Consider the following 56,088-nt stretch of genomic DNA (forward strand, 5'->3'; position numbering starts at 1 on the left):
ACCTGCTGCAGGGAGAGCTGGCGAATATCGCCGCCGGGCTCGGCCGATGCTGGGTCGAGAAGATCGAGACGCTGTTTGCAAATTGCGGCAAACATAGAGGGCCAATCGCTGCCGATCCGATCGGCGAACTGACGGCGCTCGTCGAGACCGAAGTGTTGTCGGCCTTTGCCTACCGCGCCGACATGCGCGCCGTCGCCGAGGAGCTGCTGCCGCATCTGCCTGTCGAACTGCGGCATCTGCTTGCCGGGGACGAGGGCATGCTCGACGAACTGGTGGAGAATGCCGCGCTCTCGGGAAGCGCCGATGTCCTGTCGCATCTCCATGGCCGGAGCTTCGTCGAGGGCATCGACTGATGCGGCTGCAACAGCTGGATCTCCTCCGCTACGGCAAATTCACCGGCCGAAGCCTCGATTTCGGCACGCCGCAGCCGGGAGAGCCTGATTTTCACCTGATCTACGGACCGAACGAGGCGGGCAAGTCGACCCTGTTCTCGGGCTTCCTCGATCTGCTCTTCGGTATCGAACGCATGAGCTCCTACGGCTTCCTGCATCCCTACCAGACGATGCGGATCGGCGGCGTTGTCGAGGCCGGCGGCAGAAGACATCACGCCTACCGGATCAAACGCAACGCCAACAGCCTCGTCGGTCCCGACGAGCAGCCGCTGCCGGACAACCTCTTCTCCTCGGCGCTCGGGTCGATCGACCGGGATACCTACCGCATGATGTTCTCGCTCGACGACGACAGCATCGAGGAGGGCGGCGAAGCCATCCTGAAGAGCGAAGGGGAACTCGGGTCGCTGCTCTTCTCGGCAAGCTCCGGCCTGCCGGACAGCAGTGCGGTGCTTGCCAATCTGCGCACCGAAGCGGACGCCTTCTTTCGCCCCCAGGCGCGCAAGCATCAGCTTGCGGAGCTGAAGGCGGAGCTGGATGCACTGAAATCCCAGCGCAAGGCAGTGGACGTCAACGCGCGCGAATATGCCGAACTTCGCAAGACGCTGACGAAAGCCCGCGAGCGCCACGATGCGGCATCGCGCCAGCGGGCCGAACTGCGCGTTCGCAGGGATCGGCTGCGCGCAGAGCTCGAATCCCTGCCGCTCGTGGCAAGGCTCAACCTTGCACGGGAAGAGCTTGCCGGGACGCAGGCCTTGCCGGTGCCGCCGCCGGACTGGGGGAACGATCTGCCGGCGCTACGCCGCCGGGAGGTCGAAATCGCCACCCGGCTCCGGCAACTGGACGAGGAGTTGGCGCAGCGCAGGGCGGAGCTCGAAGACCTGCCGCGGGACGAAGAGGCGCTTGCGCTCGCGGGACGCTTCGAGGCGTTGCGCGAATCGGCACTCGACGCCCGCTATCAGACCGCCGCTCGCGATATGCCGTCGCGCCTCGATGAACTGGCAAGGGTCTCCGCCGAGATTCGTGCCTGCCTCATCCGTCTCGGCGAGACGGACAATCCCCATCCCCTTTCGCTGGTGCTGCCGACCGCCCGCGCCGCCCGGCTCCAGGACCTCGTTCGCCAGCATGCGGGCCTTTCGGAAAAGCTGGCTTCGGCGCGCGGGGAGCTAGAGAGCGCCAGACGCGATCGCGCTCAGGCCGAACGCGAAGCGGAGGGGCTCGGGAGCGACGTCGCCGATCCGGGCATTCTGGCCGAGCGGCTGCATGTGCTGCGTCAGAGCGATTGCCTGTTGCGCCAGCAGGCCGCGACGAAGGAGATCGACCGGCTGGCGGCGGCGCTTGCCGATGCCATGGACGGCTTGCGGCCCTTCGCCGGCGATGCGGATGAGTTGACGACGCTTCCCGTTCCCGCACCTGGCTTGGTCGCCATGTGGAAAGCGGACGAAGCCGCGCTTTCGGAGCGGCGGCTGCGGCTCGACGATCGGATCGGTGACGAGCGCGCGCGCCAGGCGGGAGACGAGGCGCGGCTCGGCGCATGCGCTGCGGACGGCGCTGCCGTGGACGACGCGACGGCAGGCGAGCTGCGCCGGCGCCGGGAGCTCGCCTGGCAACTGCATCGCTCCAGCCTCGACGAGCGGACGGCAAGCGCCTTCGAGGCGGCATTGCGGGAGGACGATGCCGCCTCGGCGCTGCGCCTCGCCCATGCCGAGCGGCTGGCCGAGATGCGCGGCCTCACTTTGGCAATTTCCGAAAGGCGCGCGCGCCTGCAGGCGCTAGAAGCACAGCGGGCGGCGCTCTCCGAAGAGGGCCAGCGGCTGGACGACACGGTCGCTGCTGCCGCAAGCGCAAGCGGCTTACCCAACGTCAGGCAAATATCGCAGCTGGAGGCTTGGCTTGCCGCGCGAGCCGCAGCGCTGGCGATACGCGCCGAGCTGAGCGCCTCATACCTGGCGAAAGACAGGGCTAGATCGGAAGAACAGGCGGCGGCACGCGCATTGCGCGGCGAATTGGAGCGCCTCGGCGCGACGGACCATCTGCCGGACGGCCTTGACGAGCTCCTCGTGGTTGCGGAACGAACCGTCTCCCGCGCGCAAGCGGCATCGGCGGCCCACAGCGCGGCAGTGGCGCAGCTTCACCGCGCCTCCGAAGCCATGGAAAACCGGGAGACTGTTCTCGCCGCCGCCGAGGCCGCCATGGCCCGCTGGGAAGAGGCGTGGGCGGAGGCGCTCGCCGCGACCTGGCTTGCCGGCCGCGCCGACCGGCCGGCTCCGCACGAAATCGGCCCGGTGCTCGCCGTGCTGCAGGACTTCGACAAGCTCATGCAGAAGAAGGGCGAGCTCGACCATCGCATTGCCGGCATGCGGAAGGACCAGGCGAGCTTTGCCGAGGCGATCGTGGGTCTCGCCCGCGACGCCGGAGAGCAGGGCGATCCGCTCGCGCTTTATGCGTCGCTGCGCGACCGCATCGCCGCCGCACAGCGCCAGGAAGAACGCCGCCGCGACGCCTTGGGCAGCATCGAACGCCTGGAGGAGGCCCTTCGGCTGCTGCGCAGCGAAGAGCGGCAGCACGTGGCGATGAAGCAGGTGATGTTCGACTTCTTCGGATGCGGGACGCTTGAGGAGGCCGGGTTTTGCCTAGAGGCGGTTCGCGAGCAGGAGCGGCAACGGCTGAGATGCGCCGAGCTTGAACAGGATCTGTTGACCCGGCTCGGCACCGCCACGACCGGAGAAGCCGAATCCCTCCTCGCCGGTGTGGACGAGGCCGAACTCCGGCTTGAGCTCACCCGGCTGGAGGAAGCGATCGACGTCATCGATCGCGACGTCAGCGAGCTGCACGCGGACGTCAGAAACAAGGAAAGGTCGCTTGCCGAGATCGAGGGCGGCGACCGGGTGGCCGAACTCGAGCAGAAGCAGCGAACCATCCTGCTCGAGATCGAGCACAAGGCGGTCGGCTATCTCAGGCTCAAGGCCGGTGTCGTTGCCGCCGAACACGCGCTGAGGCTGTTTCGTGAGCGCCATCGCAGCGCCATGATGCAACGCGCCTCGCGCACGTTTTCACATATCAGCGGCGGCGAATATGCCGGTCTGTCCACCCAGTCCGACAAGGGACAGGAATTCCTGATCGCCAACACCGCCGCAGGCGGCTCGAAGCTCGCCGGCGACCTGTCGAAAGGCACCCGCTTCCAGCTCTACCTGGCCTTGAGAATGGCCGGCTACCACGAGGTCGCAGCGGCCCGTGAGACGCTGCCCTTTATCGCCGACGACATCATGGAAACGTTCGACGACAACCGCGCCGGCCGCGCCTTCGATCTGATGGCGGAGATGGCCCGCGTCGGCCAGGTGATCTATCTGACACACCACGAGCACCTTTGCGATATCGCCCGCAGCGCCTGCCCCGGGGTAAAGCTTCACAGGCTGTAGCGACTGGGCGGAAAAGGCTAAGGTGCTTCCGATTGCGCCCGCATGGTGCGCGCTGTGGTTTCATGCGTTTGCCAAGAGGAGGTTCGGATGGAAATCTTTGAGTGTGGATCGAGACCCTCGTCGCGCGGGCCGGCCGACTATTTTCAGGGCGCCGTGCGCATCGACCCAGCCTTCGAGGCACCCGCGCCGGCGCGGGTGCGCGGAGCAACGGTCACCTTCGAACCCGGCGCACGCACGGCCTGGCACACCCACCCCCTCGGCCAGACGCTGATCGTCACCGCCGGCCGCGGCCGCGCGCAAAGCTGGGGCGGCGAACTCCGCGAAATCCGTGCTGGCGACGTCGTCTGGTTCCCGCCGGGCGAAAAGCACTGGCATGGCGCCGCCGCCGATATCGGAATGACCCATATCGCCATCCAGGAGGCGCTCGACGGCAAGGTGGTCGATTGGCTGGAACATGTGACGGACGAGCAGTATCGCGGCGGGTAATGGGCCACATGGCAACGTTCGTAGCCACTTGCGGTCAATTGCTAAAGCTTTGGATAATGGTGGGCGATGAGAGACTCGAACTCCCGACATCCTCGGTGTAAACGAGGCGCTCTACCAACTGAGCTAATCGCCCTTTCGCGTGTCGAACCGCTGTCCGCCGCGTCGGTGGGCGTGATCTATGCGCTGCCGGCAAAAACCGCAAGAGCATTCGATCGATTTTTTTGATTTTTTTGCGGACGACTCGCCAAGACACCCCGGGCAATGGCGCAGGTCCGACCTTGTGGACAAACATCCGGAGGGCGGGGCCTGCCGCCGATGCTGCTTCGACGGTGTCGGGCGGCCGGAGAGGGCCACCGCGATCGTCCCGCCATCTTTAGATTTTTCACTTAAGAGTAGCCTGTGGATCAAAATTCTCTCTGTCACGGATTTGTCTTCAAACACGCTTGACACCCCAGGGCGAACCGCTTAGTTAGCCGCTCATCGAAACGGCAGGGCCGCTTTGATAAAGGGGTGCGCGAGCGCCCCGGCCAGTCAAGAGATGCGGGTGTAGCTCAGTCGGTTAGAGTGCCGGCCTGTCACGCCGGAGGTCGCGGGTTCGAGCCCCGTCACTCGCGCCACTCTTCTTCTGGTGCATCGGCATTCTCAAGGAGTGCCGATGGTGAGATAATGGCCGTTCATGGCCAAGATGCGCGGGTGTAGCTCAGTCGGTTAGAGTGCCGGCCTGTCACGCCGGAGGTCGCGGGTTCGAGCCCCGTCACTCGCGCCACTTCTCCTCACTCCATGCTCCAGCGCCAGTTATCGGTTTTTGCATTGCGGCAATGCGGTCTCGGCATGGCTCTTCCGGCTAGCGGCGACCGGTTCCCGGGATTCCGTGCTCCATTGTGTCAAACGTGCGAAAGTGCCGTTCAAACCTGTGCCGCGAACCGGTCTAAATGCCGCGTCGAGGCTTGCACATGGGCGCGGGCTGCGCTAACCACTCTGGCGTTGCAACATGATTTTCGGCCTGCGGCATTCGTTGTTCAAGCGCTTCTCCCAAGGCGCTTCGCAGGCAGGGACGGATAACAATGACAGAACTTCTCGGTTCCTATGTTCCGATCGCGATTTTCATTGGAATCGCTCTTGTGATCGGTCTCGCACTCCTGATCGCTCCCTTCGCAGTTGCCTTCAAGGCGCCCGACTCGGAAAAGCTCTCGGCCTATGAGTGCGGCTTCAATGCGTTCGACGACGCCCGCATGAAGTTCGACATCCGCTTCTATCTTGTGTCGATCCTCTTCATCATCTTCGACCTGGAAGTCGCCTTCCTCTTCCCCTGGGCGGTTTCGTTCAAGGCGATGGGCTGGTTCGGCTTCTGGTCGATGATGGTCTTCCTCCTGGTCCTGACGGTCGGCTTTATCTATGAATGGAAAAAGGGAGCGCTGGAATGGAACTAGCATCCGGCACCACGCTCGTTGCGCCGCAGCCGAAGGGCATTATCGATCCCGCGACCGGCAAGCCGATCGGCAGCAATGACGCATTCTTCGGCGAGATCAACAACGAGCTCGCCGACAAGGGCTTCCTCGTCACCTCGACCGACGAGCTGATCAACTGGGCGCGCACCGGCTCGCTGATGTGGATGACCTTCGGTCTCGCCTGCTGCGCCGTCGAGATGATGCAGATGTCGATGCCGCGGTACGATGCCGAACGCTTCGGTTTTGCGCCGCGCGCCTCGCCGCGCCAGTCCGACGTCATGATCGTCGCGGGCACGCTGACCAACAAGATGGCGCCGGCGCTGCGCAAGGTCTACGACCAGATGCCGGAGCCGCGCTACGTCATCTCGATGGGTTCCTGCGCCAATGGCGGCGGCTATTATCATTATTCCTATTCGGTGGTGCGCGGCTGCGACCGCGTCGTGCCCGTCGATATCTACGTGCCAGGCTGTCCTCCCACGGCAGAAGCGCTGCTTTACGGCGTGCTTCTGCTGCAGAAGAAGATCCGCCGCACCGGCACCATCGAGCGCTAAGGCAGGGGGTTCTTTTCAATGAGTGAAGCCCTGAACGAGCTTGCGACCTATCTTCGCGAAGCGCGCGGAGCGCTGATTGCCGAGTCGGAGTTCAAATACGGCGAGCTGACGCTGACGACGACGGCGGAGAAGGTCATCGAACTCCTGACCTTCCTGCGCGACGATCCGCGCTGCGGCTTCGTGAGCTTTATCGATGTCTGCGGTGTCGACTATCTGCAGCGGCCGGAACGCTTCGATGTCGTCTACCACCTGCTGTCGCCGCGCCAGAACCTGCGCGTCCGCGTCAAGGTCGCGACCGGTGACGGCGAGCCCGTGCCCTCGGCAACCTCCGTCTATCCGGGCGCCGACTGGTTCGAGCGGGAAGCCTACGACATGTACGGCATCCTCTTCACTGGCCACCCGGATCTGCGTCGCATCCTCACCGACTACGGCTTCGAAGGCTATCCGCTGCGCAAGGACTTCCCGCTGACCGGCTTCGTCGAGGTTCGCTACGACGATGAAGTCAAGCGGGTGGTCTATGAGCCCGTCGAACTGAGGCAGGAATTCCGCAACTTCGATTTCCTTTCGCCCTGGGAAGGCACGGAATACGTGCTGCCCGGCGACGAAAAGGCGAAGGCACGGTGAGATAAGTCGGCCCGCGGCGATCCCGAGGGGATCCCGTCCGGCCTGGAGCAATCGGTATGACCGAACACAACGTCCGCAACTTCAACATCAATTTCGGTCCGCAGCATCCGGCCGCGCACGGCGTTCTGCGGCTCGTGCTGGAGCTTGACGGCGAGATCGTCGAGCGCGTGGATCCGCATATCGGCCTCTTGCATCGCGGCACCGAGAAGCTGATCGAGGCCAAGACCTACCTGCAGGCGATCCCCTATTTCGACCGGCTCGACTACGTTGCGCCGATGAACCAGGAGCACGCCTTCGCGCTTGCCGTTGAAAGGCTGACGGGCACGGAAGTGCCGATCCGCGGCCAGCTCATTCGCGTCCTCTATTCGGAAATCGGCCGTATCCTCTCGCATCTCCTCAACGTCACCACCCAGGCGATGGACGTCGGCGCGTTGACGCCGCCGCTCTGGGGCTTCGAGGAGCGCGAGAAGCTGATGGTGTTCTACGAGCGGGCCTGCGGCGCGCGCATGCACTCGGCCTATTTCCGTCCGGGCGGCGTGCACCAGGACTTGCCGCATGAACTGGTCGAGGATATCGGCAAGTGGATCGATCCGTTCCTGAAGACCGTCGACGACATCGACGAGCTTCTGACCGGCAACCGCATCTTCAAGCAGCGCAACGTCGATATCGGCGTCGTCAAGCTGGAAGACGCCTGGGCCTGGGGTTTCTCGGGCGTCATGGTGCGCGGGTCGGGTGCCGCCTGGGATCTCCGCCGTGCGCAGCCCTATGAGTGCTACTCCGACATGGAGTTCGACATCCCGATCGGCAAGAACGGCGACTGCTACGACCGCTACCTCATCCGCATGATCGAAATGCGCCAGTCGGCACGGATCATGCGGCAATGCGTCGATCGCCTGCTCGGCGACGCCAAGATCGGGCCGGTTTCCTCGCTCGACGGCAAGATCGTGCCGCCAAAGCGCGGCGAGATGAAGCGCTCGATGGAAGCGCTGATCCACCACTTCAAGCTCTATACCGAGGGCTACCACGTGCCGGCCGGCGAGGTCTATGCAGCGGTCGAGGCGCCGAAGGGCGAGTTCGGCGTCTATCTGGTCTCCGACGGCACCAACAAGCCCTACCGCTGCAAGATCCGTGCGCCGGGCTATGCGCATCTGCAGGCGATGGATTTCCTCTGTCGCGGACACCAACTCGCCGACGTTTCGGCCGTGCTGGGCTCCCTCGATATCGTGTTCGGCGAGGTGGATCGCTGATGCGTCTGGCGCCGCTTGCCGTTCTCGGGTTTCTCGCGCTGAGCCCCGCCGCCGTCGCTCAGGAGGATGTCGCCAGCACGTCCTCCTCGGGCCTGCACGGCGGCTCCATGGCCGCGCTCCTGTCGAAGGGATACGAGATCAAGGCAGCCGTCGCCAACGGCACGCGCTACATTGTGTTCATGCAGAAAGACCAGTCCGCCTATGCCTGCGAATTCGTCACTCTGACGAAATCGCGGTGCGGTTCGATTAATTGATAAGGTGTCCACTAGAATGTCCGTTCGTCGACTAGCCGAAGACACTGTCCAGCCAGCGAGCTTTGCATTCAGCAAGGAGAACGCGGCCTGGGCCGAGGCAACGATCAACAAGTACCCGAAGGGCCGCGAGCAGTCGGCGATCATTCCGCTGCTGATGCGCGCCCAGGAACAGGACGGCTGGGTGACGAGGGCGGCCATCGAGTCGATCGCCGACATGCTCGGCATGGCCTATATCCGCGCCCTCGAAGTGGCGACCTTCTACACGCAGTTCCAGTTGAAGCCGGTCGGATCGCGCGCCCATGTGCAGGTCTGCGGCACGACGCCCTGCATGCTGCGCGGTGCGGAAGACCTCATCAAGGTCTGCAAGAAGAAGATCGCCGCCGAGCCCTTCACGCTGAACGCGAGCGGCACGCTCTCCTGGGAAGAGGTCGAATGTCAGGGCGCCTGCGTCAACGCGCCGATGGTGATGATCTTCAAGGACGCTTACGAGGACCTGACGGCCGAGCGGCTCGAGGAAATCATCGACGGTTTCGACGCAGGCAAGGGTGCTGAAATCGAGCCCGGGCCCCAGATCGATCGTATCTATTCCGCCCCCGAAGGCGGGCTGACGACATTGCAGCTTGTGGAAGCGCCTCAAAAGACCAAGGCGCCGGTCCGCGCCAGCAAGGCCAAGGCTGAACAGGCGGTGAGCGTGCCGCCGTCGAACGCCGCCAAGCCGGAGACCGCCGCGGACGTCACCAATCCGGCGCTGAAGACCCCGGCGACCGCGAAGAAGGCGGCGGCGAAGAACGCCAAGGCCGAAGGCGAGACGGTCGACAAGTCCAAGCCGGCGAAGAAGCCGCGGTAAAGAGGTGACCCATGCTGAGAGATGAAGATCGCATCTTTACCAATATCTACGGCCTCAAGGACAGGTCGCTCAAGGGCGCGATGTCGCGCGGCCATTGGGACGGCACCAAGGAGCTGCTCGAGAAGGGCCGCGACTGGATCATCAACGAGGTGAAGGCCTCGGGCCTGCGCGGCCGCGGCGGCGCCGGCTTCCCGACCGGCCTCAAATGGTCGTTCATGCCGAAGGAAAGCGACGGCCGGCCGCACTACCTCGTCGTCAATGCCGACGAGTCGGAGCCCGGCACCTGCAAGGACCGCGACATCATGCGCCACGATCCGCATACGCTGATCGAGGGCTGCGTAATTGCCAGCTTCGCAATGGGCGCGCACGCCGCCTATATCTACGTGCGCGGCGAGTTCATCCGCGAGCGCGAGGCGCTGCAGGCGGCGATCGACGAATGCTACGACTACGGCCTGCTCGGCAAGAACAACAAGCTCGGCTACGACATCGACGTCTTCGTCCATCACGGCGCCGGCGCCTATATCTGCGGCGAGGAAACGGCACTGCTCGAAAGCCTCGAGGGCAAGAAGGGCCAGCCGCGGCTGAAGCCGCCGTTCCCGGCGAACATGGGCCTCTATGGCTGCCCGACGACCGTCAACAACGTCGAATCGATCGCGGTGACGCCGACCATCCTCAGGCGCGGTGCGGGCTGGTACACGAGCTTCGGCCGCCCGAACAATCATGGCACCAAGCTCTATTCGGTCTCCGGCCACGTCAATCGTCCCTGCACGGTCGAGGACGCCATGTCGATCCCGTTCCACGAGCTGATCGACAAGCACTGCGGCGGCATCCGCGGCGGCTGGGACAACCTGCTTGCCGTCATTCCCGGCGGCTCGTCCGTTCCCTGCGTGCCCGGCGCGCAGATGAAGGACGCCGTCATGGACTATGACGGCCTGCGCGAACTCGGCTCGGGCCTCGGAACCGCGGCCGTCATCGTCATGGACAAGTCGACCGACATCATCAAGGCGATCTGGCGGCTTTCCGCCTTCTACAAGCACGAGAGCTGCGGCCAGTGCACGCCCTGCCGCGAAGGCACCGGCTGGATGATGCGCGTCATGGAGCGCATGGTGCAGGGCCGCGCCCAGAAGCGCGAAATCGACATGCTGTTCGACGTGACGAAGCAGGTCGAGGGCCACACGATCTGCGCGCTTGGCGACGCGGCCGCCTGGCCGATCCAGGGCCTGATCAAGCATTTCCGTCCGGAAATGGAAAAGCGGATCGACGAATATACGCGCAATGCCACGTCGCATGGCGCGGTATTGGAAGCAGCGGAGTAACGAGCGATGGCCGGGACGCGCGACGAAGGACAGAGCATGAAGGCGGCAGTCATTCCTTTTGTGCGGCCCTTGGGCGCCGGCTCGGCCGATCCGTTCGGCATGGCCGAATGGATGAAGAGCATCCCGGCGGTTCCGCTGATGGCCAATCCGGTGGCCGCCGTAGCCGCGGCGACGGCGCTCGGCTTCGGCCTGTCGAGCCACTTCGCAGGCGTCATGTTCGGGGCGATGCAGGGGGCTGCAAGCGCTCTGCAGAAGAGCGCCGGCGCGGCCGAACCGGCGGAGATTGCCGAACCGGCGCCGGCCATCGAAAAGCCCGAACCTGTTACTCGGCAAGCTTCGCCAGCGCCGACAGTCCGCGAAGATCGTCCGGCTCTGGTCGCCCGGGAATCCAAGCCAGCACCGGCCGCCCGCGAGGCTCGGCCCGCGCCGGCTGCCGTCGCCAAGCCCAAGGCGCGTGCCGCCGGGAAGCCCGTCGCAGCGAAGCCGAAAGCCGGCGTCGCTGACGATCTGAAGCGGATTTCCGGGATCGGCCCGAAGCTCGAGCAGGTGCTGAATGGCCATGGCCTTCGCCGTTTTGCCGACATAGCGGCTCTGAGCGAGGCGGATGTCGCGCAGATCGATGCCGAGTTCGCGCTCAATGGCCGCATCCTGCGGGACGATTGGATCGGGCAGGCAAAGACGCTGATCGGCAAGAAATAACGTGACGGCTGCCCGGTCGTCACCATACCGGAAGAGCCGTGAAGGAATTGTCCGGCGCCGCACGAGGCAGCCGGACGGAAGACAGGATTGAGTACGAAGATGGCAAAGCTGAAAGTCGACGGAAAAGAGATCGAGGTCCCGGATCATTTCACGCTGCTTCAGGCGTGCGAAGAGGCCGGCGCCGAGGTTCCGCGCTTCTGTTTCCATGAGCGGCTTTCGGTTGCCGGCAATTGCCGCATGTGTCTGATCGAGGTGAAGGGCGGCCCGCCGAAGCCGGCCGCCTCCTGCGCCATGGGCGTGCGCGATCTGCGCCCCGGCCCGAATGGCGAGGCGCCGGAAGTCTTCACGAACACGCCGATGGTCAAGAAGGCCCGCGAAGGCGTCATGGAATTCCTGCTGATCAACCATCCGCTCGACTGCCCGATCTGCGACCAGGGGGGCGAATGCGACCTGCAGGACCAGGCGATGGCCTTCGGCATCGACAGTTCGCGCTATCAGGAAAACAAGCGCGCCGTCGAAGACAAGTATATCGGCCCGCTCGTCAAGACGGTGATGAACCGCTGCATCCACTGCACCCGCTGCGTCCGCTTCACGACGGAAGTGGCCGGCATCGCCGAGCTCGGGCTGATCGGCCGCGGCGAAGATGCCGAAATCACCACCTATCTCGAACAGGCGATGACCTCGGAACTGCAGGGCAACGTCGTCGATCTGTGCCCGGTCGGCGCGCTGACCTCGAAGCCCTTCGCCTTCACGGCGCGTCCGTGGGAGCTCAACAAGACCGAATCGATCGACGTCATGGACGCGGTCGGCTCGGCGATCCGCGTCGACACGCGCGGCCGCGAGGTGATGCGCGTCATGCCGCGCGTCAACGAGGAGATCAACGAAGAGTGGATTTCCGACAAGAGCCGCTTCATCTGGGACGGGCTGAAGACCCAGCGTCTCGACCGGCCCTATGTGAGAAGGGACGGCCGCCTGCAGTCGGCGACCTGGAGCGAGGCCTTCCAGGCGATCAAGACTGCCGTCGCCAAGACCTCGGGCGACAAGATCGGTGCGATCGCCGGCGACCTCGCCTCCGTCGAAGAGATGTACGCCCTGAAGGAGCTGATCGCCTCGCTGGGCTCCGAAAGCTTCGACTGCCGCCAGGACGGCGCCGCCCTCGATCCGTCGCTCGGCCGCGCAAGCTACATTTTCAACCCGACGATCCAGGGCATAGAAAGCGCCGACGCGCTGCTCATCATCGGCTCCAACCCGCGTTTCGAGGCTTCCGTCCTCAATGCGCGCATCCGCAAGCGCTATCGCATGGGCAAGTTCCCGATCGCGGTTATCGGCGAGCGGGGTGAACTGCGTTACGACTATGAGTATCTCGGCGCCGGCACAGAGACGCTCGCAGAGCTCGTTTCCGGCAAGGGCAAGTTCTTCGAGACGCTCACGAAGGCAGAGCGGCCGCTGATCATCGTCGGCCAGGGTGCGCTTGCAGGGGAGGGCGGTGCTGCCGTTCTCGCCAATGCCGCAAAGCTTGCCGTCGCGGTCGGCGCGGCCGGTGCGGAATGGAACGGTCTTGCCATCCTTCACACCGCGGCATCACGCGTCGGCGGTCTGGACCTCGGTTTCGTTCCAGGCAAGGGCGGCATTTCGGCAGCGCAGATGGTCGGCAGCGCAGAGGTGCTCTTCCTGCTCGGCGCCGACGAGATCGATCTTTCGGCGCGCAAGGGCTTCACCGTCTATATCGGCTCACACGGCGACAACGGCGCGCATGCGGCGGATGTCATCCTCCCCGGCGCCGCCTATACGGAAAAGTCCGGTACCTGGGTCAATACCGAAGGCCGCGTCCAGATCGGCAACAGAGCCGGCTTTGCACCGGGAGATGCGCGCGAAGACTGGGCGATCATCCGTGCCCTTTCCGACGTGCTCGGCCGCAAGCTGCCGTTTGATTCGCTTGGCGAATTGCGTGCCAAGCTTTATGCCGCCCATCCGCATTTCGCAGAGGTCGACAGCATTGCCGCAGGAAGCAGCGACGAAATTGCCGCACTTGCGCAAAAAGCCGGTGAGATGGGCAAATCCATGTTTGCGTCTCCGGTCAAAGACTTCTATTTGACGAACCCGATAGCGCGCGCATCCGCCGTCATGGCCGAATGCTCGGCTTTGGCGCGCAACAATTTCAAAGCTGCCGCGGAATGAGCGCGAGGGAATAGAGCATCATGGACGCTTTCATTTCGAGCTACGTCTGGCCAACGGCCATCATGATCGGCCAGTCGCTGCTGCTCCTGGTCGCGCTGCTGGTCTTCATCGCCTATATCCTGCTCGCCGACCGCAAGATCTGGGCCGCCGTGCAGCTTCGCCGCGGTCCTAACGTGGTGGGCCCTTGGGGACTTTTCCAGTCCTTTGCCGACCTTTTGAAATTCGTCTTCAAGGAGCCGGTCATTCCGGCCGGCGCCAACAAGACGATCTTCCTGCTCGCGCCGCTCGTCTCGGTGACGCTGGCGCTTGCCGCCTGGGCCGTCATTCCGCTCAATGCGGGCTGGGTGATCGCGAACATCAATGTCGGCATCCTCTTCGTCTTCGCCATATCTTCTCTCGAGGTTTATGGCATCATCATGGGCGGCTGGGCGTCGAACTCGAAATACCCCTTCCTCGGCGCGCTGCGCTCCGCCGCGCAGATGGTGTCCTATGAAGTCTCGATCGGCTTCGTCATCGTCACGGTGTTGCTCTGCGTCGGTTCGCTCAACCTGACGGACATCGTCAATGCGCAGTCGGACGGCCTCGGAACGATGATCGGCCTGCCGGCCTCCTTCCTCGACTGGCACTGGCTGTCGCTCTTCCCGATGTTCATCGTCTTCTTCATCTCGGCGCTCGCCGAGACGAACCGCCCGCCCTTCGACCTGCCCGAAGCCGAGTCCGAACTCGTCGCCGGCTTCATGGTCGAATACGGCTCCACCCCGTACATGATGTTCATGCTCGGCGAGTACGCGGCGATCTGCCTGATGTGCGCGCTGACGACGATCCTGTTCCTCGGCGGCTGGCTGCCGCCGGTCGATTTCTGGATCCTGAACTGGGTGCCGGGCATCATCTGGTTCGTGCTGAAGGCCTCGCTTGTGTTCTTCATGTTCGCGATGGTCAAGGCTTTCGTGCCGCGCTACCGCTACGACCAGCTGATGCGTCTCGGCTGGAAGGTCTTCCTGCCGCTGTCGCTGGCGATGGTCGTGATCGTCGCATTCGTTCTGAAGCTCACGGGATGGGCATGATGCCCGCCCGCGCTTCGCTGCATACCGCCGGCCCCTCCCAGGCCGGCAAATTTGGAGGTAAATGATGGCCGGTCTTTCGCAAGCCGTCGGCTCGCTGTTCCTCAAGGAATTCGTCGGCGCGTTCCTGCTGTCGATGCGCTATTTCTTCCGGCCGAAGGCGACCGTGAACTATCCCTTCGAAAAAGGCCCGGTCAGCCCGCGTTTCCGCGGCGAGCATGCGCTGCGCCGCTATCCGAACGGCGAAGAACGCTGCATCGCCTGCAAGCTCTGCGAGGCGATCTGTCCCGCCCAGGCCATCACCATCGAGGCCGGCCCGCGCCGCAACGACGGCACCCGTCGTACGGTGCGCTACGATATCGACATGGTGAAGTGCATCTATTGCGGCTTCTGCCAGGAAGCCTGTCCGGTCGATGCCATCGTCGAGGGGCCGAATTTCGAATTCGCCACCGAGACGCGTGAAGAGCTCTATTACGACAAGGAAAAGCTGCTCGCCAACGGCGACCGGTGGGAGCGGGAAATCGCGCGCAACATTGCAATGGACTCCCCATACCGCTGAGGCCATCTGCGTAAACGCCGCCTCGCGCCGCTCGTCGGAGGGTGCAAGCGGAACGGATTTTAGGCACTGGCCGGACGGATGTCCGGCTTTGCCTCATGGAGTGAGGGCGGTCGGCCTTCACGCCGAGCAAGACAAAAAAGGCACCGATCATGGGTCTGCAGGTTCTTTTTTTCTATCTCTTCGCCTTCATTGCGGTGGCGTCGGCATTCATGGTCATCGCGGCAAAGAACCCGGTTTATTCGGTTCTGTTCCTGATCCTGACCTTCTTCAACGCGGCCGGGCTGTTCCTGCTGACGGGTGCCGAATTCCTGGCGATGATCCTGCTAGTCGTCTATGTCGGCGCGGTCGCGGTTCTCTTCCTCTTCGTCGTCATGATGCTGGACATCGACTTCGCCGAGTTGCGCGCGGGCGTGCTTGAGTACGCGCCGGTTGGTGCGCTGATCGGTCTGATCCTCGCCGCCGAGCTCATCATCGTCGTCGGCGGTTCGACCTTCTCGCCGGAGATTGCCAAGGGCATTTCCATGCCGATCCCGGCAGTTACCGAGCGAACCAACACAGCCGCGCTCGGCGACGTGCTCTATACCCATTACATCTACTTCTTCCAGATCGCCGGGCTCGTGCTGCTCGTCGCCATGATCGGCGCCATCGTGCTCACCCTGCGTCACCGTGAAAACATCAAGCGCCAGAGCATTCCGCGCCAGGTTGCCCGCTCGCCCGAGACCGCCGTCGAGGTGGTCACGGTCAAGCCGGGCCAGGGCCTTTAATCGGGACGCGAGGTCGAGGGATCGGACTTATGGAAATCGGAATCTCCCACTATCTCACCGTCAGCGCCATTCTGTTCACGCTCGGCGTCTTCGGCATCTTCATCAACCGGAAGAACGTCATCATCATCCTGATGTCGGTGGAGCTCATCCTGCTCGCGGTCAACATCAACATGGTGGCCTTCTCGGCCTTCCTGAACGACATCACCGGACAGGTCTTTGCGCTGTTCATTCTGACCGTCGCGGCCGCCGAAGCGGCGATCGGACTTGCAATTCTCGTCGTCTTCTATCGAAACCGCGGCTCGATCGCCGTCGAAGACGTCAACATGATGAAGGGCTGACAGGGCCATGGACACGATTATCAAGGCTATCGTCTTTCTGCCTCTGATCGGCTTTCTGATCGCCGGCCTGCTCGGTACGCAGATCGGTGCCAAGGCATCCGAATATGTGACCAGCGGCCTGATGCTGGTTGCGCTGGCGCTCTCCTGGTTTGTTTTCTTCGACGTCGCACTCGGCCACGAGGAGATGATCAAGGTCTCGGTGCTCCATTGGATCCAGTCGGGCAGCTTCGACGTCGAATGGGCCTTCCGCGTCGACACGTTGACCGCGGTCATGTTCGTGGTCGTCAACACGGTCTCGACGCTGGTGCATATCTATTCGATCGGCTACATGCACCACGATCCGCATCGTCCGCGCTTCTTCGGTTATCTGTCGCTCTTCACCTTCGCGATGCTGATGCTGATCACCTCGGACAACCTGCTGCAGATGTTCTTCGGCTGGGAAGGCGTGGGCCTTGCGTCATACCTGTTGATCGGCTTCTGGTACAAAAAGCCCTCGGCCAATGCCGCGGCGATCAAGGCCTTCATCGTCAACCGCGTCGGCGACTTCGGCTTTTCGCTCGGCATCTTCTGCGTCTTCGTTCTCTTCGGCTCGATCAATCTCGAAACGGTCTTCGCCGCCGCGCAGAGCTATCTGCCGCCTGAAGGTGCAGAGGCAGGCGAGGCGGTGATCACGCTCTTCGGCATGCATCTCGACAAAGCGGATGCGCTGACGGCAACCTGCCTGCTGCTCTTCATGGGCGCGATGGGCAAGTCGGCGCAATTCCTGCTGCACACCTGGCTGCCGGATGCCATGGAAGGCCCGACGCCGGTTTCGGCCCTCATCCATGCCGCGACTATGGTGACGGCGGGCGTCTTCCTCGTCGCCCGCATGTCGCCGCTCTTTGAACTGTCGCCGGATGCGTTGACTGTCGTTACGCTGATTGGTGCGATCACTGCCTTCTTCGCCGCGACCGTTGGTCTCGTTCAGAACGACATCAAGCGAGTCATCGCCTATTCGACCTGTTCGCAGCTAGGCTACATGTTCGTGGCGCTCGGCGTCGGCGCTTACGGCGCCGCGATCTTCCACCTGTTCACGCACGCCTTCTTCAAGGCGCTGCTGTTCCTTGGCGCCGGTTCGGTGATCCACGCCGTCGATGGTGAGCAGGACATGCGCTACATGGGCGGCCTGCGCACGCATATCCCCGTCACCTACTGGATGATGTTCATCGGCACGATCGCGCTGACGGGCGTCGGTATTCCGGGGACGGTGATCGGCACGGCAGGCTTCTTCTCGAAGGATGCGATCATCGAATCCACCTTCGCGTCGCACAGCGTCGTTTCCGGTATCGCCTTTGCGCTCTTGGTCATCGCCGCTCTGTTCACCAGCTTCTATTCCTGGCGCCTGACCTTCATGACCTTCCACGGCACGCCGCGCGCCTCGCACGAAGTCATGCATCATGTCCACGAATCGCCGCAGGTCATGCTGGTGCCGCTCTACATCCTCGCCCTCGGTGCGCTCGTCGCCGGCTTCCTGTTCCACGATTATTTCTTCGGCCACCACTACGCCGAATTCTGGCAGGGCGCGCTCTTCACGTCGGCCGAGAACGAAATCCTCGAGGAATATCACCATGTACCGCTGTGGGTGAAATGGAGCCCGTTCGTCGCCATGGCGCTCGGCCTGTTTACCGCCTGGTACATGTATATCCGCTCGCCGGAGACGCCGAAGTACCTTGCCCGGCAGCATCGCGGCCTCTACCAGTTCCTGCTCAACAAGTGGTATTTCGACGAGCTCTACGATTTCCTCTTCGTCCGGACCGCCAAGCGTCTCGGCACCTTCCTCTGGAAGGAAGGTGACGGCCGCGTCATCGACGGCTTCGGTCCGAACGGGGTGGCGGCACGCGTTCTCGACGTGACCGATCGCGTCGTCCGGCTGCAGACTGGATACCTCTATCACTACGCGTTCGTCATGCTGATCGGCATTGCAGCGCTCGTTACCTGGATGATGCTCGGGAGTTCCTTCTGATGACCGATTGGCCCGTACTTTCCGCGGTCACCTTCCTGCCGCTGGTCGGCGCCCTGCTTCTCCTGCTGATGCGGGAAGACAGCGCCGCCGGCCGCCGCAACATCCTGAACATTTCGCTCATGACCACGATCGTGGTTTTCGGCCTGTCGCTCTATGTCTGGTATCAGTTCGATCCGTCGAACCCCGCCTTCCAAATGGTCGAGAAGCATGAGTGGCTCGGCACCGGCATTTCTTACCATCTCGGCATAGACGGTATTTCCGTGCTGTTCCTGCCGCTGACGGCATTTCTGATGCCGTTCTGCGTGCTGGCGAGCTGGGTCACGATCGAGAAGCGCCTGAAGGAATACATGATCGCGTTTCTGATCCTGGAAACGCTGATGCTCGGCGTCTTCGTCTCGCTCGACATCGTGCTCTTCTACGTCTTCTTCGAGGCGGGCCTCATCCCGATGTTCATCATCATCGGCGTCTGGGGCGGCAAGGACCGCGTCTATGCGAGCTACAAGTTCTTCCTCTACACGCTGCTCGGCTCGGTGCTGATGCTGCTCGCGATCATGGCGATGTACTGGCAGGCCGGCACCACCGACATCACCGAACTGCTCAAGTACAATTTCCCGCGCCAGATGCAGACTTGGCTGTGGCTGGCCTTCTTCGCGTCCTTCGCGGTGAAGATGCCGATGTGGCCGGTTCATACCTGGCTTCCCGACGCGCACGTCCAGGCGCCGACGGCGGGCTCCGTCATCCTGGCCGGCATTCTCCTGAAGCTCGGCGGCTACGGCTTCCTGCGCTTCTCGCTGCCGATGTTCCCGCTGGCGTCCGACTATTTCGCGCCGCTCGTCTACACGCTGTCGATCGTCGCGATCATCTACACCTCGCTGGTGGCGATGATGCAGAGCGACATCAAGAAGCTGATCGCCTATTCCTCCGTTGCCCACATGGGCTACGTGACGATGGGGACCTTTGCGGCGAACGTTCAAGGGGTGCAGGGCGCGATCTTCCAGATGCTCTCGCACGGCATCGTCTCGGGCGCGCTCTTCCTTTGCGTCGGCGTCGTCTACGACCGGCTGCACACGCGCGAAATCTCGGCCTATGGCGGTCTCGTCAACAACATGCCGAAATATGCCGTGGCCTTCATGGTGTTCACCATGGCCAATGTCGGTCTTCCGGGCACCTCGGGCTTCGTCGGCGAAGTCCTGACGCTGGTCGGCGCCTTCCGCGCCAATACCTGGGTTGCCCTCTTTGCGACCAGCGGCGTTATCCTGTCGGCCGCCTATGCCCTCTGGCTCTACCGCAGGGTCATCTTCGGCGCGTTGGAGAAGGATAGCCTGAAGGCGATGCTCGACCTGTCGACGCGCGAGAAGGTCATTCTCTATCCGCTGGTGATCCTGACGATCTTCTTCGGTGTCTATCCGGCGCCGGTCTTCGATGCGACGGCGGCCTCCGTGGATCTGCTCGTCAACAACTACGCCGCAGCCCTGCAGGCAGCGCAAGACGTTGCGCTTTCGGTGCACTGACCACAGGACGTGATTGGATATGACTGCTGAAACCCTTTTTGCAAGCCTGCAACTCTCAGTCCCCGAGCTGATCCTGGCGATCGGCGCGCTGGTGCTGCTGATGGTCGGCGTCTATTCGAGCGAGCGCGCGACCCCGGTCGTGACCGGTCTCTCGGTCGCGGTGCTCGTCGTTGCCGGGCTGTGGCTCATCCTGAACACTGGAGACGGCGAGGCCTATGGCGGCGCCTTCCTTTCGGATCCTTTCGCGAAATTCATGAAGGTTCTGGCACTGATCGGCTCGGTCACCGTCATGGTGATGACCATCGGTCAGGCGCGCGCCGCGCAGATCGATCGCTTCGAGTTTCCGGTGCTGCTGCTGCTCGCGACCCTCGGCATGTTGCTGATGATCTCGGCCAATGACCTGATTTCGCTCTATCTGTCGCTGGAGCTGCAGTCGCTGGCGCTCTACGTCGTGGCCGCAATCAATCGCGACAGCGTGCGCTCAACCGAAGCGGGCCTCAAATATTTCGTTCTCGGCGCCCTGTCCTCGGGCATGCTGCTCTACGGGATGTCGCTCGTCTATGGCTTCACCGGCCATACCGGCTTCGACGAGATCGCCGCGGCGCTTACCGTGGAAGGCCGCTCGCTCGGCCTGGTCTTCGGCCTAGTCTTCATCCTCGCCGGCCTTGCCTTCAAGATCTCCGCCGTTCCGTTCCATATGTGGACCCCGGACGTCTATGAAGGCGCACCGACGCCGGTGACAGCCTTCTTTGCCGCCGCGCCGAAGGTTGCGGCCATGGCGATGCTCGTCCGCATTGTCATCGAGGCCTTCGAACCGGTCGTCGCCGACTGGCGGCAGATCGTCGTCTTCATCTCGATCGCGTCGATGCTGCTCGGCTCCTTTGCCGCGATCGGCCAGCGCAACATCAAGCGGCTGATGGCCTATTCCTCGATCGGCCACATGGGCTATGCGCTCGTCGGTCTTGCCGCCGGGTCCATGGCCGGCGTGCGCGGCGTCATTCTCTATATGCTGATCTACATGGTGATGACGCTCGGCACCTTCGCCTGCATTCTCGCCATGCGCCGCAGGGATGGCGAGCATGTCGAAGGCATCGATGACCTCGCCGGTCTGTCGCAGACCAATCCGTTCATGGCGACGGTGCTGACGATCCTGATGTTCTCGCTTGCCGGCATTCCGCCGCTTGCCGGCTTCTTCGCGAAATATTTCGTGTTCGTTGCCGCGATCGAGGCCCAGCTCTATGGTCTGGCGATCATCGGCGTCCTCGCATCGGTCGTCGGCGCCTACTATTACCTGCGCGTCATCAAGGTCATGTGGTTCGACGAGGCCAAGGGCGAATTTGCCCGCACGTCGGGCGAACTGCGTTTGGTCTATGGCCTTTCCGGCCTTTTCGTGCTCGGCTACGTCCTGATCGGCGGCCCGCTCGGTAATGCCGCCGAGGCCGCGGCGCGGACATTCTTTTGACCGGCGGGCAGGGCAGCGGCCGGATTTCGCCCGATGATTTCCGGCACATAGCGCTTGCCGAAACTGTCTCGACGAACAGTGAATGCCTGGCGCGTGCGCGAGAGGGTGATCCGGGCAATCTCTGGATCACCGCGGCGCGCCAGACCGGCGGCCGCGGTCGACGCGGCCGCGAGTGGTTTTCCGAGCCCGGCAATCTCTACGCATCCTTGCTGCTCGTCGATCCGGCGCCGGTTAAGCACCTGCATTCCCTGCCGCTCGCGGCAGCGGTTGCGGTGCATCGGGCCATCCGCAGGGTCATGCCTCCGGGTTCGCCGGAAGTGGCGATCAAGTGGCCGAACGACATCTTGATCGATGGCCGGAAAACTTGCGGCATCCTGCTCGAGGGCGAAGCTCTGCCGGATGGCCGCCACGCGCTGGTGATAGGCTGCGGCGTGAATGTTGCCGTCATGCCGGCAACCGGGCTCTACCCGGTTACATCGCTTCGGCAAGAGGGGGCGACGATCTCGGCCGATGAGCTGTTCGCTCACCTGTTCGTGACGATGGCGGAGGCGCTCTCGACCTGGGACCGCGGCGCCGGCATTGCCGCGATCATTGATCAGTGGAAGGCCGCCGCGAAGGGCATTGGCGAGGCCATCACCGTTAACCTGCCGGACCGCTCGCTTAGCGGCCGCTTCGTCGGTATCGACGAAGACGGCCGGCTGCTGCTGGACACGGGCTCCGGTGCGCCGCTGGCAATCGCCGCCGGCGACGTATTTCTCGGCTAAACAAGAATAGAGGCGCAGCGCAAATGGCGCAGGAAGAAGAATTGGTGTTCTTGCCGCTCGGCGGCGTTGGCGAGATCGGCATGAATCTCGGCCTTTACGGCTATGGCAGCCCCGGCAGCCGCCAGTGGATCATGGTCGATTGTGGCGTGACTTTTCCCGGGCCGGAACTACCCGGCGTGGAACTCGTCCTGCCTGACATTTCGTTCCTCGCCGAGGAGCGCCGCAATCTCAAGGCGATCATCATCACCCACGCCCATGAGGACCATTACGGCGCCCTGAACGATCTCTGGCCCGGGCTGAACGTCCCGGTCTATGCCTCGCCGTTTACGGCCGGCATGCTCGAGGCGAAGCGCGAATTCGAGAAGAGCCGCGGCGAAATTCCGGTGACGATATTCAAGGCGGGTGACCGCATCAATGTCGGCCCCTTCAGCATCGAGGCCGTCGGCGTCAACCATTCCATTCCGGAGCCGATGTCGCTGGTCATCCGCACGCCGCTCGGCACGGTGGTGCATACGGGCGACTGGAAGATCGACCTGGAGCCCTCACTCGGGCCGATCACCAACGAAGCGCGTTTCCGTCAGATCGGCGAAGAGGGCGTGCTGGCGCTCGTCTGCGACTCGACCAATGCGCTGCGCGACGGTGTTTCGCCATCCGAGCGCGAGGTATCGGAAAGCCTGGCGAAGATCATCGCCAATGCCGAGGGGCGCGTCGGCATCACGACCTTTTCGTCGAATGTCGGCCGCATCCGTTCGGTCGCCGAAGCCGCGGAAGCGGCGGGCCGCGAAGTGCTCTTGCTCGGCAGCTCCATGAAGCGCGTCGTCGACGTCGCGAAGGATCTCGGCATCATGGAGGGGTTGAAGCCGTTCCTGGCCGAGGACGAATTCGGCTATATCCCGCGAGACAAGGTGGTCGTCATCCTGACGGGCAGCCAGGGCGAGCCGCGTGCCGCCCTTGCAAAGATCTCCCGGGACGAGATGCGCAACGTGGCGTTTTCGGCAGGCGACACGATCGTCTTCTCGTCGCGCACCATCCCCGGCAACGAAAAGGCGATCAATGATATTAAGAACGGCCTGATCGAACAGGGCATCCACATCATCACCGACAGCGAGGCGCTGGTGCATGTGTCCGGCCATCCGCGCCGCAACGAACTGCAGCAAATGTATCAATGGGTGAAGCCTGAGATCGTCGTGCCGGTGCACGGCGAGGCGGCGCATCTGACGGCGCATGCCGAGCTTGCGCGCAACTCGGGCATTGCGAACGTCCCGCGGCTGCGCAACGGTGAAATGCTGCGCCTGGCGCCCGGTCCAGCCGAGGTGGTTGACGAGGCGCGGCACGGCCGCATCTACAAGGACGGCACGCTGATCGGCGATTTCGACGAAATGGGCATTGGCGAACGCCGCAAGCTTTCCTTTGCCGGCCATGTCTCGGTCAACGTCGTGCTCGACAACCGTTACGACTTCCTCGGCGACCCGGACGTCGTGCCGATCGGGATTCCGCAGTTCGACGACGAGGGCGACGACATGGACGACGTGCTCTATGACGCCGTGCTCGGCGCCGTGGAAAGCATCCCGCGCGCCAAGCGCAAGGATCTGGCGATGCTGCAGGAGGCCGTCCGACGCGCGGTGCGCAGCACGGCCAACCAGATCTGGGGCAAGAAGCCGATCGTCACGGTCTTCGTAACCAAAGTCTGATGGGTAGCCCGCAGGGGAGGACGTTCGATGCTTGGAAGAGTGAACCATGTGGCGATCGCCGTGCCGGACCTCGCGTCTGCCGCCGAAAGCTATCGTGCCACCCTCGGAGCAACGGTCACCTCGCCTCAGGCTTTGCCGGAACATGGCGTGACGGTCGTTTTCGTCACGCTTCCCAACACCAAGGTCGAACTGCTGGAGCCGCTCGGCGATCAGTCGCCGATTGCCGCCTTTCTCGCCAAGAATCCGGACGGTGGCATGCACCACATCTGCTACGAGGTGGAGGACATTCTTGCGGCGCGCGACCGGCTGCGGCAGGCGGGGGCACGTGTCCTGGGCGACGGCAATCCGAAGATCGGAGCCCACGGCAAGCCGGTCCTTTTCCTGCATCCGAAGGATTTCCACGGCACGTTGATCGAACTCGAAGAGGTGTGACAGTCGGGCGCGGCGAAGCGGTTTGCGCGATCCACAGCAAAGGCGCTATAAGGCGTTGCCTCGCAGAAATCGCTTCGACAGCCGCTTGCGATCGGCGCAATCAAGACGGTATGGCAGCAAGGCTGCTGCCAATGGGCGTTGCCCATCTGCATGTCTCCTTACATCGACCTCGATTTAAGGAAAAGACATGCAGCAATTCAAGTGCTAGAGCGACCTTTGCGCGTCCGATGAGACGCCCGGCGCTGTAAGCCTTCCATCAGGGAACCTGGATGTCCGCCTTTTCGATCTTTGCCGTCTATTTCATCATCTGGTGGCTGACGCTTTTTACCGTGCTGCCGTTCGGGGTGAGGACCCAGGCCGAGGAGAATGAGGTCGTGCCCGGCAGCGTCGAGAGCGCTCCGGCCCGCTTTCGTGGCCTGCGGGTGGTGCTGATCACGACGGTCATCGCCGGCTTGATCCATTTGGGCTGGTATGTGCTTTCCGTGAAGCTCGGATACGATCTTGATGCGATATTTGGCTTCATCGGTCCCAGAGGTTGAGGAGAGGGCGCCGGCCGGCTTGCACGCAAGAAGCGTGCCGCAATTGCAGCGAAGCGTTGCAAGAGCAGCGGCAAGGCTCGGCCGCAGTCGCACCCCTTGACAGTCGTCAATTTGACATATTTTCGCGCTGCTTCGTTTTGATTGGTGGGTAAATAGCAAAAAAAAACAAGGCCAAAGCCTTGTTTTCAAGTTTCGCGTGATCTTTGAACCGTTGCCGGCGGCAGCGACCGAGCGCGCCTAAGATCTTATCCTCCCAAGACTTGACCGCGATATTCGGCAAGAATTTGGTCTTCTTGCCTGTTTTGTGAGCCGAAACTAGCTCAAACATTGGGCTATGTCACCAGCTTTTTTTGCATTTTTGCTACAGTTTGGCAAAAAAATCCGATTGACAGAAATGGGCCTTGTCCTGTTACTACCGTGCTCTTTTGACGCAGGGCTGAGAGCGCGTTTCCGCCGGAGCGTCATTTTCGGTGTGGCTTTCTTCCCGATCTAGCAGGGTTTTCTTCCGAGCGCGAAGCGGCTATGAACGCTGAACTCGGAAGTTCCCGTGGCCGCGCCGATGGGAAATCAAGAGCCCCGATTTCAAACGGCAATCGCCACCTCCGCCTGTTCGAGGGCGAGGGCGGCTGCCGCAGCACAACGTCATTTCGCCCGAATCCACCGATAGTGCGAGAGCCACCAGTTCCGGAACCCGTCATGCGCCTGTCCCGCTATTTCATGCCCATTCTGAAGGAAAACCCGAAGGAAGCGGAGATCGTTTCCCATCGCCTGATGCTGAGGACCGGCATGATCCGCCAGCAGTCGGCCGGCATCTATAGCTGGCTGCCGCTCGGCAAGCGCGTGCTTGACAAGGTCAATGCGATCATTCGCGAGGAACAGAACCGGTCCGGCGCGGTCGAGCTTCTGATGCCGACCCTGCAATCGGCGGAACTCTGGCAGGAGAGCGGCCGCTACGATGCCTACGGCAAGGAGATGCTGCGCATCAAGGACCGGCAGGATCGGCCGATGCTCTACGGACCGACGAACGAGGAGATGATTACCGACATCTTCCGTTCCTATGTGAAGTCGTACCGCAACCTGCCGCTCAATCTCTATCACATCCAGCTGAAGTTCCGCGACGAGATCCGTCCGCGCTTCGGCACCATGCGCTCGCGTGAGTTCCTGATGAAGGACGCCTATTCCTTCGATCTCGATCGGGAAGGCGCCGAGCATGCCTATAACAAGATGTTCGCCGCCTATCTGCGGACCTTCGACCGGATGGGCCTGCGCGCCATTCCTATGCGCGCGGACACCGGCCCGATCGGCGGCAATCTCAGCCATGAATTCATCATCCTTGCCGACACCGGCGAGTCGGAGGTGTTCTGCCATAAGGATTTCCTCGGCTTCGACATCCCGGGCAAGGAGACGAATTTCGACGACGTCGCCGGGCTGAAAGCGATCTTCGACAAGTGGACTTCGCGCTACGCCGCCACGTCGGAAATGCACGACGAAGCCGCCTTCAACGCAATCTCCGAGGGCGACCGGCTGTCGGCGCGTGGCATCGAAGTCGGCCATATCTTCTATTTCGGCATGAAATATTCGGAGGCGATGGGTGCCAAGGTGCTTGGACCCGACGGCAAGGAGCATGCTGTCCATATGGGCTCCTATGGCATCGGCCCGACACGCCTGGTGCCGGCGATCATCGAGGCGTCGCATGACGAGAACGGCATCATCTGGCCGAAGGCCGTGGCTCCGTTCGACGCGGTAGTCATCAACATGAAAGCGGGCGACGCCGCTTGCGATGCGGCCTGCGGCACGCTCTACTCCGACCTCGGCACGGCCGGATTCGACGTCCTCCTGGACGACACGGACGATCGCGCCGGCGCCAAGTTCGCGACCGCCGATCTCATCGGCGTTCCCGTGCAGATCATCGTCGGGCCGCGCTCGATCGCCAATGGCGAGGTCGAGGTGAAGGACCGCAAGACCGGCGCGCGCGAGACGATGACGGTGGAAGCCGCAATCAACAAGCTGGTTGCGAACAGATAGAGGCAAGGACGACGATGACCGCGGCTACGGAAGAGCAAGTGCAGGTTGCCGCGCCATCCGGCACAAGGTCCAGTCGTCCCTTCTCCGCCTTCGAGCGCATGGTTGCCTGGCGCTATCTGCGCTCGCGCCGCAAGGAAGCCTTCATTTCCGTCATCGCTGGCTTTTCCTTCATCGGCATCATGCTCGGCGTGGCGACGCTGATTATCGTCATGGCAGTGATGAACGGTTTCCGCACCGAACTGATATCGCGCATTCTCGGCATGAACGGCCATGTGATCGTCCAGCCGCTCGACGGGCCGCTTACCAACTATGCCGAGCTCGCCACGAAGTTTTCCGCCGTGCCGGGGGTGACGATGGCGATCCCCCTGGTCGAGGGGCAGGTGCTCGCCCAGGGCGTTGGCGACGCCTCGACAGGCGCCTTGGTTCGCGGCATCCGGGCGGAAGACCTCGCGAAGCTCGAATCGATCTCGGAGCACATTCAGTCCGGCGATCTCGTCGGCTTTGCCTCGGGTGCCGGCGTCGCCATCGGCTCGCGCATGGCCGAACAGTTGGGAATTCGCGTCGGCGGTACGATCACGCTCACCTCGCCGAACGGCGACGTCACGCCGCTCGGCATGAATCCGCGCGTCAAGGCCTATACGGTTTCGGCGATCTTCGAGATGGGCATGTCGGAATATGACGCGACGATCGTTTTCATGCCGCTCGAGGAAGCGCAGCTCTATTTCAATGCCGAGGGCCTCGTCCAGTCGATCGAGCTCTTCGTCGAGCAGCCGGACGCCGTCGACGCCCTGCGCAAGCCGATCGAGGACGCCGCCGGCCGGCAGGTCTACCTGACCGATTGGCGCGACCGCAACAGAACCTTCTTCTCGGCGCTCGAAGTCGAGCGCAACGTGATGTTCATGATCCTGACGCTGATCGTGCTCGTCGCCGCACTCAATATCGTCTCCGGCCTCATCATGCTGGTGAAGGACAAGGGCAGTGACATTGCCATCCTGCGCACGATGGGTGCGACCTCCGGCTCGGTGATGCGCATCTTCTTCATGACGGGGGCGGCGATCGGCGTTGCAGGAACGATCGCCGGCGTCATTCTCGGCGTGGTCGTCTGCCTCAACATCGAGTCGATTCGCCAGTTCTTCTCCTGGTTATCCGGCACGACGCTCTTCGATCCGGAGCTCTACTTCCTCAGCCAGCTGCCGGCCGACATGAACGCCGACGAGACCATCTCCGTCGTCATCATGGCGCTGGCGCTCTCCTTCCTGGCGACGATCTTCCCGGCCTGGCGCGCCTCGCGCCTCGATCCGGTGCAGGCCCTGCGGTACGAATAAGGACAAGAACGTAGATGAATGCGCGCGTGGCACTGCAGCTCTCCGGCGTCGAGCGGCACTATGGCGAGGGGGATACCTACCTGCCGATCCTCAAGGGTGCCGACCTGACGCTGCGGAGCGGCGAGACGATTGCGCTCGTCGCGCCCTCGGGCACCGGGAAGTCGACCCTGCTTCACCTCGCCGGGCTGCTCGAACATCCGGACGAAGGTGACGTGATCGTCAACGGCATCCCATGCAACGGCCTCAGCGACGACCGGCGCACGGCGATCCGCCGCCACGAGATCGGCTTCGTCTATCAGTTTCATCACTTGCTGCCGGAATTCTCAGCGCTCGAGAACATCATGATGCCGCAGCTGATCGCCGGCTTGTCCAAGGCGGAGGCGGCCGAGAGGGCGAGGGCTCTGCTGGACTACATGCGGATCGGACACCGGGCCGCGCACCGGCCGGCCGAACTCTCCGGCGGCGAGCAGCAGCGTGTGGCGATCGCCCGGGCGGTGGCCAATGCGCCGCTCATTCTGCTGGCCGACGAGCCCACCGGCAATCTCGATCCCGAGACGGCCGGCTATGTTTTTGAGGCGATGGAAGCCCTTGCGCGTCAATCCGGCCTGGCGGCGCTGATCGCCACCCACAATCACGAACTTGCTGCTCTTATGGATCGTTGCGTGACGATCGAGGATGGCAAGGTCGTCGAATTGAGATAGGCCGGAAGGAAGCTCACGGCACGATCAGTCCGCCGCGATAATCGAGCTCATAGGCCTCTTCGCCATCGACGAATATGGTCTCGCGTCCGGAAAAGTGGTCGGTCGCCCCGCGGCTGCTGTCGATGTAGCAGCCAAAGGCGTGCTGATATTCCATGCCGCCAAGGAAATGGCGCTTCTCGCGATACATGGTCTGCAGTGCCGCCTTGATAACAGCGCCCGCCCGTCTCGCGTCGAGCAGATCCGCGCGGATGATCCGGCCGAAGTAGTTCATGGCCCACAGCGGCTCCCCGTCGCGCCAGACAGCCTCTTGCCCGGCAAAGTCCGTACCCCCGAAATAACTGTCGAGATAACGCCAAAGCCCGCGGTGGTAGCCGACGTCGTATGAGCCCGGCCGGCAGGCCGGAAGTTTTGCGCCGTCGCCGACATAGGCCTTCGCCTTCGCCTCAACGACGAAATCCGTCAGTTCCTCGATGTCGACCATAAGCGCTTCCTCCGATTGCAGTCGGAGGATGGCTCAGCAGGGTCCGGTTGTAAAGAACAAAAAGCGAACGAAATGCAGGAATAGCTATTCGGCGCCGCAGACCCTTTGACCGATCTCGTCGCTCCAGTCCTTGAGCAGAACGGTGGCGCCCTTCGCCCTGATCGGCTTCGCATTGGCCGTGCCCTTGCCGCTCAGGACGTTGAAGTCGCACTGCGTCGTATTGTCCAGGTTAAGCGTGTCGTAGGACGAATAGGTATAGCCGGCGACGACGAATTCCGAACCGCGATAGGCGACCGTCAGCTTCTGCTCCCAGCGGTCGCGACCGATTGCGTCGTTATGCGAGGTGATCTCGATCGAACCGTTCGGAAGCGCGTTGACCGATGGCGCCTGACCGTAGAAATCGAAGTGGCCCCAGACCTTGCCGGGAATCAGCGACTTCAGCACCAGCCTGCCGACGTCATTGGTGAGATAGAGATAAACGGCGTTGTCCTCGTCGCCGCCTTCCGTGGGGGCGACAAGCAGGACCAGATCGCTTGCATCATCCTTGTTCCAATCCCCCGTCGCGGCGGACACGATTCGGGCTGGATCGATGGCGCCCTCGGCGAGGGCGAGAGGCGGCGGTAACAACAGACAGGCTGCAAGCAGAACCGATCGCATGTGCGTTCCTTGAAGAGAAGAGGCGGGCGCGCCGGGCCCATGCCGGACGCTGCGATCTTAATTGATTCGCGAAGTCGTTGCTGTGCTGGCGCCAAAGGTGTCTCGGCGGAACTGATCGCCCCGGTTGTGTTAACCATAGCCGGTGAATAACGGGCGTTTCATGCGCGCTTGCTTGACTATTGAACAGAATTAGAACAAAAAGGGAACAATAGCCGAAAGGAGCCATGTTATGACTGATTTCGTCCGTGATCTCGCTGCCTTCGCCTCCATGACCCTCTTCATCGCCAGTATTGCGGTGATCGCGCTCGGTATGTGATCGCTGCCCTGCTTAAAGCTGTCCTCCAACGCCGTGCTGGGTAAAAAGGTACCGGGTCTCTCGGTAAGGCTGGACAGCCGGGGCGGGAAACGGGATATCCTCCGGACTGACGGGAATCGGAGTGCGGCAATGGCAGGCGACGAAAGCATCGGGCAGGGTATAGTGGCCGCGAATCCGCAATTCGTTCACCTGCGCGTGCACTCGGCATACTCGCTGCTCGAAGGGGCGTTGCCGCTGAAGAAGATCATTGCCAAGGCGGTGGCCGACGATCAGCCGGCGATCGGCATTGCCGATACGAACAATCTGTTCGCGGCGCTGGAGTTTTCCCAGAAGGCGGCGGACGAGGGATTGCAACCGATCATCGGCTGCCAGCTGTCCATCGATATGGAGGACGAGGCGGAGGGCGAGCGGCGCGGCCATGCGCAGCAGCTCGCCAAGCTGCCCTCGATCGTCCTGATCGCCGCGACCGACGAAGGCTACGTCCGCCTCGTTGACCTGGTCAGCCGCGCCTATCTCGAAGGCGAAGGTCATCAAGCGGCGCGCATAACGCGGTCCTGGCTTGCCGCCGGTGGTACCGATGGATTGATCGCCTTGACCGGCGCCGGCAGTGGCCCGGTCGATCTGGCACTGAAATCAGGCTCGCCGGCTTCTGCCGAGGTGCGTCTCAAAGCGATGATGGAGCTGTTCGGCAATCGTCTCTATGTCGAATTGCAGCGCCATGGCAGCTACGACCGACGCCATGAGAGCCGCCTGATGGAGCTCGCTTATCGCTACGATCTACCGCTCGTCGCGACGAACGAGGCCTTTTTCCCGTCGCCGGCCGATTATGACGCGCATGATGCTTTGATGGCCGTTGCCCACAATGCCGTCGTTTCCGATGATCGCCGCTTCAGGCTGACGTCGGATCACTATCTCAAGAGCCGCAAGGAGATGGCGGCACTTTTCGCCGATCTGCCGGAAGCGCTGGAAAGCACGGTCGAGATCGCGCGCCGTTGCTCCTTCATGCTGAAGACCCGCGGGCCGATCCTGCCGCGCTTCACCGGTGCCTCGGATGATCCCGTCGAGGCCGAGCGCGCCGAATCCGCCGAGCTTCGCCGCCAGGCGGAGGAAGGGCTGGAGGAGCGTCTGGGGAGGCTTGGCATGGCGCCGGGCTACAAGGAGGAGGACTATCGCGAGCGGCTCGCCTTCGAACTCGGCGTCATCGAGCGGATGAAATTTCCAGGTTACTTCCTGATCGTTGCCGACTTCATCAAATGGGCGAAGCAGCATGACATTCCCGTCGGTCCGGGCCGCGGCTCCGGCGCCGGATCGCTGGTTGCCTATGCGCTGACGATTACCGATGTCGATCCGATGCGCTTCTCACTGCTTTTCGAGCGCTTCCTCAATCCGGAGCGCGTGTCGATGCCGGACTTCGACATCGACTTCTGCCAGGATCGCCGCGAAGAGGTCATTCGCTACGTTCAGCAGAAATACGGCCGCGAACAGGTGGCGCAGATCATCACCTTCGGTTCGCTGCAGGCGCGTGCGGCGTTGCGCGACGTCGGACGCGTGCTCGAAATGCCCTACGGCCAGGTCGACAAGATCTGCAAGCTGGTGCCGAACAATCCGGCGAACCCGACGCCGCTTTCCAAGGCGATCGAGGAGGAACCGCGCCTCAAGGAGGAGGCGGAAAAGGAGCCGGTCGTCGGGCGCCTCCTTGACATCGCGCAAAAGATCGAAGGGCTTTACCGCCACGCCTCGACGCACGCGGCGGGCATCGTCATCGGTGACCGGCCGCTGTCGCAACTGGTGCCGATGTATCGCGATCCGCGCTCCGACATGCCGGTCACCCAGTTCAACATGAAATGGGTCGAGCAGGCCGGGCTCGTGAAGTTCGACTTCCTTGGCCTGAAGACGCTGACGGTGCTGAAGACGGCGGTCGACTTCGTTGCCAAGCGCGGCATCGCAGTCGATCTGGCGAGCATCCCGCTCGACGATCCGAAAACCTACGAGATTCTTTCCCGCGGCGAGACGGTCGGGGTGTTCCAGGTGGAAAGCGCCGGAATGCGCAAGGCGCTGATCGGCATGCGGCCGGACTGCATAGAAGACATCATCGCGCTGGTGGCGCTCTACCGGCCGGGTCCGATGGAAAACATCCCGGTCTACAACGCTCGCAAGCATGGGGAGGAGGAGATCGAATCGATCCACCCGAAGATCGACTACCTGCTCAAGGAAACGCAAGGCGTTATCGTCTACCAGGAACAGGTGATGCAGATCGCCCAGGTGCTGTCGGGCTATTCGCTCGGCGAGGCCGACCTGTTGCGCCGCGCCATGGGCAAGAAGATCAAGGAGGAGATGGACAAGCAGCGCGCCCGCTTCGTCGACGGCGCCGTCAAGAATAGCGTCTCCAAACCGCAGGCGGACCTGATCTTCGATCTGCTCGCCAAGTTCGCCAATTACGGCTTCAACAAGTCGCATGCGGCCGCCTACGCCATCGTCTCCTACCAGACCGCCTACATGAAGGCGCACTATCCGGTCGAGTTCCTGGCGGCGTCGATGACGCTCGACATGTCGAACACCGAGAAGATCAACGACTTCCGCCAGGACGCGATGCGCCTCGGCATCCAGGTGATCGCGCCCTCGGTGCAGAGCTCGTTCCGCCCGTTCGAGACCGGCGACAACCGCATCTATTACTCCCTGGCCGCCATCAAGGGTGTCGGCGAATCCGCTGTCGACCATATCGTCGCCGTTCGCGGCAACCGGCCTTTCGCAAGCCTCGAGGATTTCTGCCTTAGGATCGACCCGAAACTCCTGAACCGGCGCGTCTTCGAAAGCCTGATCGCCGCCGGTGCCTTCGACTGCTTCGGTTATGACCGGGCCGAGCTCATCGGCGGCCTCGACCGGATTCTCGGCTTTGCGCAGCGCGCCCAGGAAAACAAGCTGAGCGGCCAGAGCGACATGTTCGGCGCGGGCGCTGCGACGGGTCCCGAAAAGATCGCTCTGCCGGCCTACACGCCCTGGCTTGCCTCGGAGAAGCTGCACCGCGAGTTCCAGGTGCTCGGCTTTTACCTTTCCGCCCATCCGCTCGATACCTACAACAATCTCCTGGCGAAGATGCGCGTGCAGACATTCGCGGATTTTTCCGCCGCCGTGAAGAAAGGGGCGACCGCAGGCCGGCTTGCCGGCACGGTGACGTCGAAGCAGGAGCGCAAGACGCGCACCGGCAACAAGATGGGCATCGTCGCCTTCTCCGATGCGTCCGGTCAGTTCGAGGCGGTGCTGTTCTCGGAAATGCTGCACCAGTATCGCGATCTGCTGGAGCCCGGCAAGTCGCTGGTGATGACCGTCGATGCGGAGGAGCGGCCGGAAGGCATCGGCCTTCGCATCCGGACGCTGCGGTCGCTCGAAGAGGAATCCCTGCAGATGCAGAAGGCGCTGCGCGTCTATGTGCGCGACTCCGGCCCCTTGCGCTCCATCGCCTCGCATCTCAACGCCAAGGGCGACGGTCTCGTCTCCTTCATTGTCATCAAGGACAATGGTCAGCGGGAGATCGAGGTCGAGCTCAGTGAGAAATACCGGATCTCGCCGGAAATCGCTGCGGCGCTTCGCTCCGCGCCGGGTGTCGTGGACGTCGAGTTGGTATAGCATCGGCCGCGAGCGGCAAGCGTCAGCGGCTGCTTACCGAGCTCGAGTAATGGTGATGAAATCGGTCCCTTCGCCGGTCTCCAGCCCCGTGTCGGTGTCGGAAATTGACAGCGACGATCCGTCGGCAAGGAGGCGCGCGATGCGTCTACGCACCTCCTCGGGCACCGTGAGGCGGCTCAAGCTCTGCTCCAGGGGATTGAATTCCAGGGGATCGGCGTCGACCGTGATGCCCAGCCGTTGTTTCGCGGCCTTTGAGAGCGCATTGTCGAGCGACATGCCGAACCACTTGCCCTCGCCGGTTGCTGCGTCTGTATCCTGGAACTGCAGAAAATGCGTGCCGAGCGCCAGTTCGGGTCTCTCTATTTTCACGTCCGCCTCGAAGAGCGGTTCAAACGCGCGGCGTACGCGAAGAATACCGTTCGACGGCATGTTGCGGCCGACCTTCCGATAGACGGCCTCGATCAGATCCGGAGTCGCCTTGCCGTCCACCGGCAACCCCTCTGCGGTCTGGAAAGAGCGGATCGCAGCAAGCGTCATGGGGCCGCTGCGGCCGTCCGGATCACCCGGGTCGTAGCCGAGCGTGGTCAGCAGCACCTGGAGATCGCGCATCGACTCCTGGTCGCCACGCCGCGTGATCAGAATTCGAATTGGCGGCTGATCGTGCTCCAGCACCGGCGAGGGGCTGCTGTGCGTCATGGCCACTTCGAAGGAGGCTCCGTCGAAATGGCTGATGGCGGGCCGCAGCGGTACGTCCGACATCGGCGGCCGCGGCGGGCGCGCCTCTCTCGGCTGGAACAGCATCGCGCTCGATGTTTCGACGGGCGTCACCTGGCGATCGGAGATCACCACATGCATGCCGCGTTCGGTCATCTTGAACAGGCCGGCGGCGAATTTGCTCGGCAGGCGCACGCAGCCATGCGAGGCGGGATAGTCCGGCACATGGTTCGACCCATGCAAGGCGATGCCGGACCAGGTGAGCCGCTGCATGTAAGGCATCGGCGCATTCGAATAGATGTTGGACCTGTGATGGCGGCGCTTTTCGAGAATCGAAAAGATGCCAGTCGGCGTCGTGTGGCCGCGCCTGCCTGTCGAAACATCGGACGTGGCGACGACGGTGTCGCCGTCATAGACGACGAGCGACTGCTGCTGTCTCGCGACGACGATCTGCAGCGGCGCCTTTGTGCCGGCCAAAAGCGCTGATGGCGCCGACACGATGAGTACGGCCAGTCCCATTCCGAGAGTGATACGCAATACAAACCCTCATCCGAGCTGAAGCGCTATAACGATGCAGCGCTTCCCTCCGGCACCTTTCCGGCACGCCGCGGTCGAGCGGCGTGCCGACTATCGAGCAAGGATACGCCTCAAAATTTAACGAATTGAAACACAGGAAGCCGCGCCGCTGGTGAGCGGCAAAGGGGTGACGCGCTATTGATCGCGTCGGCGTTGGCCGAAGGTATAGCCCGTTTCGACGCTGGTCTTGCCGAATTTGTCGCGCAGCTTGTTGATCGCCTCTTCGGCCGCAGCGCGCCTTGTTCCCAGAGGATCGACGAGGTCCGGCGGATCGGCGAAATCGGGGGCGGTGAGATCACTGACGCCGATGCCGATCAGCCGGTATTTCGTGCCGTCGACCTCTTTCTCGAGCAGTTGCAGGCCGACCCGGAAGATGCGGTCGGCGAGCCGGGTCGGGCTTTCGAGGCGCCGGTTGCGGGTGCGGAGCTTGAAGTCCGCCGTCTTGAGTTTCAGGACGACGGTCTGCCCGGCAAGCTCCGACTTGCGCAGCCGCAGCGCAACCTGCTCGCTCAAGTGCCTGAGATGCGGAACGAGCTCGTCCGGGCGCGACAGGTCGTCGTTGAAGGTCGTCTCCGAGGAGACGCTCTTCGCCTCGCCGTCGATCTCCACGCTGCGCTCGTCCTGCCCGCGGGAAAGGCGATAGAGCCTCTGGCCCATCGAGCCGTAGCGGCGCATCAGGTCCGCTTCCTCCATCGTCTGCAATTGCCCGATCGTGCGGATTCCGTCGCGGTCGAGGGTTGCGGCAAAGGCCTTGCCCACGCCCCAGATCAGCGTGACCGGGCGCTCCTTGAGGAAATCAGTCGCCTCGGCCTGGCCGATGACGGAGAAGCCGCGCGGCTTCTGCAGATCGGAGGCGACCTTGGCGAGAAACTTGCAGTAGGAAAGCCCGACCGAGACGGTGATGCCGACCTCCTGCTCGACGCGTCTCGCAAAGCGCGCCAGCGTGCGGGCAGGGGGATCGTGATGCAGCCGCTCGGTGCCGTTCAGGTCCAGGAATGCCTCATCGATCGAGAGCGGCTGCACGAGCGGCGTCAGTTCGAGCATCATTGCCCTGACCTCGCGCCCGACCCGCGAATACTTCTCCATGTTCGGCTTGATGACCACGGCCTCCGGACAGGCCTCGAGTGCCTTGAACATCGGCATGGCCGAGCGGACGCCGTGAATGCGGGCGATGTAGCAGGCCGTCGAGACGACGCCGCGCTTGCCGCCGCCGATGATCACCGGCTTGTCGGCAAGCTCCGGGTTGTCGCGCTTCTCGACCGAGGCATAGAAGGCGTCGCAGTCGATATGCGCCAAAGTCAACCGATAGAGTTCGGCATGACTGAGAAGCCGCGGGCTGCCGCAGGCCAGGCACCGTCGCGCCGGCGCGGCCAGTTCCTTGAGGCAGTCTCGGCAGAAGCCTGAAAACGGTGCAGCGCTGGTCATGGAGGAACAAATGTTGAACGCGGCGACTTTACGCTCTACCCTGGTGAGTCTCAAGGTGGCGATCGGAGGCCATGGTGGATATCGCCCTGCAATTTGCGCCGGTGACACGGGATCTCTGGCCGGATTTCGAGATGCTCTTCGGGCCGAAGGGCGCCTATTGCGGCTGCTGGTGCGTTGCGCTGCGTCTGCCCTACAAGATCCGCGGCACCATGTCGGCCGATGACCGCAAGACGTATATTCGCGAGCGCATCGAAGCCGACCCGCCGCCGGGCATCCTCGGCTATTGCGAGGGAAGGCCGGTTGCATGGGTCCAGGTCGGGCCTCGCCACGATGTACCGCAATTCAATTCGCCGCGGACGTGCTCGCGGCCGCTCGAAGAGCGCGAGGCTGAGGACGCGCACGTCTGGGCGATCAGCTGCTTTTTCCTTTCAACGCCCCTGCGCGGCAAGGGATTGAGTCACCGGATGCTCGCCGCCGCCATCGATCATGCGCGGCGAGGCGGCGCGCACTGTCTCGATGCCTGCCCGATCGACCACACCAAGCAGCCGAAATCGGTCGCGCTCTATATCGGCTCGACGTCGATTTTCGATGCGGCCGGTTTCGAGATGGTCGCCTGCCGCAAGGACGGCAGACCGCTGATGCGACTGGACTTGAGGCAATGACGATGCGTTTCGAAATTCTGCCGGCCTGTGGAGCGCCGCCCCCGCGTGCTTCAGCCGGGCGTCGTTGCGCCCCAGTGGCTGCGGATCAGCTTTGCCGCTTCGGCCCAGTCCGCGGCAACATGGATGCCTGCGGGGGGCGGCGGGGCGAGGGCGCGAAACTCCGCGTTCGCCATCAGATTGATGAGGAGAGAGGAGGGCGCGTGCGCCTGCACCGAATGGAGGTTGTGCAGGATATCGTCGATGAAGACGAGCGGAAGGCGGCGTTCCCCGTGCAAGTGTTTGACGAGCGGTCCCTTCGGCTCCTCGGAGGCAAGCAGCGGATAGGAAAGGCCGAGAACGTCGAGCAAGGCCCGGCGCACCGGCGCATGACGCGGCGGCATCGCCGTCAGGAAAATGATGTCGGCCTCTTCGGAAAGCTCCGCCAGGGTTTCCACAGCCCGCGCCGCCGGCGTCTGCCATTGATCCTGGACGGCGAAGAAGGCTTCGAGCAGCGTTTCCGCCGTCGCTTCGCTGACCGCCTCGCCGCCCCGCCGATCGATGATATTGCCGGCAAGGCGGAAGGAACGAGGCAGCAACGCGTGTTCACGGGCTTCCAGGAATGCCATGAACGGGGTCAGAAATTCGAGCACGACCTCGTCGACGTCCGTGACGATCAGTGGTCGTTGTCGCAGAGGAACGTCGCCAGCGGCCGCGAAGGCAGGCATGCTCAGTCCTCAAAGTTCGCCGGGCCTGAAAATGCCTGGTGCGCCCGGACGACCTCCTCGGGCGCAGTCTGCGTTGCCGTGCAGAAGGCCATCAGCGTCGGCTCATGGTCCATCAGAAAGGCGACGACCCCGCCCATGAAGGCCGGATCCCCTACGGCTTTGCGCAGCGAAGCGGGGTCGGTGCCGGTCAGCGCCAGGAAACGCGACAGCAGTTCCGGTTCATTGGCGAGCCAGCCGAGGATCGCGATCGCGGTTTCGTCAGCGCTCTTCATGCTCTTGAATCTCTTCTCATATGGCGCCCGGAGTTACCTCTTTTTCAACCAAATATCGTTAGTCTTGCGACCGAGGAAGTGGGTCGAGTCACCGTTCGTGAAGCTTATATCTCTCCAGGGGACTTGCAAGGCGGCGACAGACAGTAAGGGATCGACATGCCCAAACAGGTGATGATTGTTGAGGATAACGAGCTGAACATGAAGCTCTTCCGCGACCTGATTGAGGCGTCTGGCTATCAGACGATCCAGACGCGAAATGGCATGGAAGCGCTCGAACTGGCGCGCAAGCACCGGCCCGACCTCATTCTCATGGACATCCAGTTGCCGGAGGTTTCAGGCCTCGAGGTGACGAAATGGCTGAAGGAAGACGACGAGCTCCACGTCATTCCCGTCATCGCGGTAACTGCCTTCGCCATGAAGGGCGACGAGGAGCGCATTCGCCAGGGCGGATGCGAAGCCTATGTTTCTAAACCGATTTCCGTTCCCAAATTCATTGAAACGATCAAGACATATCTGGGCGATGCCTGATTGCCGGGAAAGACGATATGACTGCGCGCATCCTCGTCGTCGATGACGTACCAGCCAATGTGAAGCTTCTGGAGGCGCGCCTCGTCGCCGAGTATTTCGATGTCTTGACGGCCGGCGACGGACGCTCCGCATTGGCGATCTGCGAGAACACCCCAGTCGACCTTATCCTTCTTGACATCATGATGCCCGACATGGACGGCTTCGAGGTCTGCGCGAAACTGAAGGAAAACAGCCGCACCGCGCATATTCCCGTGGTCATGGTGACGGCGCTCGACCAACCCTCCGATCGTGTGCGCGGCCTCAAGGCCGGTGCAGACGATTTCCTCACCAAGCCGGTCAACGATCTCCAGCTGATGTCCCGGGTGAAAAGCCTGGTGCGGCTCAAGAATGTCAGCGACGAATTACGCCTCAGGGCGCAGACGGCACAGACGATCGGCCTGCAGGAACTTGCCCGCGCCGACCGGCCCGACGAGCCCGGCCACGTGCTCCTCGTCGACGGTCGTGCCTCCTCGCAGGAGCGGCTGCTGCGCGCCTTGAAGCCGATCGCCGACGTTTCGGTGATCTCCGACCCCCAGGCGGCCCTTTTCGAGGCCGCGGAGAACAGCTTCGATCTGGCGATCGTCAACGCCAACTTCGAAGACTACGATCCGCTGCGCCTCTGTTCGCAGTTGCGCTCGCTTGAGAGGACCCGCTTCATACCGATCCTGCTCGTCACCGAGCAGGGGAGCGAAGAGATGGTCGTTCGTGCCCTCGAGCTCGGGGTAACGGACTACATCATGCGTCCGGTCGATCCCAACGAGCTCGTGGCGCGCTCGTTGACGCAGATCCGCCGCAAGCACTGCAATGACCGGCTGCGCGCCAGCGTCCAGCAAACGATCGAATTGGCGATCACCGATGATCTCACCGGCCTTCACAATCGCCGTTACCTCGACAGCCATCTGAAGCTCCTGATCAACCGGGCCAGCGCGCGCGGCCGGCCGCTTTCGATCTGCATCACCGATATCGATCGCTTCAAACTGGTGAACGACACCTATGGGCACGATGCGGGCGACGAAGTTCTGCGCGAATTTGCCAACCGCGTCCGGGCGACGGTTCGCGGGGCCGATCTCGCCTGCCGGTTCGGCGGCGAGGAGTTCGTCATCGTCATGCCGGACACGACGCCCGAGATGGCGGCGATTGTCGCCGAGCGGCTTCGCTTGATGGTTGAGGGACGCGCCTTCGGGATTTCACAGGGCGAAACGATCCTCAGCGTCACGGCCTCCCTGGGGATCGCCACCCTGCGGCCCGAGGGCGACACGCCCGAAGCCCTGTTGAAGCGCGCCGACACGGCGCTGTATCAAGCCAAGAACAACGGACGCAACCGGGTCGTCGCGGCGGCCGCGTAAGCCGAATTGGCAAGCGGCGCTCGCCGGCCGTCTCGAACTTCGCCATTGGGCGTAGAGGAGGCCGGAGCATACGCCCAAACTCAGCTTGCCAACTTACTTATAAGTTGTATCTTTTGCCGCGTCGCTGGTGCTGGGGCAAGCATTTCCATAGAGCGGCGGGTTCGGATTTGTCCGAATACGAGACAGAATTAACCAAACGCCGAGCAACCCGCTTCGGCGATTAAGAATTCGTTGATTTTTTTTTATTTTCAAGCAATGCTGATATAAAGGAAGTGAGACTTCCACGATCGATCGGTTACCCCATGATGCTCAGGTCCGCCGCATCTCCTGGGTCGTGGGGTCGGTCGGCTGGCTTCCGACATCCGCGGATTCCTCGTGCCGCAGTCGGAGCCAGCCGACCCCCTTTCAAAACGCCGCCTCAAAAGAGGCGGCGTTTTTCGTTTCCGGTCTAAGGGCGCTCAGTCGCAAACCGTTACGACGTTCTCGGGCATCGACTGCAAGCCAAAGAAAAAGCGCCGAACCTTGCGGCCGGCGCTCGTCGGTCGAACCGAAACGCGATCTTACTTGATCTTCGTTTCCTTGAATTCGACGTGCTTCTTGACGACCGGATCGTACTTCGTCTTCGTCATCTTTTCCGTCATCGTGCGGCTGTTCTTGGTCGTGACGTAGAAATAGCCCGTGTCGGCCGTCGACAGCAGCTTGATCTTGATGGTGGTAGCTTTCGCCATGGTCGTCCTGCCTTTATAGAAAGATGAAAGCCGTGGACAACCGGTTGCGGGCCACGGTCAAGGTTGGCGCGAAACTACAAATCGCGGTCGAAAAGTCAAGGCCGTTTTGGATTCAAAACGATGCGGGCGAGCGAAAGCACGACATAAAGGCCGAAGAAGCCGGCAATGGCCCAGGCAAACCCGTCGTTGCCGGTGACATCCATTGCTGCGCCGATCACCTGCGGTCCGGCTACGGTGCCGACGGCGTAGGAGAACACGAAGGCTGCGTTGGCGGCCGCCAGGTCCGCCCCCTGTAGACGGGCGCCAAGATGGCTGAGGCCGACCGTGTAGAGGCCCGAGACGCATCCTCCCCAGAACAGAAGCACAAGCGCCATGAGGAACCAGCTTTCGACCAGCATCGGCAGGAACAGCGCACCGACGAGGCCGATCAATGTCAGGGCAGACAGGATCGTCCGCCGATCCTTCACATGATCGGAAAGCATGCCGAGCGGGATCTGGAAGATGAAGTTGCCGACGCCCATGACGGTCAACAGCAGGGCTGCCTGTGATTCGGTAAAGCCGGCACGCATCCCGAATATCGGGAAGAGCGAGAGGCCACCATATTCCACCGCGCCGAAAATGAAGACGGCAGCGGTGGCGGTCGGCACGAGCAATACATAACGCATGAAATGGCGCTTCGGCTTCTCATCGAGTACCGGGCTTTCGTTGCGCGCTAGAAAGATCGGGATCGCAGAAAGCAGGATGACCCCCGCGCCGACAGTAAAGGGCAGGACGCCCTCGCTGCCCAGGATCGAAAAGAGCAAAGGACCGCTCGCAAAACCGAGCGAGAGTACGGTGCCGTAGATGCCGAGCACGAAGCCGCGCCTGTTCGGCGGTGCAGTGGCATTGATCCAGAACTCAGAGAGGATGAAGAGGACCGTGATCGCACCGTGAAAGACGATTCGGAGCGGAAACCAGAGCCAGAAATTGGTGATGTAGTAGAAGCCGAGCGCGCTTGCCGATGCCACCACGATTGCCAGCAGCATGGTCGGTGCGACGCCGTGACGATGGGCGAATTTCATCGTGAACGGAGCGGCGGCCATCGATGCGATGCCGGCCATTGCAGCATTCAGCCCGTTCAGCGTAGGCGCAATGCCGCGCTTCTCCATGATGATGCTCAGCAGGGGAAGCCCCAGACCCATCGCAATGCCGACGGCGGTGATCGACGCAAGCGCTGCGGCCAGCGAAGGCCAGTGAATTTCGTCAACCGGCGCGGATGTGCCGGACTGCGGCTTCGACATTCGGCAGGATCCCTAGAGAAGCGTACGAAGAAAGCGCCCGCGGCGCGTGAAGTAGAACGGGATTGCCCGGTCATAAGGAAGCGAAGAATCCGATTCGAGGCCGGTCCTCAGATCCGTGAGGATGATTGCGGTGATCTCCGGTACTTGGAGAGACGAGACGTCGTTGACATCGATCCACTGCAAATCCTGAAGCTCCCGGCTGTCCAGGACCGCAGACGGATCGATCTCGGCTTCATCCGCGAAGATGGCAAAGAAGCGCGTGTCGAACCGCCGCGTTTGTCCCGGCGGCGTGATGGCCCGCGCCATATAGCGCAAGTTTGTGAGATCGGGAAGAAAGGGAAGGGGAGCACCTGACGGGCTGTGCTGCCGGCCGAGACAGACGCCGGCCTCTTCGAAGAGTTCTCGCGCTGCCGCGAGCGCCAGCGCCCGGGCGCGTCCGTCGGTGATCGGGCGCCCCTCGCTTGTTGTCAAGGCACGCAGCACGGTCGGATTAAGGTCGCCGGAAAACCCGAGCCGATGGTCCATCGGGTCGCGGCGGCCGCCGGGAAAAACGTAGAGATCCGGCATGAAGGCGTGGGCGCTATGGCGCTTGCCCATCAGGACACGTACGCCTTTGCCGGAGCGATCGAGAAGCATGATCGAAGCCGCGTCCCGCGGTCGGAGCGGTGGGTGCTTGACCGCGCCCGTGTGCGGCTGGGGTGGGCCGCTGCTCCGATTAGGCTTCATGCCGAGGGATCCCGCGGCGGCAGGATGTCTTCCGGCCGGTCTTCGTGGCCGCCGAAGCCGTGCATCTTGAGAGCCCATTGCAAGCCGATGACCGCGCCCTTGACCGGCTGCATCAAAGCGAGTGCGCTGACGAGCGTCACCGGCGCCCACAGCGCCAGGTGCTGCCAGGTGGAGAGGGGTAGGACGAGATCGGTCATCATATAGCCGCCGAGCACCACATGGCCGACGATCGTCACGACGATATAGGGCGGAAAGTCGTCGGCACGGTGATGGTCCATGCGTTCGCCGCAGGCGGCGCATGCATCCACGGACTTTACGAAGCCTCGAAACAGCCGGCCTTGGCCGCAGGCTGGGCACTTCCCGAGAAAGCCGCGCTTCATCGAGCGGCCGACCGGCCGCTCCTCCCGCTGCTCCCCGCCCAGTTGGAGCTTGTCCGTTGCCATTGCTTTCATGCCCAATCCTTATCGAACGAGGGCCGCGCACCGGTCGCTGGCGTCAGCGCCTGCCGCGCGGCGGCCGCGTTCCCGGCCGCTTGCCTGCGTTCACGCGATCGCGGCGGCCGGACTTGTGAAAGGAGCGCATGGCCGTCGGCATCTTTCGCCCTTCGCTCAGCATCTCGAAGCGGAGCGCGCCGGCGAGCGGCACGGCCTCTGCGAGCTTGACGCGAACCGGATCGCCGAGACGATAGCCAAGTCCGGTTTTTTCGCCGGAAAGGGCCTGATGCGCCTCATCATAGATAAAATAGTCGCGTCCGAGCGTAGATATAGGGATGAAACCATCGGCGCCATAGGCGGGGAGGGTGACAAATAGTCCCGCCTTGGTAACGCCCGAAACGCGCCCGTCGAACTCCTCGCCGACGCGTCCGTTCAAGTGATGCGCGATCAGCCGGTCGACCGTATCGCGCTCGGCCGCCATGGCGCGCCGCTCGAAGGTGGAAATTTCCGCAGCGATATCGTCGAGCACGCCCTCTTCCTGAGGCGTCAAGCCGCCCTCACCAAGGCCGAGCGCGATCACCAGCGCCCGATGCACCACCAGGTCGGCATAGCGCCGGATCGGCGAGGTGAAGTGGGCATAGCGCATCAGGTTGAGGCCGAAATGGCCGATGTTTTCCGGACTGTAGATCGCCTGGCTTTGCGACCGGAGCACCATCTCGTTGACCATGGTCTCGTAGGGCTGGCCATCGGCCCGGGCGAGAACGCCATTGAAGTGGTTGGCGCGCATGTTGCCGCCCTTGGCGAGCGAGATGTCGAGCGTCGCCAGGAACTCGCGCAGGGTTTCCTGCTTGGCGAGCGACGGCTGGTCGTGGACGCGGTAGATCAATGCCTGACGTTTCTGCTCCAGCGTCTCCGCGGCGGCGACGTTGGCCTGAATCATCATTTCCTCGATCAGCCTGTGGGCGTCGAGGCGTTCCGGCACGAGGACCCGGTCGACGGTCCCATCCGGCTTCAGGATGATCTTGCGTTCGGGCATGTCGAGTTCAAGCGGCTGGCGCCGTTCCCGCCCGCGGCTGAGAATGCGGTAGCCTTCCCATAGCGGCTTCAGGATCGGTTCCAGGAGCGGCCCGGTCTTTTCGTCCGGCGCGCCGTCGATGGCGGCCTGGGCCTGTTGATAGGAAAGCTTGGCGGCGCTGCGCATCATGATGCGGTGAAACGTATGTCCGGCCTTCCGGCCCTCCTTCGAGAAACGCATCCTGACGGCGAGCGCCGGGCGATCGACGCCTTCCTTCAAGGAGCAGAGATCGTTGGAGATGCGCTCGGGCAGCATCGGCACGACGCGATCGGGGAAATAGACGGAATTGCCGCGTTTCAGCGCTTCGAAATCGAGAGCCGATTTCGGCCGGACGTACCAGGAGACGTCGGCGATCGCGACCGTGACGATGACGCCGCCGGGATTGTCGGGCGAGGGATCCGGTTCGGCATGGACGGCGTCGTCGTGGTCCTTGGCATCGGCCGGGTCGATGGTGACGAGTGGCAGCGAGCGCCAATCCTCGCGATGCGCCATCGTCGCCGCGTCTGCCGCATCGGCCTCCTGCAGCACCCGCTCCGGGAAGATATGCGGAATGCCGTGCGCATGGATGGCAATCATCGAGATTGCCTTTTCGGAGGCGACGGAACCGATGACGGTCTGCACCTGCGCACGCGGCAGGCCGTAGCGGCCGAGGCGGGCGAGATGCACCTCGACGAGGTCGCCGTCCTTGGCTTCCGCGGTGAATTCCGGATCGACGAGGACTTCCTCGCCCCGCTTGTCGATCGGCAGCAGCCGCCCACCGCCGCCCGGTGTCGCGCGGAAAACGCCGAGCACGGCATCCTTGCGCTTGTCGAGGACCTTGATGATGCGCGCCGTGTAGGCCGGCCCGCCCCGCTCCTTGGCCGGGAAGATCTTGGCAAGCACGCGGTCGCCGAGACCGGCGACCGGTACCTTGCCCTTCGCCTTGCCGACGGCTGACTGCCGGATGAGGACGGCCGGCGCAACGCCGTCGTCGTCGAGCCATTCGGCCGGTCGGCCGATCAATTCGCCGTCGATGTCGCGGATGGTGATGTCGAGCACGGTGACCGGCGGCAGGGCGCCGGGGCGAACGAGCGACTTTCGCTTCTTCTCGACCAGCCCATCCTCTTCCAGCGAGCGCAGCAGCGCCTTGAGTTCGACGCGCGCCTCGCCCTTGAGGCCGAAGGCCTTGGCGATCTCGCGCTTCGAGGCCTGCTGCGGGTTCTCGGCGATGAAGCGCATCAGCACATCGCGTGGCGGAACGGCGCCGTGGATGATCGTTTCCTTTTGGGCGGGCGCCGCCTGGGCCGCGCGCAACTGCTTTTTACCGGCACCTCTTGCGGGCCGTTCGGTCGGATCGCGCGGAATTCTGCTCAAGGTCAGTCCTTCTTGGCCTTCGCGGCCGTCTTGCTCTTCGCTTTTGCGGCGGTCTTGGGCTTTCCGGTTTTCGTCGCCGTGCTCTTCGTTGCCGCGGCCGCGGATCGGCCCTTCGTCGCGTTGCCATTCGACACGCCGCCTTTCGCCGCGCGCTCGGCGATCAGTGCGAGCGCCTCTTCGACGCTCACCGATTGCGGATCCTTGCCCCTCGGCAGGGTGGCGTTCACCTTGCCCCAGTTGACATAGGGGCCGAAGCGCCCGTCGCGCACCGTAATCGCCCCGCCGTCGGGATGTTCCCCGAGTTCCTTGAGCGCGGCGGCGGCGCGCCCGCGGCCACCCCCTGCAGCCTTCGACTGCTTGTCTGCGAGGGCCGAGACGGCGCGATTGAGGCCGATCGAGAAGACGTCCTCGACCGATTCGAGGTTGGCATAGGTGCCGTCATGCAGCACAAACGGGCCGTAGCGGCCGATCCCGGTCGAGATCATCTTGCCGGTTTCGGGATGCTTGCCGATGTCGCGCGGCAGCGAGAGAAGGGCGAGCGCCTTCTCGTGGTCGATCGTCGCCGGCGTCCAGCCCTTGGGAAGGCTGGCGCGCTTGGCGTCCTTGCCGTCGCCCCGCTGGACATAGGGTCCGAAGCGGCCGCTGCGCAGGGTGATTTCCTCGCCGGTGTGCGGATCCTTGCCGAGGCTCTGCGGCTCGTTCGATACGGCTGCTTCCGCCTCGCCATTGCTTTCCGACGAAAGCTGGCGCGTGTAGTTGCACTCCGGATAATTGGAGCAGCCGACGAAGGCGCCGTATTTGCCGAGCTTCAGCGAGAGTTTGCCGGTGCCGCAGACCTGGCAGGTCCGCGGGTCGCCGCCGTCTTCGCGGTTCGGGAAAACGAGCGGCGCCAGCTCCTCATTGAGCGCGTCGAGCACATTGGTGACGCGCAGTTCCTTGGTATCCTCGATCTGCGAGAAGAAATCCTTCCAGAACTCGCGCAGCACGTCTTTCCAGTTGAGCTCGCCAGCGGAAATCTGGTCGAGCTTTTCCTCGAGCGACGCGGTGAAATCGTACTCGACATAGCGGGTAAAGAAGCTCTCGAGGAAGGCGGTGACAAGCCGGCCCTTCGCCTGCGGCAACAGCTTGCGCTTGTCGATCGTCACATAGTCGCGATCGACGAGCGTGCTGATCGTCGCAGCATAGGTAGAAGGCCGCCCGATGCCGAGTTCTTCCATCTTCTTGATCAGCGTCGCTTCCGAATAGCGCGGCGGCGGTTCGGTGAAGTGCTGGCTGGCGTTGATCTTCTGCTTGGCGAGGCTTTCGCGCGCATTGATCTCGGGCAGCCGGCCGTCCTCGTCGCCGTCGTCCGCCTGCTCGCCGTCTTCCTTCATGTCGATATAGGCGGCAATGAAGCCATCGAAACGGATGACGGAGCCGGTGGCCCTGAGGCCGGCCTTCTTGCCGCCGTTGTCCGCCAGGATTTCCGCCGTGGTGCGCTCGATCTCCGCCGAGGCCATCTGGCTGGCGATGCCGCGCTTCCAGATCAGGTCGTAGAGCTTCAGCATATCGCCGTCGAGGAAGCGGCGGACCTGATCGGGTGTGCGATTGAAGTCGGTCGGCCGGATGGCTTCGTGGGCTTCCTGAGCGTTCTTCGCCTTGGTGGAATAGAAGCGCGGCTTTTCCGGCAGGTAGCGAGGCCCGAACTGGCTGCCGATCGCCCGACGCGCGGCATCGATCGCCTCCGGCGCCATCTGTACGCCGTCGGTACGCATATAGGTGATCAGACCGACGGTCTCGCCGCCGACATCGACGCCTTCATAGAGCTTTTGCGCCACCTGCATGGTGCGCGACGCCGAGAAGCCGAGCTTGGAAGAAGCGGCCTGCTGCAATGTCGAGGTAGTGAAGGGCGGACCGGGATTGCGCTTGACCGGCTTCGCTTCGACGCTCTCGACCACATAGCTCGCGCCGTCGAGCAGCGCTTTCAGCCGATTGGCTTCCTCACCGTTGCCGATGGACTTCGCCTGCAGCCGCTTGCCGTCGGCCGAGACGAGCCGCGCTTCGAACTCGTCGCCGCGCAGCGTCTTCAAGAGCGCCGAGATGTTCCAGTATTCTTCCGTGACGAAGCGTTCGATCTCCGCCTCGCGATCGCAGACGAGACGCAGCGCCACCGATTGCACGCGGCCGGCCGAGCGCGCGCCCGGCAGCTTGCGCCAGAGAACCGGCGAAAGGTTGAAGCCGACCAGGTAGTCGAGCGCGCGACGGGCGAGATAGGCGTCGACCAGCGAGATGTCGATGTCGCGCGGGTCCGCCATGGCATCGAGCACGGCCTTCTTGGTGATGGCATTGAAGACGACGCGCTTGACGGGCTTGTCGCCGATGACCTTTTTTTTCTTGAGGAGGTCGAGCACGTGCCAGGAGATCGCCTCACCCTCGCGATCGGGGTCGGTCGCGAGAATCAGCCCATCCGACGACTTCACGGCGTCGGCAATGTCCTTCATCCGCTTGGCGGAGGCGCCATCGACTTCCCACGACATTTCGAAGTCTTCGTCCGGGCGAACCGATCCATCCTTGGCCGGCAGATCCCGCACATGGCCGAACGAAGCAAGTACCTTGTAGCCTGGGCCGAGATACTTGTTGATCGTCTTGGCCTTGGAAGGCGACTCCACCACTACAACATTCATCGTCATTCTCTGAGACAATCTCTTCTGGCGAGGCGCAGGCGTTGCGCGGCCTTTATGGTGGCCACGAAATGGACAGGGATTCGGGCGCGGTCAAGGGGTTTATCGAAAATAGCGAACCGCAACCAAACCGCAACATACGATTTTCCGCAACTCTCGGTGGTTTGTTTTGCGACTTCCGCGCGTGCAGCGGCGTTTGGTGCCTATTGCGGTGGAGCGAGGGATACAAGATTTCCGCCGTGGCGGCTGAGTTGGCCGGTAAGGTCGAGCTCGAGAAGCACGAGGTGGACCTCGGAGGCGGAAAGGCCGGTGTGGCGGATGATGTCATCGATCTCGACCGGCGTCGGACCGAGCGCCTCGATGACAAGGGCGCGGCCGCCTTCGCCGGGCGAAACCATTGCCGGCGGCGCGGCGGGCGCATGTTCAGGCGCCGGTTCCCGGGCGCTCAGCCGCGAGAAAAGATCGTCGCGGCTGAGCGGCGCCAATCCCTCGAGAACGTCGGCTGTGGAGGTGGTGACGATCGCGCCCTGTTTCAGGAGATCATTCGTGCCGTGACAGCGCGGATCGAGCGGTGAGCCCGGCACGGCAAAGACGAGTCGGCCGAAATCGGCCGCGTAGCGGGCGGTGATGAGCGACCCCGAACGGCTGGCGGCTTCTACAATGGCGACGCCGAGACTGATGCCAGCGACCAGGCGGTTCCGTCTTGGAAAGTCGCGGGCGCGGGGCTCCCAGCCGAAGGGCATTTCGCTGATCGCCAAGCCCGCTCCTGCAGTGATCTGCTGCAGGAGGCCGACATTCTCGGGCGGAATAGGGTTGATCGAGGCCGCCGGCGAGCGCAGCGATCGTGCCGCTCTCGAGGCTGGCGCGATGGGCGGCGGTGTCGATGCCGCGGGCGAGGCCGGAGGTAATGACGTAGCCGGCGGCACCGGCGTCGCGCGCGATCATCGCTGCGAATTTGGCGCCGCTGACCGAGGCATTACGCGAGCCGACAATGCCGAGCGAGGCGCGGCTTGCCGTCTCGATATTGCCCTTCATCGCAAGGAGCGGCGGGGCGGCATCGATCTCCTTGAGCGCCGGCGGATAGTCGGGCTCGCCGATGCCGACGAACACCGCGCCGAACCGATGCGCGGCCTCGAGCTCGCGCTCCGCGTCTGCCACCGAGGCGATGCGAATCTGTCGGTCCGAGCCGCCGCGGCGCGAGAGGTCCGGCAGTGCCTCGAGCGCCGCCTCCGTGGAGCCGAAGTGGTTGACGAGATCCCGGAAGGTCGCAGGGCCGACATTATCGCTGCGGATCAGCCGCAGCCATGCGATCCTCTGCCGTCCGTCAGCGCAGTTCCGTTACGTCGAGCGCCGCCAGCCGGCATTATCCCTTTTCTCCGATCCGGCTTTCCGTACCGCTCAAGAGCCGCTGGATGTTGGCGCGGTGCTTGATCCAGGTGATCACCGTCATCAAGGCGAAGAGCAGGGCGATCTTCCCGTATCCGGTGACGTAGAGTGCAATCGGCATGATCGCGGTGGCAACCAGTGCCGACAGTGAGGAGTATCGGGTGATCTTAGCCGAGGCGAGCCAGATCGCGGCAAACGCGGGAACCATCAGAGGCGCAAGGCCGAGCAGGATCCCGATATAGGTGGCGACGCCCTTGCCGCCCTTGAAGGAGAGCCAGACCGGAAAGAGATGGCCGAGAAAGGCGGCGAGGCCAGCGGCGATGCCGGCTTCGACACCCCACAGAGACGCAATTGCCGCGGCCGCGGTTCCTTTTAGGGCATCGAGAAGAAGCGTGGCCGCGGCCAGTTTCTTGTTGCCCGTTCTCAAGACATTCGTCGCGCCGATATTGCCGGAGCCGATCTTGCGCACGTCGCCGAGGCCCGCCATGCGGGTGAGGATCAGGCCGAAGGGGATGGAGCCCAGCAGATAGCCGAAGGCGAGGCACAGAAGTGTTGCGGGCAGCCCCAGCTGCCAGGAAAACAGATCCACCGGTTTCTCCCCGCCTAAATGCTTCGGCTCACAATGAATGGACGAGCTTGCCGGCAACATAGGTCTGCACGACCCGCCCGGTAAAGCGCGCATTTTCGAATGGCGTGTTCTTGGAGCGAGAAACCAGCTCCTTCTCATAGAGGATCCACGGTTCGTCGAGATCGAGGACGGCTATGTCCGCCTTCGCGCCGGGTTTCAGCGTGCCGGCGTCCAGGCCGAAGATCGCGGCAGGACGCGTCGAGAGCGCATCGATTAGCCGCATCAGCGGGACTTGGCCGCTGTGGTGGAGCCGAAGCGCGGCCGCCGCCAGGGTTTCCAGCCCGATCGCGCCGTCCGCCGCATCCGCGAAGGGCAGCCGCTTGGTGTCGGCGCCCTGCGGGTCGTGCGACGAGACGATGATGTCGATCCTGCCGGCGGCAAGCGCCTCGACCATCGCGACCCGGTCATCTTCGCTGCGCAACGGCGGCGCCAGCTTGAAGAAGGTCCGGTACTCACCGATGTCGTTCTCGTTCAGCGTCAGGTGGTTGATCGAGATGCCGCAGGTGACATTCGCCCCGCGCTCTCGTGCGGCCTGCACGGCATTCGTCGATTCGGGGACGGAGATTTCGGCGGCGTGATAGGCGGCCTTCGTCAGTGCGGCGATACGCAGATCGCGCTCGAGCGGGATGATCTCGGCCTCGCGCGGAATGCCCGGCAGTCCGAGCCAGCTCGCGAGCAGGCCTTCGTTCATCACACCGTTGGCGCCGAGATACTTGTCGCGGGTCTCGAGCGCAACGACGGCATCGAATTCGCGCGCATATGTCATGGCACGGCGAAGCACGAGCGTGTCGTGGACGGGCTGCCGGCCATTGGTGAAGCAGACCGCACCCGCATCGCGGAGCAGCCCGAGCTCGCTCATTTCCACTCCGAGCAGCTCCTTCGTCAGGGCTGCGGCCGGATAGACGTTGACGAGCGCCTTGTCACGGGCGGTCTTGTGAACGAACTCGACGAGGGCGATCTCGTCGATCACCGGATTGGTGTCGGGCATGGAGATAAAGGACGTGACGCCGCCGGTCGCTGCCGCACGCGCGGCCGACTCGATCGTCTCGCGGTACTCGCTGCCCGGTTCGCCGACGAAGACCCGGGCGTCGACGAGACCGGGTACGGCGACGAGACCGGCACAATCCTTGACGAAGGCGCCTGCCGGGGCACCCTGGTTCAGCGCGTCCTTGCCGGCCGCAAGGATCCGTCCATCATTTCCGACGATGATCGTGCCGACCTCGTCGAGGTTTCGCGAGGGATCGATGATGCGCAGGTTCTCGAGAACAAGCGATCTGGTCATAGGCGAGGGCCCTGGTTCTGAGAGAGAAGAAGCGTTTCCATGACAGCCATGCGCACGGCGACGCCCATCTCGACCTGCTGTTCGATGACGCTTTGCGGTCCGTCGGCGATCTCCGACGCAATCTCGACGCCCCGGTTCATCGGGCCAGGATGCATGACGAGCGCATCGTCCTTGGCCGCCTTCAGCTTTTCCGCGTCGAGCCCGTAATAGTGGAAATACTCGCGCACCGACGGCACGAAGGAGCCGGCCATGCGCTCGCGCTGGAGCCGCAGCATCATCACCACGTCCGCATCCTTGAGGCCCTCTGCCATGGATTGATAGACCTCGACGCCCATCTGTTCGATGCCGGCGGGGAGCAGGGTCGCCGGTGCGACGACGCGAACGCGCGCTCCCATCTGGTTGAGCAGCAGGATGTTCGAGCGCGCGACTCGCGAATGCAGGACGTCGCCGCAGATCGCCACGATGATCCGCGACAGCTTCCCCTTGGCGCGACGGATCGTCAGCGCGTCCAGCAGGGCCTGGGTCGGATGCTCGTGCTGGCCGTCGCCGGCGTTGACGACCGAGCAGGAGACCTTCTGCGCAAGCAGTGCCGCGGCGCCGGCGGACGAGTGGCGAACGACGAGGACGTCCGGGTGCATCGCGTTCAGCGTCATGGCCGTGTCGATCAGCGTCTCGCCCTTCTTCACCGAGGAGTTGCCGACCGACATGTTCATCACGTCGGCCCCGAGCCGCTTTCCGGCCAGTTCGAACGACGATTGCGTGCGGGTCGATGCTTCGAAGAAGAGATTGATCTGCGTCAGTCCGCGCAGCGAAGACGTTTTCTTCTCCCTCTGCCGGGAGATCTTCACGGCTTCGTCGGCGCGATCGAGGAGGAACGTGATGTCCTGTTCCGTCAGCCCCTTGATGCCAAGCAGGTGGCGATGCGGGAAAGTGATCATGAGCCGCCCTTGCATGCTGGAATTTGGCTCGCTCTATAGAACGTGGCCCTTGGCACGGCAAGTGGCGCGGCAAGCCGCGCACAGGGGCTTCCGAAGAAAACTTGCGGCGGCCATGGTTCTTGCCCGCGGGCCTGTTTCGTGCCCGCGAAACTTGCGCTAGAACCGGCCTCATGAATCAGATGAACCGGACCGAACAGAAACTCGCCGAACTGAACCAGCCGAAGCCCTGGTCCGGTATCAATGCCTATCGCTCCGACCCCCTGGTGGTCGACATCACGTCAAGCATGTCGAAGACGCTTCGCGACGAATTCGACGCGCTCGGCCGTTATGTGACGACGCCCGAGGCGCAGGAACTGGCGCGCATGGCCAATGACGGCGTGCCGAAGCTCAAGACCCACGGACCACGCGGCGAACGCCTCGACGTCGTCGAGTTCCACCCGGCCTGGCATGCACTGATGCGCCGGTCGATGACGACCGGATTGCACTCCTCCGCCTGGGAGAACCTGCCGGACGAGCGCGGTCGGTCGCACAAGGTGAGGGCGCTCCGCTTCTATCTGACGGCGCAGCTCGAATGCGGGCATCTTTGCCCGCTGACGATGACCAGCGCTTCCGTCGCCGCGATCACCGCCTCGCCGGCGGTCCAGAAGGAGTGGGCGCCGAAAATTCTGTCACGCAAATACGACTCGACCAACCGGCCCTGGATGCAGAAGTCCGCGGTGACGATCGGCATGGGCATGACGGAGAAGCAGGGCGGCACGGATGTGCGGGCAAACACCTCGACCGCCGAGCGGGTCGGCGAGGGGATCTACCGTCTGAACGGCCACAAATGGTTCATGTCGGCGCCGATGAGCGACGCCTTCGTCATGCTGGCGCAAACCCGCGAGGGGCTCGGCTGTTTCCTCGTGCCGCGGCTGCTCGAGGACGGCGCCGCCAACGGCCTGCGCTTCCAGCGCCTCAAGGACAAGCTCGGCAACCGTTCAAATGCCTCGTCGGAGGTAGAGTTCTCGGATACTTTCGGCTTCCTGCTCGGCACGCCGGATGCGGGCCTTCGCACGATCCTCGACATGGTGACGCTGACCAGGCTCGATTGCGCGCTCGCTTCGGCCGGGATGATGCGTGCCTCGCTCGCCGAGGCCGTGCACCATACCCGCGGCCGCAAGGTTTTCGGCAAGACGCTCGTCAGCCAGCCGATGATGACGCGGGTGCTCGCCGACATGGCGCTTGACGTTGCCGCCGCAAGCGCGCTGTCGTTCCGCCTGGCTGAAGCCTTCGACAATGCGCACAGCAGTGCCGAGGATGCAGCCTACGCCCGGATCATGACGCCCGTCGCGAAATACTGGTGCTGCAAGATTGCCCCCGCCTTGATCTATGAAGCGATGGAGTGCCTTGGCGGCAATGGCTACGTGGAAGAGCGGGCGCTTGCCCGGCATTATCGCGAAGCGCCGGTCAACGCGATCTGGGAGGGCTCCGGAAACGTCATGGCGCTCGACGTGCTGCGCGTGCTCGGCCGCCGCAAGGAACTGTTCGAGCAGTTGTTCTCCGTCTTCAGCCGCGATCTCGGACCGTCTGGCCCCAAGACAATTGATGTCCTGCGTGCCGCCATGTCGCTCTGCGAGCGCGACGAAGGCGCGGCGCGCATGCTGGTCGAACAGCTGGCGCTGGCGGGGGCGGCCGCCGAACTCTATCGGCTGGGCGCCGGCCGCATCGCCGATGCCTTTCTGGAGTCGCGATTGGCTGCCGGCTGGCGCGCCACCTACGGCATGCTCGATTCCCGCTTCGATTCCGCCTATGTGCTCGATCTTCTCTATCCCGCCGCGGCGTAGCCCGTGACGAAAAGGACGAGCGGTATCGTGAAGAACGACACGGCCGTCTGTATCGTGGCGACGGCGGCGTAGAGCTCCGCATCTCCCCCCATCTGCTTGGCGAGGATGTAGCCGTTCATTGCCGTCGGTACGGCAGCGCCGAGGCCGATGATCACCAGGGCATCGCCGCTGATGCCGAGCAGTGCGCTGCCGGCAACCATGAAGATCGGCATGGCGATCAGTTTCAGTGCGACCGCCAGGACGGCGGGCGCGCTCGGCTTCAGGGCGTCGGCGATCTTCAGTCCAGCGCCCACCAGGATCAGGCCCAGGCTGAGCGACGCGCTCGCCAGCATGTCGATCGTCCGCATGACCGGCGAATAGAGCTCGATCCCCGCAAGATTGCACAGGATGCCCAGTGCCGACGCGACGATGAGCGGATTGGTGACGATCCGGAGGAAGAACAGGCCGATGCCGCGGCTGCCGCCGCCGAACCAGACCAGCACGGCGACATTGTAGAAGTTGATCGGAATGATGATCAGCGCCATCACCAGCGCGGTCAGGCTCAGGCCAAGTGCGCCGTAGAGCTTTTCAGCGATTGCGAGCGCTATGAAGGCATTCCAGCGCGTCGCAGTCTGGAAGATCGAGGTGAAGGTGGCGCCGGAAATGCCGTTGTTGCGCAGGAGGGGCCAGACAAGCAGCAGCGCGATCGACATCAGAGTGACGCTGCCGATTGCCGCGACGGCCGTGGCGTCGGCCCTCATTCCCGTGAAATCCGCCTTCGCCAAGGTCGAAAAGAGCAGCGCGGGAAAGAGAAAGTAGTAGCCGAACTGCTCGAGCCCCACCCAGAGTCCCTGATCGATGAGCCGGGAACGGCGAAGCCAGACGCCCAGCAACACGAGCAGGAAGACAGGCAGGATGCTTTCGAAAATGGCGGTCATCGCGGCTCATGCAGATGGAAGTGTCAGTGGACGGGCAGGGGCAAGGAAGTCGGCTCGTCTTCTCTCTATCTATTAAAGCCGGCTGGGTGAGGGCCGCAAGCCGGCTCGGCTTGTGAATATTAACCTTAACAGATGGTTTACGTTGCAGAGAACCGGCGATGGCGGAGATACTGGCGTCAGTTCAATGACGTTCGGAATGGAGCGGTTCGGTGAGAACTGGCTTGATGATCATCATGATGATGTTTTTCGCTGCGCTGGCGCTCGACATAGCGACGCTCGCCGTCGGGCTGGTGGCCTTTGTTCTCGCCGACCGCGCCATCTACCCGCTGATCAGCGGCTTGGCCGAGGGGAGGGGCGCATGAAGTGGCTCATGGTCTTCTGGGGCGGCCCGGTCATCCTGCTGACCGGCTGGTACTCTCTTTCCTATTACGACATGAGCTTCGGCATCTTCATGCTGACGCGCGACGCGCACGACCTAGTCTTCCGCCTCTATGGCCACATCCTCGGAATCCCGCCGGAAAGCATTCCGCCGCTCGTGGCGCGGGCGATGGTCGTCGATACAATCGTCCTTTTCGGCCTCGTCGCGCTGCGCAAGCACCGGCAAATTGCAACTTGGCTCCGCGCGCGCTTCGGCGGCGCGACGTCTCAGTCTGCCGAGCTATCGGCCCTGCCGAGTGATGCCAATCTGTCGAGCGCTCCCTGAAGGATGAATGACGCGGCAGCCGAGTCGATGCGCTCGGCGCGCTTCCTGCGCGACACGTCCATTTCGATCAGCACCCGCTCGGCCGCGACCGTCGAAAGCCGTTCGTCCCAGAGCACGAAGGGAATATCGGTCCTCTCGCCCATGTTGCGCACGAAGGCGCGCGTTGCCTGGCAGCGCGG

Annotated in this window: 51 protein-coding genes, 3 tRNA genes and 1 pseudogene (2 of these 55 cut by a window edge); 35 read left to right on the forward strand and 20 right to left on the reverse strand. The window is 63.2% G+C overall.

What is annotated here, in order from left to right; all coding sequences use genetic code 11:
• From ATC00_RS04965 to ATC00_RS04975, 3 genes are all read left to right on the forward strand, one after another.
• Positions 1 to 353, forward strand: the end of a protein-coding gene (locus ATC00_RS04965) for a metallophosphoesterase family protein (RefSeq protein WP_064252160.1). The gene continues 928 nt to the left of window position 1, outside the view; 353 of the gene's 1,281 nt are visible here — the last part of the coding sequence; its start codon lies beyond the left edge, outside the window; its stop codon occupies positions 351 to 353.
• Positions 353 to 3,808, forward strand: coding sequence for an ATP-binding protein (locus ATC00_RS04970; protein WP_064252161.1), 3,456 nt, complete (start codon positions 353 to 355; stop codon positions 3,806 to 3,808). Before ATC00_RS04965 ends, ATC00_RS04970 begins: the two co-directional genes overlap by 1 nt.
• An 87-nt stretch (positions 3,809 to 3,895) precedes the next feature.
• Positions 3,896 to 4,294 carry a (R)-mandelonitrile lyase gene (locus ATC00_RS04975; RefSeq protein ID WP_037389062.1) on the forward strand — a complete coding sequence of 133 codons (399 nt, stop codon included), beginning with the start codon at positions 3,896 to 3,898 and terminating at the stop codon, positions 4,292 to 4,294.
• A 57-nt stretch (positions 4,295 to 4,351) separates the two neighbouring features.
• Here the strand turns inward: ATC00_RS04975 and ATC00_RS04980 are convergent.
• A tRNA-Val gene (locus tag ATC00_RS04980) sits at positions 4,352 to 4,427 on the reverse strand.
• A gap of 407 nt (positions 4,428 to 4,834) precedes the next feature.
• Between ATC00_RS04980 and ATC00_RS04985 the strand changes: the two genes are divergently transcribed.
• The 22 genes from ATC00_RS04985 to ATC00_RS05090 all read left to right on the forward strand — a co-directional run bounded on the left by ATC00_RS04985 (position 4,835) and on the right by ATC00_RS05090 (position 24,581).
• A tRNA-Asp gene (locus tag ATC00_RS04985) sits at positions 4,835 to 4,911 on the forward strand.
• Positions 4,912 to 4,983: 72 nt separating this feature from the next.
• A tRNA-Asp gene (locus ATC00_RS04990) sits at positions 4,984 to 5,060 on the forward strand.
• Positions 5,061 to 5,358: 298 nt separating this feature from the next.
• Positions 5,359 to 5,724, forward strand: a complete 366-nt coding sequence (locus ATC00_RS04995; RefSeq protein WP_037389059.1) for an NADH-quinone oxidoreductase subunit A — start codon at positions 5,359 to 5,361, stop codon at positions 5,722 to 5,724.
• On the forward strand, positions 5,715 to 6,293 hold the full coding sequence (locus tag ATC00_RS05000; protein WP_012707619.1) for a NuoB/complex I 20 kDa subunit family protein: 579 nt from the start codon (positions 5,715 to 5,717) through the stop codon (positions 6,291 to 6,293). Before ATC00_RS04995 ends, ATC00_RS05000 begins: the two co-directional genes overlap by 10 nt.
• Positions 6,294 to 6,311: 18 nt before the next feature.
• The gene (locus ATC00_RS05005) at positions 6,312 to 6,917 is read left to right on the forward strand and encodes an NADH-quinone oxidoreductase subunit C (protein ID WP_064252162.1); all 606 of its coding nucleotides are present in this window, start codon (positions 6,312 to 6,314) and stop codon (positions 6,915 to 6,917) included.
• 56 nt (positions 6,918 to 6,973) lie between these two features.
• Positions 6,974 to 8,164, forward strand: coding sequence for an NADH-quinone oxidoreductase subunit D (locus ATC00_RS05010; RefSeq protein WP_037389054.1), 1,191 nt, complete (start codon positions 6,974 to 6,976; stop codon positions 8,162 to 8,164).
• Entirely contained in the window at positions 8,164 to 8,418 is a 255-nt protein-coding gene (locus tag ATC00_RS05015) for a hypothetical protein (protein ID WP_037389051.1), read from the forward strand. The genes ATC00_RS05010 and ATC00_RS05015 overlap by 1 nt, the downstream gene beginning before the upstream one ends.
• Before the next feature lie 16 nt (positions 8,419 to 8,434).
• Positions 8,435 to 9,265, forward strand: a complete 831-nt coding sequence (gene nuoE / locus ATC00_RS05020; RefSeq protein WP_064252163.1) for an NADH-quinone oxidoreductase subunit NuoE — start codon at positions 8,435 to 8,437, stop codon at positions 9,263 to 9,265.
• 11 nt (positions 9,266 to 9,276) lie between these two features.
• The gene (gene nuoF, locus ATC00_RS05025) at positions 9,277 to 10,581 is read left to right on the forward strand and encodes an NADH-quinone oxidoreductase subunit NuoF (RefSeq protein ID WP_064252164.1); all 1,305 of its coding nucleotides are present in this window, start codon (positions 9,277 to 9,279) and stop codon (positions 10,579 to 10,581) included.
• A 6-nt stretch (positions 10,582 to 10,587) separates the two neighbouring features.
• Complete coding sequence (locus ATC00_RS05030) at positions 10,588 to 11,280, forward strand: hypothetical protein (protein WP_064252165.1); 693 nt, start codon at positions 10,588 to 10,590, stop codon at positions 11,278 to 11,280.
• 99 nt (positions 11,281 to 11,379) lie between these two features.
• Complete coding sequence (gene nuoG, locus ATC00_RS05035) at positions 11,380 to 13,458, forward strand: NADH-quinone oxidoreductase subunit NuoG (RefSeq protein WP_064252166.1); 2,079 nt, start codon at positions 11,380 to 11,382, stop codon at positions 13,456 to 13,458.
• Positions 13,459 to 13,478: 20 nt separating this feature from the next.
• Positions 13,479 to 14,522 (forward strand): NADH-quinone oxidoreductase subunit NuoH, encoded by a 1,044-nt coding sequence (gene nuoH / locus ATC00_RS05040; protein WP_037382929.1) that lies wholly within the window; start codon positions 13,479 to 13,481, stop codon positions 14,520 to 14,522.
• Between the two features lie 64 nt (positions 14,523 to 14,586).
• Entirely contained in the window at positions 14,587 to 15,078 is a 492-nt protein-coding gene (gene nuoI, locus ATC00_RS05045) for an NADH-quinone oxidoreductase subunit NuoI (protein ID WP_037382930.1), read from the forward strand.
• Between the two features lie 149 nt (positions 15,079 to 15,227).
• Positions 15,228 to 15,842 (forward strand): NADH-quinone oxidoreductase subunit J, encoded by a 615-nt coding sequence (locus ATC00_RS05050; RefSeq protein WP_037382932.1) that lies wholly within the window; start codon positions 15,228 to 15,230, stop codon positions 15,840 to 15,842.
• 29 nt (positions 15,843 to 15,871) lie between these two features.
• Positions 15,872 to 16,180, forward strand: a complete 309-nt coding sequence (nuoK, locus tag ATC00_RS05055) for an NADH-quinone oxidoreductase subunit NuoK (protein WP_014764029.1) — start codon at positions 15,872 to 15,874, stop codon at positions 16,178 to 16,180.
• Between the two features lie 7 nt (positions 16,181 to 16,187).
• A complete protein-coding gene (nuoL, locus tag ATC00_RS05060) occupies positions 16,188 to 18,182 on the forward strand; it encodes an NADH-quinone oxidoreductase subunit L (RefSeq protein WP_064252167.1) in 1,995 nt (664 codons plus the stop codon).
• Positions 18,182 to 19,693: an NADH-quinone oxidoreductase subunit M gene (locus ATC00_RS05065; protein ID WP_064252168.1), complete on the forward strand. Its 1,512-nt coding sequence runs from the start codon at positions 18,182 to 18,184 to the stop codon at positions 19,691 to 19,693. The genes nuoL and ATC00_RS05065 overlap by 1 nt, the downstream gene beginning before the upstream one ends.
• 19 nt (positions 19,694 to 19,712) lie before the next feature.
• Positions 19,713 to 21,155: an NADH-quinone oxidoreductase subunit NuoN gene (gene nuoN / locus ATC00_RS05070; protein ID WP_064252169.1), complete on the forward strand. Its 1,443-nt coding sequence runs from the start codon at positions 19,713 to 19,715 to the stop codon at positions 21,153 to 21,155.
• Positions 21,152 to 21,919: a biotin--[acetyl-CoA-carboxylase] ligase gene (locus ATC00_RS05075; RefSeq protein WP_064252170.1), complete on the forward strand. Its 768-nt coding sequence runs from the start codon at positions 21,152 to 21,154 to the stop codon at positions 21,917 to 21,919. Before nuoN ends, ATC00_RS05075 begins: the two co-directional genes overlap by 4 nt.
• 23 nt (positions 21,920 to 21,942) lie before the next feature.
• Positions 21,943 to 23,610 carry a ribonuclease J gene (locus ATC00_RS05080; RefSeq protein WP_037382945.1) on the forward strand — a complete coding sequence of 556 codons (1,668 nt, stop codon included), beginning with the start codon at positions 21,943 to 21,945 and terminating at the stop codon, positions 23,608 to 23,610.
• A gap of 27 nt (positions 23,611 to 23,637) precedes the next feature.
• The gene (gene mce, locus ATC00_RS05085; RefSeq protein WP_064252171.1) at positions 23,638 to 24,042 is read left to right on the forward strand and encodes a methylmalonyl-CoA epimerase; all 405 of its coding nucleotides are present in this window, start codon (positions 23,638 to 23,640) and stop codon (positions 24,040 to 24,042) included.
• Positions 24,043 to 24,311: 269 nt separating this feature from the next.
• Positions 24,312 to 24,581 carry a DUF1467 family protein gene (locus ATC00_RS05090; protein ID WP_037414146.1) on the forward strand — a complete coding sequence of 90 codons (270 nt, stop codon included), beginning with the start codon at positions 24,312 to 24,314 and terminating at the stop codon, positions 24,579 to 24,581.
• Between the two features lie 106 nt (positions 24,582 to 24,687).
• Here ATC00_RS05090 and ATC00_RS32760 read toward each other — a convergent pair whose 3' ends face one another.
• Positions 24,688 to 24,909, reverse strand: a complete 222-nt coding sequence (locus tag ATC00_RS32760; protein WP_064252172.1) for a hypothetical protein — start codon at positions 24,907 to 24,909, stop codon at positions 24,688 to 24,690.
• Between the two features lie 368 nt (positions 24,910 to 25,277).
• Here ATC00_RS32760 and proS point away from each other — a divergent pair, with 368 nt between their 5' ends.
• Genes proS through ATC00_RS05110 form a run of 3 tightly spaced genes read left to right on the forward strand, consistent with a single transcriptional unit; the run spans position 25,278 to position 28,632 of the window.
• The gene (gene proS, locus ATC00_RS05100) at positions 25,278 to 26,606 is read left to right on the forward strand and encodes a proline--tRNA ligase (protein ID WP_064252173.1); all 1,329 of its coding nucleotides are present in this window, start codon (positions 25,278 to 25,280) and stop codon (positions 26,604 to 26,606) included.
• Positions 26,607 to 26,620: 14 nt separating this feature from the next.
• Entirely contained in the window at positions 26,621 to 27,931 is a 1,311-nt protein-coding gene (locus tag ATC00_RS05105; RefSeq protein WP_064252174.1) for a lipoprotein-releasing ABC transporter permease subunit, read from the forward strand.
• Between the two features lie 14 nt (positions 27,932 to 27,945).
• Complete coding sequence (locus ATC00_RS05110; RefSeq protein ID WP_037382957.1) at positions 27,946 to 28,632, forward strand: ABC transporter ATP-binding protein; 687 nt, start codon at positions 27,946 to 27,948, stop codon at positions 28,630 to 28,632.
• Between the two features lie 13 nt (positions 28,633 to 28,645).
• Here ATC00_RS05110 and ATC00_RS05115 read toward each other — a convergent pair whose 3' ends face one another.
• Both ATC00_RS05115 and ATC00_RS05120 read right to left on the reverse strand, forming a co-directional pair.
• Positions 28,646 to 29,113 (reverse strand): DUF5680 domain-containing protein, encoded by a 468-nt coding sequence (locus ATC00_RS05115; protein ID WP_064252175.1) that lies wholly within the window; start codon positions 29,111 to 29,113, stop codon positions 28,646 to 28,648.
• An 84-nt stretch (positions 29,114 to 29,197) separates the two neighbouring features.
• Positions 29,198 to 29,770: a hypothetical protein gene (locus ATC00_RS05120; RefSeq protein WP_064252176.1), complete on the reverse strand. Its 573-nt coding sequence runs from the start codon at positions 29,768 to 29,770 to the stop codon at positions 29,198 to 29,200.
• Between the two features lie 445 nt (positions 29,771 to 30,215).
• On the opposite strand from ATC00_RS05120, the gene dnaE reads away from it, so the two are divergent.
• Positions 30,216 to 33,710 (forward strand): DNA polymerase III subunit alpha, encoded by a 3,495-nt coding sequence (gene dnaE, locus ATC00_RS05125; RefSeq protein ID WP_064252177.1) that lies wholly within the window; start codon positions 30,216 to 30,218, stop codon positions 33,708 to 33,710.
• 33 nt (positions 33,711 to 33,743) lie between these two features.
• Here dnaE and ATC00_RS05130 read toward each other — a convergent pair whose 3' ends face one another.
• Both ATC00_RS05130 and ATC00_RS05135 read right to left on the reverse strand, forming a co-directional pair.
• Positions 33,744 to 34,961, reverse strand: coding sequence for a L,D-transpeptidase family protein (locus ATC00_RS05130; RefSeq protein WP_064252178.1), 1,218 nt, complete (start codon positions 34,959 to 34,961; stop codon positions 33,744 to 33,746).
• Between the two features lie 174 nt (positions 34,962 to 35,135).
• Positions 35,136 to 36,425 carry a DNA polymerase IV gene (locus ATC00_RS05135; protein WP_064252179.1) on the reverse strand — a complete coding sequence of 430 codons (1,290 nt, stop codon included), beginning with the start codon at positions 36,423 to 36,425 and terminating at the stop codon, positions 35,136 to 35,138.
• Positions 36,426 to 36,499: 74 nt separating this feature from the next.
• Between ATC00_RS05135 and ATC00_RS05140 the strand changes: the two genes are divergently transcribed.
• Positions 36,500 to 37,087 (forward strand): GNAT family N-acetyltransferase, encoded by a 588-nt coding sequence (locus ATC00_RS05140; protein ID WP_161951900.1) that lies wholly within the window; start codon positions 36,500 to 36,502, stop codon positions 37,085 to 37,087.
• A 50-nt stretch (positions 37,088 to 37,137) separates the two neighbouring features.
• On the opposite strand, the gene ATC00_RS05145 is transcribed toward ATC00_RS05140, so the two are convergent.
• Entirely contained in the window at positions 37,138 to 37,791 is a 654-nt protein-coding gene (locus tag ATC00_RS05145) for a hypothetical protein (protein WP_064252181.1), read from the reverse strand.
• A gap of 2 nt (positions 37,792 to 37,793) precedes the next feature.
• Positions 37,794 to 38,063, reverse strand: a complete 270-nt coding sequence (locus ATC00_RS05150; protein ID WP_037382970.1) for a DUF3572 domain-containing protein — start codon at positions 38,061 to 38,063, stop codon at positions 37,794 to 37,796.
• A 156-nt stretch (positions 38,064 to 38,219) separates the two neighbouring features.
• Here ATC00_RS05150 and ATC00_RS05155 point away from each other — a divergent pair, with 156 nt between their 5' ends.
• Both ATC00_RS05155 and ATC00_RS05160 read left to right on the forward strand, forming a co-directional pair.
• Positions 38,220 to 38,591, forward strand: a complete 372-nt coding sequence (locus ATC00_RS05155; protein ID WP_037382972.1) for a response regulator — start codon at positions 38,220 to 38,222, stop codon at positions 38,589 to 38,591.
• A 17-nt stretch (positions 38,592 to 38,608) separates the two neighbouring features.
• Positions 38,609 to 39,976: a PleD family two-component system response regulator gene (locus ATC00_RS05160; RefSeq protein WP_037382974.1), complete on the forward strand. Its 1,368-nt coding sequence runs from the start codon at positions 38,609 to 38,611 to the stop codon at positions 39,974 to 39,976.
• Between the two features lie 560 nt (positions 39,977 to 40,536).
• On the opposite strand, the gene rpmG is transcribed toward ATC00_RS05160, so the two are convergent.
• The 10 genes and pseudogenes from rpmG to ATC00_RS05210 form a co-directional block, all read right to left on the reverse strand.
• The gene (gene rpmG / locus ATC00_RS05165; RefSeq protein WP_012707650.1) at positions 40,537 to 40,704 is read right to left on the reverse strand and encodes a 50S ribosomal protein L33; all 168 of its coding nucleotides are present in this window, start codon (positions 40,702 to 40,704) and stop codon (positions 40,537 to 40,539) included.
• A 95-nt stretch (positions 40,705 to 40,799) separates the two neighbouring features.
• Positions 40,800 to 41,984, reverse strand: a complete 1,185-nt coding sequence (locus tag ATC00_RS05170) for an MFS transporter (protein ID WP_037382975.1) — start codon at positions 41,982 to 41,984, stop codon at positions 40,800 to 40,802.
• Between the two features lie 12 nt (positions 41,985 to 41,996).
• Entirely contained in the window at positions 41,997 to 42,620 is a 624-nt protein-coding gene (locus ATC00_RS05175) for an NUDIX hydrolase (RefSeq protein ID WP_037383317.1), read from the reverse strand.
• Between the two features lie 86 nt (positions 42,621 to 42,706).
• Complete coding sequence (locus tag ATC00_RS05180; RefSeq protein ID WP_064252183.1) at positions 42,707 to 43,162, reverse strand: DUF983 domain-containing protein; 456 nt, start codon at positions 43,160 to 43,162, stop codon at positions 42,707 to 42,709.
• Between the two features lie 43 nt (positions 43,163 to 43,205).
• The gene (gene rnr / locus ATC00_RS05185; protein ID WP_064252184.1) at positions 43,206 to 45,572 is read right to left on the reverse strand and encodes a ribonuclease R; all 2,367 of its coding nucleotides are present in this window, start codon (positions 45,570 to 45,572) and stop codon (positions 43,206 to 43,208) included.
• 2 nt (positions 45,573 to 45,574) lie between these two features.
• Positions 45,575 to 48,235, reverse strand: coding sequence for a type I DNA topoisomerase (topA, locus tag ATC00_RS05190; RefSeq protein ID WP_064252200.1), 2,661 nt, complete (start codon positions 48,233 to 48,235; stop codon positions 45,575 to 45,577).
• Between the two features lie 200 nt (positions 48,236 to 48,435).
• Positions 48,436 to 49,596: pseudogene (gene dprA / locus ATC00_RS05195) on the reverse strand (DNA-processing protein DprA).
• Entirely contained in the window at positions 49,596 to 50,207 is a 612-nt protein-coding gene (plsY, locus tag ATC00_RS05200) for a glycerol-3-phosphate 1-O-acyltransferase PlsY (protein ID WP_052035474.1), read from the reverse strand. The pseudogene dprA and the gene plsY overlap by 1 nt, the downstream one beginning before the upstream one ends.
• A 28-nt stretch (positions 50,208 to 50,235) precedes the next feature.
• Positions 50,236 to 51,528 (reverse strand): dihydroorotase, encoded by a 1,293-nt coding sequence (locus ATC00_RS05205; protein ID WP_064252185.1) that lies wholly within the window; start codon positions 51,526 to 51,528, stop codon positions 50,236 to 50,238.
• The gene (locus ATC00_RS05210; protein WP_037382983.1) at positions 51,525 to 52,466 is read right to left on the reverse strand and encodes an aspartate carbamoyltransferase catalytic subunit; all 942 of its coding nucleotides are present in this window, start codon (positions 52,464 to 52,466) and stop codon (positions 51,525 to 51,527) included. The genes ATC00_RS05205 and ATC00_RS05210 overlap by 4 nt, the downstream gene beginning before the upstream one ends.
• A gap of 170 nt (positions 52,467 to 52,636) precedes the next feature.
• Between ATC00_RS05210 and ATC00_RS05215 the strand changes: the two genes are divergently transcribed.
• Positions 52,637 to 54,289 (forward strand): acyl-CoA dehydrogenase family protein, encoded by a 1,653-nt coding sequence (locus ATC00_RS05215; protein WP_064252186.1) that lies wholly within the window; start codon positions 52,637 to 52,639, stop codon positions 54,287 to 54,289.
• Here ATC00_RS05215 and ATC00_RS05220 read toward each other — a convergent pair.
• Positions 54,271 to 55,206 (reverse strand): AEC family transporter, encoded by a 936-nt coding sequence (locus tag ATC00_RS05220; RefSeq protein WP_064252187.1) that lies wholly within the window; start codon positions 55,204 to 55,206, stop codon positions 54,271 to 54,273. The genes ATC00_RS05215 and ATC00_RS05220 overlap by 19 nt on opposite strands.
• 209 nt (positions 55,207 to 55,415) lie before the next feature.
• On the opposite strand from ATC00_RS05220, the gene ATC00_RS32765 reads away from it, so the two are divergent.
• Entirely contained in the window at positions 55,416 to 55,568 is a 153-nt protein-coding gene (locus ATC00_RS32765; RefSeq protein WP_162532529.1) for a hypothetical protein, read from the forward strand.
• Positions 55,565 to 55,909, forward strand: coding sequence for a DUF6105 family protein (locus ATC00_RS32480; RefSeq protein ID WP_037382989.1), 345 nt, complete (start codon positions 55,565 to 55,567; stop codon positions 55,907 to 55,909). Before ATC00_RS32765 ends, ATC00_RS32480 begins: the two co-directional genes overlap by 4 nt.
• Here the strand turns inward: ATC00_RS32480 and ruvX are convergent.
• Positions 55,852 to 56,088: the 3' portion of a Holliday junction resolvase RuvX gene (gene ruvX / locus ATC00_RS05230; protein WP_064252201.1), read on the reverse strand. The gene runs 252 nt beyond the window's last position; 237 of the gene's 489 nt are visible here — the last part of the coding sequence; the start codon falls outside the window, past its right edge — the gene reads right to left on this strand; its stop codon occupies positions 55,852 to 55,854. The genes ATC00_RS32480 and ruvX overlap by 58 nt on opposite strands.

This window comes from Sinorhizobium americanum (genome assembly GCF_001651855.1).
Lineage (GTDB): Bacteria > Pseudomonadota > Alphaproteobacteria > Rhizobiales > Rhizobiaceae > Sinorhizobium > Sinorhizobium americanum.

Excerpts from the sequence above, each read along its gene's own strand:
- ATC00_RS05215 (WP_064252186.1), top strand. The coding sequence starts at position 52,637 with ATGAATCAGATGAACCGGACCGAACAGAAACTCGCCGAACTGAACCAG.
- dnaE (WP_064252177.1), top strand. The coding sequence starts at position 30,216 with ATGGCAGGCGACGAAAGCATCGGGCAGGGTATAGTGGCCGCGAATCCG.
- nuoF (WP_064252164.1), top strand. The coding sequence starts at position 9,277 with ATGCTGAGAGATGAAGATCGCATCTTTACCAATATCTACGGCCTCAAG.
- ATC00_RS05155 (WP_037382972.1), top strand. The coding sequence starts at position 38,220 with ATGCCCAAACAGGTGATGATTGTTGAGGATAACGAGCTGAACATGAAG.
- ATC00_RS05210 (WP_037382983.1), bottom strand. The coding sequence starts at position 52,466 with ATGATCACTTTCCCGCATCGCCACCTGCTTGGCATCAAGGGGCTGACG.
- ATC00_RS32480 (WP_037382989.1), top strand. The coding sequence starts at position 55,565 with ATGAAGTGGCTCATGGTCTTCTGGGGCGGCCCGGTCATCCTGCTGACC.
- ATC00_RS05145 (WP_064252181.1), bottom strand. The coding sequence starts at position 37,791 with ATGCCTGCCTTCGCGGCCGCTGGCGACGTTCCTCTGCGACAACGACCA.
- ATC00_RS05205 (WP_064252185.1), bottom strand. The coding sequence starts at position 51,528 with ATGACCAGATCGCTTGTTCTCGAGAACCTGCGCATCATCGATCCCTCG.
- nuoL (WP_064252167.1), top strand. The coding sequence starts at position 16,188 with ATGGACACGATTATCAAGGCTATCGTCTTTCTGCCTCTGATCGGCTTT.
- ATC00_RS05160 (WP_037382974.1), top strand. The coding sequence starts at position 38,609 with ATGACTGCGCGCATCCTCGTCGTCGATGACGTACCAGCCAATGTGAAG.
- nuoN (WP_064252169.1), top strand. The coding sequence starts at position 19,713 with ATGACTGCTGAAACCCTTTTTGCAAGCCTGCAACTCTCAGTCCCCGAG.
- ATC00_RS05000 (WP_012707619.1), top strand. The coding sequence starts at position 5,715 with ATGGAACTAGCATCCGGCACCACGCTCGTTGCGCCGCAGCCGAAGGGC.
- ATC00_RS05050 (WP_037382932.1), top strand. The coding sequence starts at position 15,228 with ATGGGTCTGCAGGTTCTTTTTTTCTATCTCTTCGCCTTCATTGCGGTG.
- ATC00_RS05115 (WP_064252175.1), bottom strand. The coding sequence starts at position 29,113 with ATGGTCGACATCGAGGAACTGACGGATTTCGTCGTTGAGGCGAAGGCG.
- nuoE (WP_064252163.1), top strand. The coding sequence starts at position 8,435 with ATGTCCGTTCGTCGACTAGCCGAAGACACTGTCCAGCCAGCGAGCTTT.
- ATC00_RS05150 (WP_037382970.1), bottom strand. The coding sequence starts at position 38,063 with ATGAAGAGCGCTGACGAAACCGCGATCGCGATCCTCGGCTGGCTCGCC.
- ATC00_RS05065 (WP_064252168.1), top strand. The coding sequence starts at position 18,182 with ATGACCGATTGGCCCGTACTTTCCGCGGTCACCTTCCTGCCGCTGGTC.
- nuoI (WP_037382930.1), top strand. The coding sequence starts at position 14,587 with ATGGCCGGTCTTTCGCAAGCCGTCGGCTCGCTGTTCCTCAAGGAATTC.
- ATC00_RS05005 (WP_064252162.1), top strand. The coding sequence starts at position 6,312 with ATGAGTGAAGCCCTGAACGAGCTTGCGACCTATCTTCGCGAAGCGCGC.
- nuoH (WP_037382929.1), top strand. The coding sequence starts at position 13,479 with ATGGACGCTTTCATTTCGAGCTACGTCTGGCCAACGGCCATCATGATC.
- ATC00_RS32760 (WP_064252172.1), bottom strand. The coding sequence starts at position 24,909 with ATGTTTGAGCTAGTTTCGGCTCACAAAACAGGCAAGAAGACCAAATTC.
- rpmG (WP_012707650.1), bottom strand. The coding sequence starts at position 40,704 with ATGGCGAAAGCTACCACCATCAAGATCAAGCTGCTGTCGACGGCCGAC.
- ATC00_RS05180 (WP_064252183.1), bottom strand. The coding sequence starts at position 43,162 with ATGAAAGCAATGGCAACGGACAAGCTCCAACTGGGCGGGGAGCAGCGG.
- ATC00_RS05030 (WP_064252165.1), top strand. The coding sequence starts at position 10,588 with ATGGCCGGGACGCGCGACGAAGGACAGAGCATGAAGGCGGCAGTCATT.
- ATC00_RS05175 (WP_037383317.1), bottom strand. The coding sequence starts at position 42,620 with ATGCTTCTCGATCGCTCCGGCAAAGGCGTACGTGTCCTGATGGGCAAG.
- ATC00_RS05135 (WP_064252179.1), bottom strand. The coding sequence starts at position 36,425 with ATGACCAGCGCTGCACCGTTTTCAGGCTTCTGCCGAGACTGCCTCAAG.
- nuoK (WP_014764029.1), top strand. The coding sequence starts at position 15,872 with ATGGAAATCGGAATCTCCCACTATCTCACCGTCAGCGCCATTCTGTTC.
- ATC00_RS05010 (WP_037389054.1), top strand. The coding sequence starts at position 6,974 with ATGACCGAACACAACGTCCGCAACTTCAACATCAATTTCGGTCCGCAG.
- ATC00_RS05170 (WP_037382975.1), bottom strand. The coding sequence starts at position 41,984 with ATGTCGAAGCCGCAGTCCGGCACATCCGCGCCGGTTGACGAAATTCAC.
- nuoG (WP_064252166.1), top strand. The coding sequence starts at position 11,380 with ATGGCAAAGCTGAAAGTCGACGGAAAAGAGATCGAGGTCCCGGATCAT.
- ATC00_RS05120 (WP_064252176.1), bottom strand. The coding sequence starts at position 29,770 with ATGCGATCGGTTCTGCTTGCAGCCTGTCTGTTGTTACCGCCGCCTCTC.
- mce (WP_064252171.1), top strand. The coding sequence starts at position 23,638 with ATGCTTGGAAGAGTGAACCATGTGGCGATCGCCGTGCCGGACCTCGCG.
- ATC00_RS05110 (WP_037382957.1), top strand. The coding sequence starts at position 27,946 with ATGAATGCGCGCGTGGCACTGCAGCTCTCCGGCGTCGAGCGGCACTAT.
- ATC00_RS04975 (WP_037389062.1), top strand. The coding sequence starts at position 3,896 with ATGGAAATCTTTGAGTGTGGATCGAGACCCTCGTCGCGCGGGCCGGCC.
- ATC00_RS05015 (WP_037389051.1), top strand. The coding sequence starts at position 8,164 with ATGCGTCTGGCGCCGCTTGCCGTTCTCGGGTTTCTCGCGCTGAGCCCC.
- ATC00_RS05105 (WP_064252174.1), top strand. The coding sequence starts at position 26,621 with ATGACCGCGGCTACGGAAGAGCAAGTGCAGGTTGCCGCGCCATCCGGC.
- ATC00_RS04995 (WP_037389059.1), top strand. The coding sequence starts at position 5,359 with ATGACAGAACTTCTCGGTTCCTATGTTCCGATCGCGATTTTCATTGGA.
- ATC00_RS05080 (WP_037382945.1), top strand. The coding sequence starts at position 21,943 with ATGGCGCAGGAAGAAGAATTGGTGTTCTTGCCGCTCGGCGGCGTTGGC.
- ATC00_RS05220 (WP_064252187.1), bottom strand. The coding sequence starts at position 55,206 with ATGACCGCCATTTTCGAAAGCATCCTGCCTGTCTTCCTGCTCGTGTTG.
- proS (WP_064252173.1), top strand. The coding sequence starts at position 25,278 with ATGCGCCTGTCCCGCTATTTCATGCCCATTCTGAAGGAAAACCCGAAG.
- topA (WP_064252200.1), bottom strand. The coding sequence starts at position 48,235 with ATGAATGTTGTAGTGGTGGAGTCGCCTTCCAAGGCCAAGACGATCAAC.
- ATC00_RS04970 (WP_064252161.1), top strand. The coding sequence starts at position 353 with ATGCGGCTGCAACAGCTGGATCTCCTCCGCTACGGCAAATTCACCGGC.
- ATC00_RS05090 (WP_037414146.1), top strand. The coding sequence starts at position 24,312 with ATGTCCGCCTTTTCGATCTTTGCCGTCTATTTCATCATCTGGTGGCTG.